The sequence below is a fragment of the Porphyromonas sp. oral taxon 278 str. W7784 genome, from assembly GCF_000467855.2.
Lineage (GTDB): Bacteria > Bacteroidota > Bacteroidia > Bacteroidales > Porphyromonadaceae > Porphyromonas.
Genome location: NZ_KI259230.1, coordinates 315,755 through 356,430, shown reverse-complemented (window position 1 = coordinate 356,430; position 40,676 = coordinate 315,755). Strand labels below are relative to the sequence as shown.

Genomic DNA, 40,676 nt, shown 5'->3' with positions numbered 1-40,676 from the left:
GGTAGGTCGTCGATGCGACCCACAGTAGGTTTCTTTTGGACCTCGTAGAGGGTGCATCATTTCGCCCCTCAATGGCGGGGACGAAAATGAAGGGTTTGCCCTTGCTAACGGCTAGTGCTGGGAGTCCCCGAGAGGAGCCAATCCAGAGAGACGCGCGTGAAGTAAATATCGAAGGCTGGGCGATCGTTCTCCTCACTGATGATCCCGATGGTGCCGTCGGGGAAGACCATCACTTCGCTATAGACGGATTCGCCTCGGCAGATCTCACGGGAGACAGGCCAAGTCTTCCCCTCGTCCTTGCTGAGGAAGAGACGAAGGTGATCACGTGTGGGGCTGGCAGGTAGGGTATGTAGGAGGTACTTCGACTGCTCCCCTCGACCCTTGCCGATAGGCTGGTAGCGAGCGAAGGCACCATTGCAAGCATTCCCCGTCAGTTCGGGCCAAGTGCCAGCAGGCATCCAGGTCTTCCCTCCGTCACGTGTCAGGATGTAGGTGCGGGCATTAGCCCCAGAGGCGCGATTGCGACTAGAGACGAGGAGCGAACCATCAGAGAGCTCGACGACCTTCGATTCGTCGCCATCATGACGGGCGGGCGAAGAGATCTGCCAGCTCTTCCCCTTGTCATCCGAATAGACGAGGATGTTGTCCATCGCCCCTCCCCAGCTCTGGTCTGTGCGCTGAGCGGCGACGAAGACGATACGCCCCTTAGAGGTGATGATCCCATTACCCGAGGCGAAGAAGCCCCCCCAAGCATAGGGGCCGAGGTAGACCTGCTTGGTGATATTCGTAAGGGGCTCCCAGGTCTTCCCGCCATCCGAACTCTTGGTGAAGTACATCTGCGTGGGCTCCTTGGTGATCGAGGGATAGGTCCAAAGACCTGCCCCACCGACCATCACCATATATATAGTCTTGCCATCGGTAGCCATAGCAGCATCGCCATAGCCATGCTCCTTAGTACCCGTGGCGACAGTGATCGGTGCACTCCACGTGCGACCGTCGTCGCTACTACGCTTGACCTCGACGTCAATATCGGCGGGGAGGTCGCCGTCCTTCTCCTTACGTCGATCGATACTCGCTACCAGAGTGCCATCCGACAGGCGGACGATCCCAGGGATACGGTAGTGCTTCGATCCTGCTTCCCCTGGTGCCCAGAGGAGGGTACGCTGTAGGACGATCTCCTGCGTATGACGCTCGGTAGTGAGTCCCTCGAGCTCAAGGTTGTCAGCGATGATCGTAGAGACTTCGGCGGAGACCTGGTGACCTTCCTTTGCCTTAGGAGCAATGTCGGCAACGACCCAGAGGGCATCCTCTTCCTTGAGCTGCTTATTGATCTTGAAGGGGACGAGCCCCTTCTTACTGACCTTCGCTGTGGCAAGCAGTTCGCCTGGATCACGAGGGTCGAAGCGGTCGTTATTCTTCGTGCGGTAGAGCTTGAGCGCTGTGACATCACGGAGATCAGTAGTGCCGGTGAGATCGATAGTCAGGGCATCAAGCTGGTAGCCCCGTGTGTGGCTCGTGTAGATGCAGAAGAGTGCTTGGTCGGAGCCTCGGCCGATGAGGTTGCCATTGACAGCACGCTCGAAGTAGTAGAAGGGGAAGCGCACCTTGCGAGGCTTCTCCATCTTGAGCTCAGCAGGGAGCGTAGGCTGCGACTGCGAAGCAAAGGAGGTGAGAGACAGCCCAAAGGCTAGGAAAGCGAGGATTCGTTTCATCGGAATGGAACTATTGAGTGGTGAGATATTCTTCTAGTTCGAAGCGTAGGTCGGCAGCAAATTCCTGCTGGACGGGATTGTCTCCCTCCTCCCAAGCGGATAGCTCGGTCGAAGCAAGGAGATGAGTACGCATCTCGGCGTCTGTACGCCCCCAACGCTTGAGCATCAGGAGGACGGAGCGCTGGAGAGGTGTGGGATAAGGGACTTCGTCAGAGGAGAGGAAGGCGAGGCTCTCCCGAAGGAGCTTCGTCGCCCATGCCTTTGTCTCCAGCATGAAGCCTCGGGAGAACCATCGGGCTAGGACGGTGAAGGCTACAGGCAGGACATCCTCCCAGCGCTGATCGGCATCCGTAAAGATCCAATCCAGTGCCCAGTAGGGAGCAGAGGGCGTGCGGTCGAAGAGGTGCTTAGCGAGGTAGTCCCTCAGTTCGGGGTTAGCGAACGAGGAACGAGCTAGCTCCGTAGCCACTTCGTACGTCACTGCCTCGGCAGGATAGATGAGCTGACCGATCAGCTTGAGCTCCCGTACATCACGGGAAAGCAGGTAGGTAGCCAGCTCCGTACGCTTGGGCTGCTTCTCTGCTAGACGAAGGATATAGTCGAGCGTCAGACCGAAGTTGATCCCGTAGTGCAGGCCCTTGTCCCGCATCGACGAAGCTACCTGCCCATCCATCACTCGACGTAGCTGTGTCCTTAGCTCTTTAGCTTCGAGGAGCGCCTGCTCTGAGGGCATAGGGTGACGAAGCTCCTCTGCCGTCACGGGATCGAGAGGCAGGGTAGCATACTCCCGGCTATAGCGGAGCATCTGCTCGGCATAGCCTTCGGTGTAGTCGGCACGAACATCGGTGATACCGCCCGCTTCATCATAGACCAGCTCTAGCCTTGGGTTCACAAAGCCCTTGTAGGGAGCGATATGGAGTTGCTCGTAGCGGGCTAGGACTTCCTCATGGAGCTTCGGGTCGATCTCGATCGCATAGCGCTCGACGAGAGCACGGCCTGCCCCCTGATCCCCTTCACTCTTGATACGCTGTACTTCGGCCAGAAGTTCGGCGAGGATCGGACGGAGTGCCTCATAGTCATGGATGATCAGCTCTAGGCCCTTTAGCTCCAGAGCACCGAGTGCACTCCCCTTCTCCAGCACGTAGCGAGCGATAAGGGCCCTATTGCGCATGTGCGCCTCCTCCAGCACGTGTCCCGGACGGATACGCACGAGCTGCGTGACTAGACCATTGAGTAGGTAGCGGTAGTAACAAGCCTTATAGGCCTCCCGATCGGGTAGTAGCCCCAGCTCGACGAGATGCTCATCCGCCATATAGTAGAGGGCGAAGAGGTCTGCCCGTGCTTCCTCTAGGGTCGAATGGTACGCTCCAAGGGCGTCCGCCGAGACACCTGGGAGGAGCTTCCCCGAGCCATGTCCTAGACATTCGTGTAGGTCGGTATGGAGATGCTCCGTGACCTCGCCGTATTTCTCGAGGAGCGCACGTACCGAAGGGTCGGGGACGAAGGCCTCATCCATCCCGCTGTGCTGCGAGGCGATATGATAGGCCCGATGAATGTTGTCGATCGTCACCGACTTAGAGCCATGCGTAGCACGTATCCAGTCTGCGTTCGGCAGGTTGATACCTATAGGAGTAGCGGGGTATGAGTCTCCCGCGAGCATAGCTACCGAGACGACGGTAGCCGAGACGCCTCGTGGCTCCTTCTTCTTGAAGCGTGGATCAACGGGAGCATGATCCTCGAACCACTTGGCCTCGGAGCATATCTTCTCAGTCCGCTGACTAGCTTCGTGATCACGGACATGCACGAGGCTCTCCCACATCCCCTTCGTGCCTAGAGGATCGGTGTAGACCTCGGTGAAGCCATTGATGAAGTCTACCTCCGGCTTCGTATCCTCTACCCAAGAGATGCAGTAGTCATTATATTTGTCCAGATCCCCCGTCTTGTAGTAGTCGATGAGGGAGAGTATCGTACGTCGCTGCTCGTCTGTCTCGGCATAGGCAACGGCCGACTTCAGTGAAGCGATGATGCGTGTGAGGGCTTCACCATAGAGGCCTCCCTGCTTGTAGACCTCTTCGTAGAGCTCACCATCCACGCTCTTCCCAAGGCGACTATTCAGCCCGAGCGAAGGGGGAGCTTGACGCTCTGCCTCGGAGAGATCTTCGTAAGCACGGGCGTAGAAGCCTTCTGCTTCCGCTTGTGTCACCCCGGGGGCATAGAAGTTCGCCGACGAAGCCTGCACTAGATCTTCATCGCCACTCTGCACGGTACGGCGAGGGGCGACCTGAGGGTCAAAGATCAGCTGAAGCAGTTCTTCCAGCTCTTGCCCTCGATAGCGAAGGAGCTGGCCTTCCCGCTGTACCTCGGCTAGGATCTCTAGGAGGTAAGCTCGGGAGAAGGCAGGCTCGAACTTCTCCGAGCCATAGTGGTGATGGATACCGGATGAGAACCAGAGACGGAAGAGATACGTCTCGAGTGCCTGGAAGGCTTCGGAAGCTCTGTCTCCCGAGTAGGTCAAGTAGATCCCCTCGAAGAAGGCACGTAGACGCAGGCCATGACGGCCATTCTGATCGAAGGTAATATCCCGTCCTGCCAGAGCCGCTTCACTGAGGTGATAGATGAATAGCTTCCGCTCTAAAGGCAGGGAGGCAAACCCAGGAATCTCATAGCGGAGTATCTCGATATCCGCAAAGCGCACTACTGAAGCGCCATGGGCCTCGGTATAGGTGGTGGTCATATTTATCATTGAGTAAATAGGTCGTCGTACCCGTCTCTCTAGCTCCGCTCGCTCAAGCAAAGCCCCACGGGAGGAGGCGTAGACGAAAGAAGTAAATTATATGGGATCGGGCTCGGAGCTGAGAGTAGCAGGTGGTCAGAGACTACACTGCCAGATACTCAGAAGCTACACTACCGAGTGCCCCAAGCTTAGCCTAGTCTTTACATAGGATGTAGCCTGTCAAGGGAGTAGGGAGTACCCTAATAAATTCCCAGAACTTGTACTACCGAGCGAGAGAGCGAAAGAGCTCGGCGAAGAGCTGGCAATAGCTCTCAGGGCTGAAGTCTCGTGCTATACGTTCCCTACCCTTCTGCCCCATAGCTCTACGCTCCTCTGGGTGCTCGAGCATCCATGTGATCGCTTGAGCTAGGGCGAAGGCATCCTTTGCAGGAAGAGAGGAGTCGAATGGGTGAGTCTGGGTGAGACATAGGCATCTAGACGGATGAAAAGCAGTGAGCCTACTAGCCCTATCAGCCTCTAGAGGTCAGGCAAATAGGACCAGTAGGCCCAGTGAGAAGCTAGTGGAGATGGGTGGGAGGACGGACTAAAGCGTGGGCTGAGCGCTAAGGCTTAGCTTCGAGCTTCTTGGCCTCATCCCAGAGTGCATCCATCTCCTCTAACGAGAGTTCCTTGAGCGTACGCCCCTCCTCCTTCGCCCGAGCTTCGATGTAGCCAAAGCGACGGATAAACTTGGTGTTGGTACGCTCGAGGGCATTATCGGGGTTGACCTTGTACTTACGAGCTACATTGATGATACTGAAGAGGAAGTCACCGAACTCGGCCTCTGTATCCTCTACTGAGCCTGAGGTGATGGCACCACGGAGCTCGGAGAGCTCTTCCTCGACCTTCGACCAGACATCCTCTGGGTGCTGCCAGTCGAAGCCGACACCTCTAGCCTTGTCCTGGATGCGGTAGGCCTTGATCAGGGCGGGCAGGGAGGAGGGGACGCCGGAGAGCACGGTCTTATTGCCGTTCTTCTCCTTCTGCTTCAGTTCCTCCCAGCGCTCTATGACGGCCTCGGAGGTAGAGGCTTCAGTCTCGCCGTAGACATGGGGATGGCGGAAGATCAGCTTGTCACACAGAGCATTGGCGACATCGGCGACATCGAAGGATCCCTGTTCCTCTCCGATCTTGCTATAGAAGACAACATGGAGGAGTACATCCCCCAGCTCCTTCTTGATCTCTTCGGGTGCTCCCGAGAGGATAGCATCGGAGAGCTCATAGACTTCCTCGATGGTATTGGTGCGGAGACTCTCTGTCGTCTGCTCCCGATCCCAAGGGCACTCGGAGCGGAGGCGGTCCATGACATCCAGGAGGCGCCCAAAGGCCGCTAGTTTCTCCTCTCGACTATGCTGTATACCCATATATAAATAGAAGGTACGTGGTGGGATTACTTACGCTGCTCGAATTCGCTCAAGCCAGCCTTGAGGAACTTGATATAGGCGGGTACATCCTCGTCATAAGCTCTCGAAGGGCCGAGGGGCTTACCCTCATGGTCGAGGAGTACATAGAAGGGCTGGGCATTGGCACCGAACTTCATACGCTGGAAGTAGCTCCACTTGTCCCCTACCGTACGAAGCTTGACTGTCTCGCCGTTCTCCTGGACTTCGATAGGCTCCTTCAGTGGTGTCTTCTCGTCGACCATGAGGGTGATCAGGACGTAGTCATTCTCTAGAAGGCTCTTGACATTCGGGTCTATCCAGACGGAGGCCTCCATCTTACGGCAGTTGACGCAGCCGTAGCCAGAGAAGTCAATGACTACGGGCTTGCCTACCTGACGAGCATAGGCCATACCAGCGTCATAGTCGTCGAACTTAGCATGCACTTCCCCGTTGTAGAGGTTCAGGTCCTGCGTGCGAAGAGGTGGGGCGAAAGCACTGATAGCTCTCAGGGGGGCACCGACGAGGCCTGGCATCATGTAGACGGCGAAGGAGAAGGACACGATCGCTAGGAAGAGCGCAGGGATAGGCGTCTTCTCCTGAGGGCTGTCGTGAGGGAAGCGGATCTTACCCAGCAGGTATAGTCCGAGGAGGATGAAGATGACGATCCAGAGGGAGAGGAAGACCTCACGGTCCAGGATACGCCAGCCATACGCTAGGTCAGCGATAGAGAGGAACTTCAGGGCGAGGGCTAGCTCGATGAAGGCAAGCACTACCTTGACGGAGTTCATCCATCCCCCGCTCTTAGGCATCGACTGCAGTAGGTTGGGGAAGATGGCGAAGAGCGTGAAGGGCAGGGCGAGTGCTAGGGCAAAGCCAAGCATCCCTACTGCTGGAGCCAGGATCCCCGTAGAGGAAGTCGCTGCCTGTACTAGGAGCGTGCCGATGATGGGGCCCGTGCAAGAGAAGGAGACTAAGGCCAGTGTAAAGGCCATGAAGAAGATGCTGATGAAGCCCGAGGCAGAGTCTGCCTTCTGGTCCATCTTCGTCGTCCACGAGGAGGGGAGGACAAGCTCAAAGGCTCCGAAGAAGGAGATAGCGAAGATGACCAGGAGCAGGAAGAAGGCTACGTTGAAGTAGGCATTCGTGGCTAGGTCATTCAGTGTCGCTGGTCCGAAGATAGCAGAGACGATCAGCCCCAGAGAGACGTAGATGACGATGATACCCACCCCGTAGAGCAGGGCGTCACGGATACTCTTCTTCCTGTCGGAGGTACGCTTGAGGAAGAAGCTCACCGTCATCGGGATCATCGGCCAGACGCAGGGGGTGACGAGAGCCACGAGCCCTCCGAGGAACCCTCCTAGTAGCAGCATCCATAGCGATCCGTCGGCTTGGTTGAGCGCCTTGTCGCCATAGGCCTTGAGCTCTGGGATCACAGGTGCCCAGAGGTCAGAGACAGCGGTCTGTGCGGAGTCAGTCGCTACGCTAGCGGTGGCTTCAGCTACTGCAGGGAGACTATCGGAGGGCTGAGCCTCCCCCAGGCCAGAAGCGCCTGCAGGGGTCTCAGCAGTCTCAGTGGTGGTCTGCGCTGCAGGCACGGACTCCCCCAGCTTACCTAGCTCCTTGGGTTGGATGGTGAATTCGAAGTTCGTCGGGGGCAGGCACTGCTCGTCATTGCAGACCATATAGCGTACAGCTCCCACGAGGGCGAACTTCTTAGGGTCAGTGATGCGGATCTTCTGACGGAAGGATACCTTCCCGCTATAGAAGCGAAGCGTCATCTCGAAGTTCGGGTCGAACTTCTCTATGGGCTTCTGGCTAGCGACTAGGCCTCCGACGAGTTCGGCACCAGAGATCTTGTCGACGAGGAGGTGTGTAGGTGTAGGTCCGCCCTTAGGGAGATCGGTACCGTAGAGGTGCCATTCCCCCTTGACCTGCGCAGTGAAGACGAGGACCTTCTCTGTAGGGGACTTATCCTCCACGGAGCGAGTCCAGCTGACGGCATCACGTACGATCTGTGCGCTGAGGCCTACCGTAGAGAGGAGAAGGCCTAGGGCGAAGAAGATGCTTCGCATGGCTGAGTAAGGCCAGTGTGCGGGAGCATGTGCTCCCCTTTTCAGTTTTTGTTGTGTGGTCATTATACTTTACGATTAACTAGTGGGTCTATTTTCTCACTGTTTTCTTAGGATTTTTAGTTGCGACTTGGGCGCCCTTGACGAGCTTCCGGAAGAGCGGAGGTATCGGCTGACGGAACTCTAGGAGCTTGCCCGTCACAGGGTGGACAAAGCTCAGATGCGTCCCCTCGAGCGCTACTCGCCCGAGCTCCTTCTCTGTAGAGCCATTGCGCCAGTCCCCGGCTATCGGTAGGCGGAGCTGTGCGAACTGTCGACGTAGGCGATTGTTGCGCCCCGTCAGGAGCGCTACCGAGACGAGCGCACGGCTAGGCCCGCTCACCAGAGTATGCCACTCGGCTCGCCCCGCCGTACGCTCATCGTCTGAGCTGGGCTTGGCACCGGTGGTCTTCCCCTTCTTCGCCCCTCGATCCTTCTTCGCATCTAGCTCGGAGGGAGGGGGCAGGAGGATACCGCTATCTGTCTGGGGGTGCCCCTCGAGGACGGCAGCGAAGTGCTGGCCTCTCACGTAGCGAGACCAATGGTCGCTCAGCTCGCACTGCAAGTCGCGACTCTTGGCAAAGACTACAAAGCCCGCACTATCCTTATCAAGGCGATTGATGTGGTAGACCTTAGCACGAGGGTTGAAGCTCTTCTGGTGGTCCGAGAGCAGACGGAGCGCTGTCTTGTCCTTCTCCTCACCACTAGCCACGGTAGGCAGGCCCGCCTCCTTGTGGATGACGATGAGGTATTCATCCTGATAGAGGATCTCGATACCCTTATGGGTGAACTTCTTCGGGAGAGGCGCTGGATGTATATTCACTTCGTCCCCGGCCTTAAGCGGGGCGTCGAACTGGGTCGTAGCCTCTAGACCGATCGAGATGAAGCGGTCATGTAGGAGCTGCTTGATGGTAGTTCGGCTCTTGTCGGGAAGGGCTTTGATGAGGAAGGGAAGCAGGGTCGTCGGCTCTGCACTATCGACGTAGAGTCGAAGGAGAGGCTTCTTGCCCCCCGGTACCGTCAGGCGTTCCGACCGGATCTTGCCTTCAGGCGCTATAGGGTTAGATTTCATTGTTTCTTTCGTTCGTCAATATAGAGGAGTACATTCCCGTAGATCATATAGATGAGCCCTAGAGCCAGGAAGACTAGCCATAGACCCTGACCAAAGGTAGCAAACGTATCGAAGCGAGCTGCAGCCGAGATCAGGAAGAGAAGTCCCGAGAAGACGCCCATACGTATGGCTCGGCGAAGCGTCCCCGTGAGCTCATCCGTAGGCGTCAGTAGGTAGTACGCAGCATAGCCAAAGGCACCTAAGCCATAGATGATATCGAAGACGGGATGATCGATCACGGCCAGCGCTGCCCCACTCAGCAGGAGGAGGACGCTGACGATATAGAGGTACTTGTACTGCTTGTTCATAATGCGGTCTACTCTACTTCGAGGGGTCAAGACTATCCGGAGCTAGGACGAAGACCTCCTCACCAGGGATATGCATATAGTACTGCTCACGAGCGATACGCTCGATATGCTCTCGGTTGTCTCGGATATCGCTTAGACGGGCGCTGTCGGCTTCGTACTGAGGGCGATAGCGATTGTATTCACTTTGTATGAAGGCCTTACGTCGCTCGTTCCTCAGGTAGTTGAAGAGGTTGCTATCTCCGACGAGGAAGATCAGCACAAAAGCCAGCACACCAGTGATGATGTAGCGCAAGGACGGATGTCGCCTGCTGAAGGCTTTGAGGGCGGAGAGAGCTGCACGAATGCGATCTCTAGACTTGGGCTTAAGCTCTGTCATTGATTCGACACTACTAGGGGTATGTACACAGGGTACAATATACCGCTAAAATACACAAATTGTCTGACTTGTTCAGCCTCAGAGCCTGCCGTTGGCTGAGGAGCGCTAGTCAAGGGAGCTCTCGCCTACTCCTTCTCGGGCGTAGATAGCGGGGAATAGGCCATGTCTTGGCGCTCGTCGGGGGAAGGAACGGAGTGAAATTAAGGCTAAAGAGGAAGCAGTAGCGCCACCAAGGAGGAAGCAGTAGTACCACCCAAGAGGCAACAGTAGTGCCTCCCGAGGAGTAAAAATAGAAGGTCGAATGAGCGGGCAGTATAGCTCAAGACACCTTACCCGAAGGTGCTCCCTACCGAGGCTCATTGACCTTCCCCTCTAGTTCGTCTCGACAAGCCTATCTCTAAGCTCTTGAGAAGCAGTGATTCCAGAAGGCTGTGGAGGCTCACGACAGAGGTAGGCGCTCCTTCATATTATTAGGGGAAGAAGGAGGTAGGAAGCCTTGCCCCTCAAGTCCCCCTTCCTGGACTTAACAAATCGCAACAAAAGTGGTACTTTTGCCGAGGCAAAGCCTTTACGCTTCTTGCTGACCAATCATTCACTACAATCAATGGAGGCAATAAATACGTGGCTACGAGACGTCTTCGTCACCCCGTCGGTGCTGGAGACCCTCGTCTGGCTTACCCTCGTCTCTGCCCTGGGGCTATCCCTGGGGAAGCTTCGGGTGGGCAAGCTCTCTCTGGGGATCACCTTCGTTTTCTTCGTCGGGATCTTAGCAGCGCACTTCGGTGTCCGTGTCCACCCTGAGATGAATAGCTTTGCCCAGACCATCGGCCTGTCGCTCTTCGTCTACGCCCTCGGGGTCGAAGTAGGTCCCTCCTTCTTCCCCTCACTCAAGAGTCAAGGGATCCTGTACAATATGCTCGGGCTTCTGGTCATCGCTATCGGGCTGATCCTCGTGGTCATCCTCCACCTGGTCTGCGGTATCTCCGTGCCGAACCTATTGGGCATCATGTCTGGAGCTGTGACTAATACCCCCATGCTCGCAGCCGTACAGAGTACGATGCAGGACATCCTCGGCCCCAGTGGAGCCCGTGAGATCGCCGACCTAGCACTAGGCTGTGCCCTCACCTACCCACTCGGTGTCGTCGGGATGATCTTAGCCATTATTGTCCTCAACTTCGTTGACCCACGACGGAGCAAACCTACCGAGGATAAGTCCGCCAGCAATACCTATATTACGGAGCTGGAGCTGACTAATAGCGTCCTCTTCGGCAAGACCATCCTCGAGGCCGTACGCCTAGAGGACAAGCACTTCATCATCTCCCGTATCTGGCGGGGTGACAACCTCATCATCCCCTCCTCGCAGACGGTGCTCAACGAAGGGGATCACCTGCTGGTACTCATCCATCCCGAAGACTTAGAGGAGATGGAGGCGTTCTTTGGGAAGCGAGCCGAGAGCCGAGACTGGAACCGCCCCGACATCGACTGGGACGCCATCGACTCCCAACTCATCAGCAAGCGCCTGATCATCACTAACTCCAAGGTCAACGGCGCTAAGCTCGGAGCCCTGCGCCTGCGCAATCAGTACGGGATCAATATCACCCGCATCGACCGAGCAGGCATCGAGATCCTAGCGACTCCCGACCTCTACCTCCAGCTGGGCGACCGGCTCTCCGTCGTCGGTGAAGCACAGGAGGTTGAGCGTGCAGCGAAGTTCCTCGGGGACTCGATCAACACGCTAGACAAGCCGAAGCTCTTCAGCTTCTTCCTCGGTCTGGCTATGGGCTGTATCATCGGGTCGATCCCGCTGACGATCCCGGGGCTCAGCATGCCCATCAAGCTCGGTCTCGCTGGCGGCCCCATCATCATAGGCATACTCATGGGAGCCTTCGGAGCTCGCTTCCGCATCGCCACCTATATGAGTAATAGCGCCACACAGCTAATCAAGCAACTGGGGATCATCCTCTACCTCGCTGGTCTTGGTCTGGCTAGTGGCTCCCACTTCTTCGAGATGATCATCCATGGCGATGGCCTCCTCTGGATCGGTCTTGGTTTCCTCATCACCGTGCTCCCGACGATGATCGTGGGGCTCATCTCGCTCTTCGGCTACAAGAAGACCCACGCCGAGACCGTCGGGATGCTCTGTGGCGTGATGGCCAACTCCATGGCCCTAGACTACGCTATGTCCATCAACGAGTCTCGCTCCAGCTCGGTAGCCTATGCGATCGTATACCCTGTGGGTATGTTCGTCCGTATCATCTCCGCTCAGATCATCCTGAGCTTCTTCCTATAGCCTGCTTATGACGACTAAAGACGGCCTCATCGTCCTCTCAGGGGGAATGGATAGTGTAACCCTCCTCTACGAGTACCAAGATAGCCTAGCGCTAGCGGTGTCCTTCGACTACGGCTCGAAGCACAATGCACGGGAGCTCCCCTACGCTCGCCTCCACTGCGAGCGTCTAGGCATCGAGCACCTCACCATCCCACTCTCCTTCATCGGGCAGCACTTCCGTAGTGCTCTCCTTGAGGGGGGAGGAGCTATCCCCAAGGGGAGCTACGACGAGGAGAACATGGCGGCCACCGTCGTCCCCTTCCGCAATGGGATCATGCTCTCCATCGCCGCTGGGCTCGCTGAGAGCCGAGGACTCACGAAGGTCTATCTAGCCAATCACTTCGGGGATCACGCTATCTATCCCGACTGTCGTGCCTCCTTCATCCGCCCGATGCATGAGGCCATCCTGCAGGGGACAAGCAATGCCGTCGAAGTCACTGCTCCCTATACCGATATATCTAAGGGGGACATCGCTCGCCACGGCAAGCTCCTAGGCATCAACTACGCTGAGACCTGGAGTTGCTACGAGGGTGGTGACCTCCAGTGTGGCTCGTGCGCTACCTGCATCGAGCGTCGTGAAGCGATGCAAGAAGCAGGGATCGAAGACCCCACCCACTACAAGCAATAAGATCAGTCAACAACGAATGAAATTCATCTCCTGGAACGTCAACGGCCTCCGTGCCGTCTTTGGTAAAGGCTTCCCCGATATCATTAAGGAACTAGATGCTGACTTCGTCTGCCTGCAAGAGACCAAGATGCAGGCCGGCCAGCTCGATGCAGAACTCCCGACCTACACCTCCTACTGGAACTTTGCCGAGAAGAAAGGGTATTCGGGCACGGCGATCTACACGCGTCATGAACCCCTCTCTGTAGCCTACGGCATCGACATCCCTGAGCATGACACCGAGGGACGAGTCATCACGCTGGAGTACCCTGACTTCTATCTCGTCACCGTCTACGTACCTAACTCCCAAGACGACCTCCGCCGCCTGGGGTATCGTGTCACCTGGGAAGATGCCTTCAGAGCATACCTCAAGGGGCTGGACAAGAAGAAGCCTGTGATCGTCTGCGGTGACCTCAATGTCGCCCACAAGGAGATAGACCTGAAGAACCCTAAGTCCAACCGCAAGAACGCTGGCTTCACCGACGAAGAGCGTGGGAAGTTCCAAGAGCTCCTCGATGCGGGTTTCGTAGATACCTTCCGTCACTTCTACCCTGATCAGCGGGACATCTACTCCTGGTGGTCGTACCGCTTCAAGGCACGTGAGCGCAACTCCGGCTGGCGTATCGACTACTTCGTCACCTCAGAGAGGCTTGTACCCCGACTCACCTCGGCTAAGATCCTCACCGAGATCTATGGTTCCGATCACTGCCCCGTAGAGCTCGTCATCGACTAACACGCTACCTCCCTTAATCATCCCTATCATGATCCTTTGTATAGAGACCTCTACGACGATGTGCAGTGCTGCGCTAGGCCGTGGGGCAGAAGTCTTGGCCACCCGATCCATCGAAGCCCCTGAAGGGGGGCACGCCGCTGCGCTTGCCCCCATGGTCGACGAACTTATCCGCTGGGCTAAGGCCGAGGGGCACCAGCTCTCCGCCATCGCCGTGAGTGCTGGCCCAGGGAGCTATACAGGCCTTCGCATAGGAGCCTCTCTTGCCAAGGGTCTCTGCCTTGGCTACCAGCTCCCCCTGCTAGCCGTCGACACGCTTGAGCTCCTAGCTCATCAGGGCATCAGCGCCCTTCCCGAGGGGCAGGAGGCTACGATCTTCCCCCTGCTGGACGCCCGTCGTATGGAGGTCTATGCAGCCCGCTTCGACAGCCAGGGGAAGCGTCTCTCCGAGGACTATGCTGCCGTACTAGATGAAGAGCATCCCCTCTTCGAAGACGCTCCACACCCTATCCTCGTCGGCAATGGAGCGACGAAGACCCGTGGCCTCTGGCCTCAGTCGAGCTACGAAGTCTGGGACGAAGGCTTCGCCCCTCAAGCCTCAGCGATGATTCCACTGGCTAGCCAAGCCTTCGAGCGGGGAGACTTCGTAGATACAGCCTACTGGACCCCTAACTACCTCAAGGACTACGTGGCTGTCATCGCCAAGAACAAGGTATTGAATCGCTAAGCCCAATGGCACAGCTACCGCCTACCAACCAAGTCATACTCACGGGCGAAGTCACCGAGGAGCCGACCATCCACTACCTCGCCCCCGACTTCCCCGAGGTGCATCTTCGCCTCAAGACTGAGGAGCAGGTCACGGGGCGAGAAGGGGGTAAGAGCTATACCCAGCGACTATGGCACCGGATCGTAGCTCGTGGTAGCACGGGTATCCTCCTAGAGCAGGCACACGAAGGCTCTATCCTCTCCATAGCGGGTCGTATCGAGTATGTACGGGAGGTAGACCGATCAGGTACGAGCACCCTCGTCACCGAGATCGTAGCTACCCACGCTCGGATACATCAGCAGGCGAGCCGAGGGACTGCCCCGACGGCTTCTACCCCAGCTTCCCCCACCTTCGACGCCACAGCTTACCCGCCGACAGAGGACGAAGACCCCCTCTCTTAGCACTGAGCCTACAGCCTCAGACAAGCACGACATCGCCCCCTCCAGCTACCACATGCTGGAGGGGGCGCTCTACTTTCCGCTCTACAAGCGACCTCTAGAGGGGTCAAAAGGGATGCACGGTAAGATCGTCGAAAAAACCTACTGCGACCCACGGTAGGTCGCATCGACGACCTACAGGTAGGTCGCATCGACGACCTACCGTAGGTTTCTTCAGCCCCACCCTGTAGGATTGAGCTAAGAGCACCCTCGTTCCCCCATCTTTCACCGAGGAGAAACCCCATGCCTTCGACCGCCGAAATCCCGTCCTCTTCCACTTAATAATAAAGCGAAGATGAAGCGTCCTTTCTTTAAAAAATATATTATATACGCTTCCTTACTTTTCGTAACACCCATATTCCCTTTTTACTAAATTTGTTTCTGCAACCCTTGTTTCTAAACTTTCCGAGAGACAGGGGAGCAAGCTAAGCACTAACATACAAACGTAGCTATTGATTATGGTAACTAGACTATGGAACCTAATCTTGGGCTTGATCCTTGTGGTCAGCTCAGCGACAGCCATTTGTGCTCAGACGATCCTTGTCCAGGGCAAGGTACTCGACTCTAGAGGCACCCCTCTAGCCAAGGTATCTGTCACAGACAAGGTCGATCACTCTAAGCACACGACGACAGACGCAGAAGGTAAGTTCTCCCTCCAAGTAGCAGAGCAGTCCACCCTCATCTTCTCCCTCACAGGCAAGAAGACGCTTGAGGTAGCAGTCTCCCGAGATCCGATGACCATCACCCTCGAGGACGCCGAGGAGACTCAGAAGGGAGCAGCGGTGACGACGATGCGTCAGACGACCTCCATCCAGACCAAGTACTACCCACTCTGGGTCATCGACGGAGTCGTCTACAAGCAGGACAAAGACTTCAACACCGCCGACCTAGCCTCCCCCGACGCTAAGCGACTCATCGCAGCAGCCCTGCCCGGGCTCTCAGAGCGAGATATCGAGAGCTTCACCGTCATCACCGACGCTTCCGCCACGGCGCTCTACGGTAACCAAGCTACAGGGGGTGTGATCTCCGTCCGCACACGTCACGCGGGCCAGGGGATCAATCGCTTCACCTACACCACACAGCTCACCTACCGACTCATCCCCTCCTATAGAGAGTTCAATATCCTCAACTCTCAGGACCAGATGTCGGTGCTCAAGGAGCTGGAGCAGGGGGGTAGCTTGAGCCCCGAGACAGTGCTCTATCAGACACGCTACGGAGTGTACGGGCTGATGTATGACAATGCGATCAAGTACAAGAACAAGCAGTACTATCAAGACAATACCCTCGAAGGGCAGACCCGCTACCTAGCAGCTGCTGAGCGAAGGAACACCGACTGGTTCAAGGAGCTCTTCCAGAACAGCATCCGCCACCAGCACACCGTATCGCTGGCGTCGGGGACACAGGTATCGAACTTCTACGCCTCCCTCGGCGCTACTATCGACCCAGGGTGGGCTAAGGTCCAGTCAGAGAATACCTACTTCTTCAATCTCAATGCATCCTTCAAGCCCCACCGCTACTGGACCTTCGGCTCGATCGTCAATGCATCCTACTCCCAGAGCCATGACGGAGGAGACTTCAATTCGCTGACCTCTGCCAGTACCTTCTCCCGCACACTAGACCCTGATCAATACTACCTCTACGAGTTCGCTCCCCTCAACCTCAAGGAAGAGATGAAGCAGAACTATCAGGACGACGATGCGATCAACCTCCGCCTACAAGCCTCGATCGCCTATCGCCCCTCACAGAAGTTCAACGCCTCACTCCTTGGGTCGATCCAGTACTACGGACAGATCTCCGAATTCATCCGCACAGAGAAGTCCAACGTGTCGGAGCGCTTCCGTGCCATGAACAAGCGTCTCATCCGAGACCGCAATAGCTACCTATACAAGCCCGCTGATGACGTCTACGCTGTCCCCAAGGTAGTCATGCCTCATGGTGGCTATCGTACCATACAGGACTTCTCCTCACGGCGCTTTGACCTGCAGGCCCGTGCCACCTATACCGATACCTTCGCCGATGGGAAGCACGCCCTGACGCTCGTCGGAGGGATGGACCTCTTCGACTACCTCGAGAAGAGCGGTTGGCACGATGAATATGGGGTGAACTTCGAGATAGGTGAACTCAGCACCTTCGATCCCCTCCTCTTCAAGTGGCTCCACGAAGGAAACCGTAAGTACTATACCCGCAAGACGACGATCGACCGCAACGTAGCCTTCCTCGGCAATGCTTCCTACAGCTTCCTCGGACGCTACACCTTCGACGGATCGCTCCGCTACGAAGGGACCAACCGCTTCGGTAAATCTCGCCTAGTGCGCTGGATCCCCACGTGGAATGTAGCCCTAGGATGGGACGTAACTAGCGAAGCTTTCTTCCCTAGCCTATCGCCCCTCTCTTCGCTCTCTACCAAGCTCTCCTACGGGATGACAGGGACACTCCCCTTCGTCTACAACTCCTATCAGCGCATCAAGCCCTTCCTACCCTTCCGCCCCAATGACCTGATCGAGCCCGGACTCTACCTCAGTGAGCCAGCTAACCATGACTTGACTTATGAGAAGATGTATGAGCTGAACTGGAACCTCAACTTCGGTCTGTGGAACGAACGGATAAGCGCCTCGCTCAACCTCTTCTCCCGCCAGGGTAGAGATCTCGTCGATGTCGCTTACAACCAAGGGACGGGAGGCTTCTTCAAGCCCTATGGTAACGTAGCCTCCATGGAAGCTAAGGGCGTAGAGCTCTCCCTGACGACGCAGAATATCCAGAGCAAGCTCTTCTCCTGGACGACGACCTTCTCCTACTCACGTAATACGAATAAGGTCACCAAGCTCAATTCGCATCCCGACGTATCTACTCTGGTCAGCTCATCGGGCGGAGCAGCTCGTGAGGGCTATCCCCTTGCCTCGATCTTCTCTATCCCCTTCTACAAGCTGTCAAAGGAAGGGTTCCCCCTCTTCTACAACTATGATGGATCCATCGAGCGGGATAATATCAACTTTAGCGCTACGGAGAACCTCGACTACCTCAAGTACTCCGGTACCCTCCAGCCTACCGACCAGGGAGGTCTCAACAATAGCTTCCGCTGGAAGAACTTCTCCCTCAGCGTCTATGTGCTCTACTCATTCGGGAGCGTCAAGCGCCTACCCACACAGTTCAGCTCCAGCTACTACGACTACCAAGTCTTAGGACATGAGTTCAACCGTCGCTGGCGTGCTCCAGGTGACGAAGAGCATACCAACGTCCCCTCCATCCCCACCAGTGGTCAGCGCAATAGCTACCCCAACCTCTCCCGTGCCTACAGCACGTACAACTACTCCGATGTACGTATCGCCCGATGTGACTACATCCAGCTGCGAGACATCTCTCTGGGCTACTCCATACCTAAGGCTGCCCTAGCTAAGACCTTCCTTAGCTCAGTGGATCTCAAGCTCCAGGCATCGAACCTCTTCCTGATCTACTCAGACAAGAAGCTCAACGGAGCACTACCCTATGCCTACAGCCCCCACTCGATCATCTTCACCTGCACAGTGGGTATCTAGTCATCGAAATACGAACGAACAATGAAGCCACTTACATCCATCGGACTAGGTGTCATCCTCGCCCTCTCGATGACATCGTGCAATAAGTTCCTCGACAAGAACCCTTATTCGGATCTCGTCGAACCAGACAACGCCAGCAAGATCCAGAAGCTACTCAATAGCGCTTACTCTACCAGCTCCATCAGCTACCTCACGGAGCTCTCCTCGGACAATATCCAGGATGATGGTACGAGTAATCCCTACACCAGCCAGTTCTGTGAGGGTGCTGCTTACTGGGATAAGATCGTGAACTCGGATAATCTCTACGATGCTCCGTATGAGATCTGGGAGACGACTTACTATGCCATCGCACATGCCAACGAAGCCCTAGAGGATATCAAGGCTACAGGCGATGCTAGTGAGGGATATCGAGCTGCCGAGGGTGAAGCCCTCCTAGCACGAGCCTGGGGTCACTTCCAGCTGGCTAATGCCTTCTGCCTTGCCTTCGACCCACAGACCAGTAGCTCAGACCTAGGGATACCCTACCTCAAGGAGCGTGTCGTGAACCTGCTCCCTAACTACTCCCGAGGCACACTCGCTGAGACCTACCAGCAGATAGCTGCAGATATCGAGGCTGGACTTCTCCTATTAGAGAAGTACTCCATCTACAGCGACAGATACAAGAAGTTCCACTTCACTGCGGCCTCAGGTCATGCCTTCGCTGCACGCTTCTACCTCTACTATCAGAAGTGGGACAAGGCCATCGAGCATGCCGACAAGGTACTGGGGTCCAACCCCTCGCAGGTGCTACGTAACTGGAAGGCCTTCTACAATGTCCCCCGTACCGACGCAGCATTCGCTCTAGCCTACTACGACATCGCTAATCCAGCGAACCTGCTTACCATCTCGACCTACAGCTACTATCCTTGGCTGATCACAGGAGGGACGAGCTACTACAATACCCGCTTCACTCAGTCGCAGGAGTTGACCCTCACCGAGACACTCTTCGCTAAGAACATCTGGGGGAGTAAGGACCCTTATTGGTTCCAGCCCTTCATATACACCGAAGGGAATATCAATAAGACCGTACAGCCCAAGTATCCCACCTATCCAAGCAATAGTATCCAGACGATGGAGACGCCCTTCACCACCGACGAGACCCTCCTCGTACGTGCCGAAGCGAAGATCCATCAGGGTGCAGCTAACTACGACTCTGCCCTCGAAGACATCAATCTCTTCACCACGAACTACCTCAATGATGGGGAGAAGAACGATCGTAAGAAGAGCTTCACCAAGGCAGAGATCATCGCCTTCTACAATGCCCTTGCTCTAGATAGTAAGGAGAAGGCCTCGATACGCAAGGAGCTCAACCCCCACTTCACTATCGCTAGCAGTGATGCCAATGCACTCCTCCAGCACCTCCTGCAGTGTCGTCGTATCCTCACCATGCACGAGGGGCTAAGATGGCAGGATATCAAGCGCTACGGGATACCTGTCTACCGCAGACTGAATGACGGCTACCGCTATGTCGTACAGAGCACGCTCTCTGCACGTGACCCACGCCAGGCTATCCAGCTTCCCAGCCAGGCGATCAAGGGGAAGATCGTGCAAAACCCTACCAAATAATCTGACTACGAGCTATGAAGAAGTTATTCATTCCCCTTGCCACCCTAGCACTGAGTGGCCTCATGGGGTGCTCCTCGGACATTGATTCAGTCAAGGCCCATCGTCAGGTCTTCACACAGCAGCCTGTGTCGGAGATGACCCGTCTTGACCAATACATACAGAAGCTCTTCGCTGCGAAGTACAACGTAGACATCAGCTACCGCTACGACGATAAGGTCACTGACCGTCGCTATCTCTTAGCGCCCGTGATGGAGAATAAGGCTCTAGAGTTCCTCAACCTGATCGACTACCTATTCTTCCAGGTCTACGAAGCCTCCACGCCTGAAGGCTACCTACAGACCCACACGGTGAAGTACCTCAATCTCTTCGGGTCCTCGGGCTATGCGATCGACCGTCGTATGGCAGGGGCTGCTCCCCAAGGGATGATCTGGATCTACAACATCAACGAGCTGAATACCCACTACATCGCCACCGTGCGTGAGTCGTATGTGAGCGTGCTCTTCCACGAGTCAGCCCATACGCTCCATGAGGAGCGAGCCTACCCGCCAGAGTTCGACAAACTCTCCTCGCTCGAGTATCAGAAGCAGGACGCCTTCTCCTACTGGTGGCGTACGGGACAGAGCTCGAACTACGCAGGCTTCGTCAGTGACTATGCCAGCACCGATGCCGACGAAGACTTCGCCGAACTCTTTGCCTTCTACATCCTCTACTCCGATACTGAGTGGGAAGAGCTCATGAAGAAGGCCGAAGGGAAGAATCGTAGCGAAGCCACCCTCACCGGCCGTGAGATCATCGAGAAGAAGCTGGCGATCATGAAGGAATACCTTCGATCCGAATATTCGGCTGACCTGGATAAGATCCGAGCTGAAGCTCAGAAGAGGCTTGCGAAGGTCGCAAGTATGGACTTCACCCAATACCCTAAAGGATACTAACTATGCGCTACTATCATATCCTGGCCCTCGGGCTCATGGTCCTCTTCGGCTCCTGCCGGCAGTACGAGGACATGCCCGACGACCGCAACTATCCGACGACCTACATCGACGAGGAGATCAAGTCGATAGAGTCGCTCCTTCGCTCGAGCGAACATGGCTGGCTGCTCACACTGGTCCCCAGCTCGGGCGAGTACGGCGGGCACAACCTCTGTGTCAAGTTCGCATCGAAGGGCGAAGCTAAGATCTTCTCCGAGGATTACAAGGAGGTCATAGACTCCGTACTCATCGACCCGAAGAAGCCTGAGCTTGGGAAGAAGCCCGTCTACAAGACCGAGTATAGCTCGACCTACCACTTCTCACACAACGGTGGGGTACGCCTGACGTTCGACACGTTCAATGCCGCTCTACACCACTATTCGAACCCTCAGTGGGGGGTACCGGAGGCCTATAACGGGGACTTTGACTTCGTCATCGAGAAGGTCAGCGCCGACAAGCGAACCATCACCCTTCGTGGCGGACGTACGAAGAACCGCATGACGCTCCTTCGCATCGACGAAGACCCCAAGGCTTACTTCGAGAAGATCAGCGAGAGCCAAGCGACCCTCAAGGCTAAGGCGCTCTCTCCCCTCCAGCTCGGAGGGAAGGAGGTTGCGCTCTCTGTCTTCGGGAATGCACGCCAGCTCTGGGCACGCTACGACGATCAGAATCACTTGCTTCCCATCGTCTTCACCGACAAGGGTCTTCGCCTGCTCACCCCGCTGGTCATCGGTACAGACACGCTACGTACCCTCGAACTCAACTCCGATAAGACCGCTGTGACGACCAACGATGGCAAGCAGACCCTCACCCTCTTCGCCGGCACGTACGATCTGACTCATCAGTCTACGCAGATCACTTACGAAGAGGGGAAGATGGGCAAGGATGCCTACAACCTCTTCCTACAGGTCCAGCAGACACAGGAGGGAGACGTCTATCCAGGCACCTTCGGCAACGATGTCTACTGGGGCTCGTACGACGATGAGATGCCTAAGGTCACGCTACAATTCTTGATCAAATACTGGTTCTACGATTCATGGGGAAGCTACTATGTAGACTTCACCTCGATCTATGGCAAGGCAAATCAGTTCCACATGACACGGATCATCCAGAAGGATCTAGCTTGGCTCTTCGGGCACCGAGCCTTCGACTGGTACCTCCAGTCGATCATGTCCAATTCGCCCTACCAGATCAATCCTATCTCAGGCGAAGATGGCTATGTACGTATCAGTTCGGTAGCTAACTCCAGCTCCTACTGGCTCAGAGGGACGACCCCTAAGTGAGCCTAGGGACTCCAGCAGTAAAAGCCGTGGGGCGATACTCTCTCGATCGAGAGTATCGCCCCACGGCTTTTGTACTTAGGGCTCGGAGAGAAGGGGATCTTAGCGGTAGCCTTCTCAGCCCTTAGCAGTTACTTCAGAGGGATCACCTTATAGATGGATTGTGGATTCTCTAGGAGGTCCTTGACGGCAGCCTCAAATTCTTCCCTACCGCCGTACTCGTTCTGAGGATCCCAAGCGGTACGTCCATCGATGAAGTCCTTGTAGTAGGCATTCCAGTCGGCGAACTTAGCCTGAGCTAGCGGTACGAGGGACTTGATATACGCATCCGCTTCCTCACGAGTCAGGAAGTCGATCCTCAGACCCGACCAGGCGATCATGACACCACGAGCAAAGTCCCAAGCCTTGTGCTCACTAGCAGCTGTCTTTAGGCTCTCCATCTTTGCCTTGAGACCAGCAGCATCAGTGATCCCCCAGTCCCGCTCTAAGTTAGAGGTGATATTGCTAGGCTCCTCGTTCTTATAGGGATTGATGAAGAGCTCCTTGTAGCCCTCGATCTGGGAGACACCCTCCGAGCTCAGGAGGCTAGCAACTGCATCTACACCACCGTAGCCTCGATAGAAATAGACTCCTCCGAGGAGTGTGGGACGAAGAGCGTCGAAGTCTTCTGCCTGCTTAGCAGCAGAGTCGCAGGAAGCTAGGCCAAGTACGGAGAAGAGGCCCAGCAGAGCTGTTTTCAGAAAATGTTTTAGCATGTCTGTGTATTTGTGTGTAGGTGAATGAAACATGCCCTTAGATGAGTAAGGGTCATACCAAAGGTAGAGATTTCCAGTGAATACCCCTCATTATAGGGCTTTCTAGCTCGCATTTTGGGGTGCTCTTCGCAGACTTCTATACGAGGGAATGAATAGGCTTTATTCCCCAGCATAAGAGAGGTGCTTTCGGCCCTTGGGAGGAAGCGTCCCGAAGACCCGAAAAACCGACCTACCGTAGGTCCCTTTTTGCCCCTACCGATGGGGACAAAAAAATAGCAGGGACGCACTCAGTGAAAGAGTGCGTCCCTGCTGGGCCAATCGTATGGGCTCAGGACGGCTATTTCCTTGCCCTAGTTCAGGTGGCGACTAAGCGCCGTAGTACTTGGCCTTGAGCTCTGCGACGGTAGGATCGACGATGTAGTCGTCGTAGTCCATGATCTTGTCGATGATACCCCCAGGCGTCAGCTCGATGATGCGGTTAGCCACCGTCTGAATGAACTCGTGGTCATGGCTCGTGAAGAGGACATTCCCCTTGAAGGTCTTCAGCGTATTATTGAAGGCCTGGATCGACTCCAGGTCAAGGTGGTTCGTCGGACTATCGAGGACAAGCGTATTGGCGTTCTTAAGCATCATACGGGAGATCATGCAGCGCATCTTCTCACCCCCAGAGAGGACGGAAGCACTCTTCAGGATCTCTTCGCCGGAGAAGAGCATACGTCCGAGGAAGCCCTTGAGGTAGACCTCATTGGTATCTGCTGCGAACTGCGAGAGCCACTCGACGAGGTTCATGTCCGTATTGAAGAAGGCGGTATTGTCCAGAGGTAGGTAGGCTTCGGTGATCGTCTGCCCCCACTCGTAGGTACCTTCTGCAGGCTTCTCTTCGCCGTTGATGATCTGGAAGAGCGCCGTCATCGCACGTGGATCACGGCTGATGAAGACGATCTTGTCGTCCTTCTCTACATTGAAGTTCAGATCACGGAAGAGCAGGGTACCATCATCGGCATAAGCAGTGAGTCCCTTGACCTCGAGTATCTTGTTCCCTGGGTCACGATCGGGTGTGAAGATGATCCCGGGATAGCGACGACTGCTGGCCTTGATCTCTTCGACATTGAGCTTCTCCAGCATCTTCTTTCGGCTGGTGGTCTGCTTGCTCTTAGCTACGTTGGCACTGAAGCGACGGATGAATTCCTCCAGTTCCTTACGCTTCTCCTCTGCCTTCTTGTTCTGCTGCTGTTGCTGGCGCAGAGCGAGCTGACTGGACTCGTACCAGAAGCTATAGTTCCCGGCGAACTGCTGGACACGACCGAAGTCAATGTCCACGGTGTGCGTACAGACGGAGTCGAGGAAGTGACGGTCGTGGCTGACGACAAGTACCGTCTGCTCGTACTCGGAGAGATAGTTCTCCAGCCAAGTGACGGTCTCTAGGTCGAGGTCATTGGTAGGCTCGTCGAGGAGGAGGTTGTCAGGCTTGCCATAGAGAGCACGAGCTAGTAGGACACGCACCTTCTCCTTACCGCTAAGCTCCTTCATGAGCTTGTAGTGAAGGTCTTCCTTGATACCAAGACCGCTGAGGAGCATCGCTGCATCGCTCTCAGCATTCCAGCCTTCCATCTCGGCGAACTTGTCCTCGAGCTCGGCGACACGATTACCGTCCTCGTCGTTGAAGTCGGGCTTAGCATAGAGGGCGTTCTTCTCCTCCATGATCGCCCAGAGGACACTGTGTCCCATCAGGACGGTATCCATGACGGTGAAGGCATCGAAGGCATGGTGATCCTGGCTGAGTACCGAGAGGCGCTCACCAGGACCCAGAGTGATCGAGCCACGGGTAGGCTCAAGGGCACCACTGATCGTGCGTAGGAGGGTGGACTTACCAGCCCCATTAGCACCGATGATGCCGTAGCAGTTCCCCGGCGTGAACTTGAGGTTGACATCCTGGAAGAGGATGCGCTTGCCGAACTGCACAGAGAGATCGCTGACTGTGATCATATCGCTAGTCTATGTTTCTTGTGGGTGAATCGTCCCCTCAGGGGAAGGGACAGCGGTGAGCTCTAGGCGAGCTCAGGAGCAAAACGAAGGTCTCTCCACAGAGCTAAGACCCTGAGGAGAGACCATCGGATAAGAGGGGCGTGTACTAAGCCTCGGCACCGTCTGCCATGAGGGCGTTGAACTCCTCTGGGGAGATCTCCTTCTCCTCGACGCTTATAGCGTCCTTGGCGATAGAGGCGAGCTTGCTATCAGCGACACGGTCGATGAGGTTCTCCTTAGTACGCTCGTCCTTGAGCATGCTCTGGGCATAGTTCTCTAGGAGTTCATCGGGTACGCTAGTCATGCCGTACATAGCGAACTGGTTCTTCGCTACGATGAGAGCGAACTTGTTGAGGTCTTCCTCCTCGATCTTGACATTGTTTGCTTCGAGGATCTGAGCCTTGATACGATCGAAGGTGATATCGTCGAGGATCTTAGGTAGATCACGGTCTAGCTCTTCCTCCTTGACGTCCTTATTACGAGCGATGAAGATGCGCTTGAGGAGGGCTTCATCATAGGCTACCTTACCAGCCTTCTTGAGGAGAAGGGCACGGAGGTCACGGGTGAACTTGAAGTCGCTCTCCGTAGCGAACTGCTCGGAGAAGCTAGCCTGAATGTTCTGACGCAGCGCTTCTTCGCTACGGATGTCACTCGCTTCTCCGAAGGCTTCAGTGAAGAAGGCATCGTTGAGTTCTGCAGGCTCACGGCGAGAGATCTTATGGATCTGATAGGAGAAGCCTACCCCGTCGAGAGCAGGGACTGCCTCCTTCTCGATCTTCAGGAGCGATGCGATCTCAGGAGCTTCGCCACCATAGAGAGCGAAGGGCTCGAGCGAGATCGTGTCACCGACCTTAGCACCGATGAGCTTAGCCTTCTCAGCCTCATTCTTGGCGAAGCGAGGCAGGATAAGAGCCTGCTCAGCTTCGATACCGCCAGCCTTGGGCTGTCCGTTCTCGAGCTCGATCATACGCCCGTACACTACGTCGTTGTCAGCGACAGAGTCAGCTTCGACTTGCTTACCAGCATTGTCGAGCATGCGCTGGATCTGCTCGTCCTCCATCTGCTTGGTAGCGACGATGCGGTAGTAGGTGAGCTTGTCCTTCTTATCCAGCTTAGCCTCGATCTTGGGAGCGAGAGCTACGTCGTAGGAGAATTCGAAGTCTTCGGTGGTAGCGAAGTCGTATTCCTTCTCATTCTCTACGGGGATGGGACTGCCGAGGATCTGGAGCTTCTCCTGGTCGATATAGCCGAAGAGAGCGTTGACGACAGCACGGTTGATCTCGTCGACCTTGGTGGAGGTACCGAACTGCTTCTTGATCAGTCCCAGAGGAGCGTGTCCCTTACGGAAGCCTGGGATAGAAGCGTTCTTCTGGTAGTTCTTCAGTGCCTTATCTACTTGGGGTTGGTAGTCTGCTGCGCTCACCGATACGGTGATGACAGCTGCTACTTCGGAGGTCTGCTTAATCGATACAGCCATTCGTCTTTCTATTATTTAATGTATACTATGCTTTGATCGTATGCGTCGGAGGAAGGCCTCCGACCTCAGGGGAAATCCCCCTAACAAATTGTGTGCAAAGGTAATCTAATTAGACTACTTAGGCAAGCTACCTGAGCCCAGAGATCTGACCGATGCGCTCCCGCAGAAGCTTTGACGAGTCCGGATCATCTAGGATCTCACCGAGCAGGGCGAGGAATCGGGCGACCCTATTCTCAGGGGTAAGGAGCTCCTCTACTGGGATCGGAGCGGTAGAGGGGGCGTCGCCCTTGGGTAAGACAGGGGCAGTGAGGAGGACCTGCGTCACAAAGATCGTGAAGGCCTGCATCTCGGGGGGAAGGAAGTCCGTACGCTCCTTCAGTGGGAACATCGGGCGGTACGTATGGATGAACTTATAGAAGGGTCCGATGATGAAGGGGTTGATATGCTGCAGGATCGACGATAGCTGTACGGGGGTGAAGTGCTGGAGTGTCTCCACGTGGAGATAGAGGTGCTTCACCTCTAGGCGCTTTATGGCAAGGGAGAGAGGATTCTTCCATTCCTTGAGGCAGTCAGCATCGTTGACGTAGACGAAGGTCGCCTTGGCTCCCTGTTGGATTTGCTGTTTGAGGAAGTTCTGCTGAGAGATGACTTGGACAGGCAGGTGGATGTACTCACTGTACTCGAGGAGCACGGACTGCCAGAGCAGGACATCGGTATCGGTATTGACGATGACATAGCCCTTCTCCCGGACGACTTCCCCTTGGTAGACCTCCTCGACGAGCCGGGCGATGAGGTGCATGTAGAAGGGGTGCTTGAGCCCGACGATGAAGCCAAACCCATTGAGGCAAAGCTCGTAGAGGAGACGCTCTACATCGGCATAAGCCGGGGTAAGCGCCTTCTTATCCCAGGGGATGGCCTGCTCGGGGTAAGCATTCTGGAGCTCGGTCTTCCACTGCTGGAGGGCTAGGCATTCGTTGACGAACTCCTGCACGTCTTCGTAGCAGCGGAAGGAGGAGGAGATGGCTACGGCCTCCTGGCATATCTCCTCCAGGAGAGGATAGTTCTCCTCGGGGAGGATCCCCTCGGGCGTGAAGTACTTTTCCTTGAGTCGCTCGTACTCGGCTCTATAGGCGTCGCCTACGCGGATACGGATGCTCCGGCCTCCCTTGTAGCTCACATAGACCGAGGAGTATTCGGCGGCATAGCTAAGGCCTGCCCAGGGGTAGCCGGGGACGTGCTTCTGTAGGTATAGGGCTACAGCCTCTAGGTGCTTGCAGGTACCGAGACCATTGGTGCGGAAGTCGAGGCAGGAGCAGAAGTTGCGATCACTCTGTACGCCACGGAAGGCGACACGATAGCGCCCCGTAGCACTGCAGACCAAGTAGTCTCCCCAGATACGGTTCTTGTCTAGATGCTCGACGGAGAAGTCGCTCTCTCGGGCGTTCTCCCGACGGAGGGCTACCTGCCACTCCTCTATCGTCATGTTGTCGGGACAAATCTTGTTTGACAGGCGGTTTCCTAGTTTCATGTGCGTTGGCGTTAAGTAGACTAGATATGTGTGTTTAGTTATTTCTTCCCTTTCTTACTTCCCTTGGCGAGCTTGAGTTCGTGAGCGAGGAAGGGCGCCGTGGGGCTGTCCTTCACCTGGGTAAGACCCTCGGGTGTTCCTTCGTAGAGGAGGGCTCCTCCGTCCTTCCCCCCCTCGGGGCCGATCTCGATGATATAGTCTGCGCTCTTGAGGACGTCTAGGTTGTGCTCGATGATGATCACGGTATTACCTCGCTCGACGAGGCGATTCAGGATACCCAGTAGGACACGTATATCCTCAAAGTGAAGCCCCGTAGTCGGCTCGTCGAGGATATATACCGTCTTGCCCGTATCCCGCTTGGCGAGCTCGGAGGCGAGCTTGATGCGCTGGCTCTCTCCTCCCGATAGCGTCGTGGAGGACTGACCGAGCTTGATGTAGCCGAGGCCTACCTCCTGCAGGACCTGCAGACGCTTGAGGATATGAGGGACGTGGGCGAAGAACTCCACCGCTGCATTGATCGTCATGTCGAGGACGTCAGCGATGGACTTCCCCTTGAAGCGCACCTCAAGGGTCTCTCTATTGTAGCGCTTGCCTTGGCAGACCTCACAGGGGGCAAGGACATCGGGCAGGAAGTTCATCTCGATGGTCTTGTACCCGTTGCCCGAGCAGGTCTCACACCGTCCTCCCGAGACATTGAAGGAGAAGCGACCAGGCTTGTAGCCTCGCATCTTGCTCTCGGGCAGGCCTACGAAGAGGTTACGAATATCAGTGAAGACGCCCGTGTAGGTAGCAGGGTTGCTCCGAGGTGTGCGCCCTATAGGTGACTGGTCGACAGCGACGACCTTGTCGACGTACTCCAGTCCTTCGATCGTGTCATAGGGCAGGGGATCTCGGAGCGAGGCATAGAGGTGCTGGCTCAGGATCGGCAGGAGGGTCTCGTTGATCAGGGTACTCTTGCCACTACCCGAGACACCAGCGACACAGATCATCGTCCCTAGGGGGAAGGTGACATCGATACCACGGAGGTTATTACCCCGAGCTCCCGTGAGACGAAGGACTCGCTCCGTCACGGGTCGCCTCAGGTCAGCGACCTCGATCGTCTCCAGGCCACTGATGTACTTAGCCGTCAGCGTGCCTGCTCGCATCATATCCTTGGGCGTACCGGAGAAGACCACTTCCCCACCGAGACGCCCAGCCTTCGGCCCCATATCTACGATGTGGTCAGCCTCGAGCATCATGTCCTTGTCATGCTCTACGACGATGACCGTATTGCCTAGATCCCTCAGCCGTTGAAGCGAGTGGATGAGACGGACGTTGTCTCGCTGATGAAGTCCTATACTCGGTTCGTCGAGGATGTAGAGTACCTCGACGAGCTGAGTCCCTATCTGGGTGGCCAGGCGTATACGCTGGCTTTCGCCTCCGGAGAGGGAGGCGGAGATACGGTTCATCGACAGATAGCCTAGTCCGACGTCGAGGAGGAAGGAGAGTCGGGTGCGTATCTCCTTGAGCACCTCGGTTGCTATCGTGCGTTGCTGGGGGCTGAGCCTATCCTCGAGTCCCTCGAGCCAAGAGGCGAGCTGGGTCAGCTCCATCGAGGCTACCTCCCCGATATTCTTACCATCGATATAGTAGTGGAGGGCTTCCTGATTCAGACGCCCTCCCGAGCATTCGGGGCAGACCTCAGCACGGGTGAACTGAGCCATCCACTTCTCTGTATCCTTGCGTGTATCCTCTTCATCTGCCTGAGCCATGAGATAGGCGCCTATCCCGTCGTAGGAGAGGGGGACACCACGGAGGCTCGAGAAGCGCTCATCCTCGATCACTAGGTCTTCATTGCTCCCCTCGACGATCTCGGTAAGGAGGTCTTCTGGGAGCGAATCGATCGGATCTTTGATAGATACCTCATATCTAGAGCAAAGGGCTTCGATCTCGGCGAAGACGAGGGTACGGCGATACTTGCCTAGGGGAAGAATCCCGCCGGCATAAATACTCTTAGTGCGGTCAGGGATGATGCTCTCCAGATCGATGACCTGTACTTCCCCCAGCCCCTTACAGCGGGGGCAACTCCCGTTGGTAGAATTGAAGGAGAAGTTGTGGGGGGCGGGCTCATTGTAGGAGAGCCCCGTCTCTGGGTCCATCAGATGACGACTGAAGTAGGCGATCTCTCCCGAGTCGAGGTCCTGAAGCATCATCACGCCATCGCCCTCCTTGAGGGTAAGGCGAAGGCTAGAGAGGAGACGGTCTTCGTTCTTCCGACTGATCGTCAGCTTGTCCGTCTGGACTTCGACGCTATGGAGCTTGTAGCGGTCGAGCTTCATCCCGTAGGTGATCTCTCGTAGCTCCCCATCGACACGCACGGTGAGATAGCTCTTCTTGCGCAGCTGCTCGAAGAGCTCCTTGTAGTGTCCCTTGCGCTGCTTGACGACGGGGGCAAGGAGCATCACCCGCTTGCCCTCATAGCGCTGGAGCAGTAGGTCGAGGATCTGCTCCTCGGTATAGCGTACCATTGGGCGCCCCGAGAGGTAGGAGACGGCTTCCCCTGCTCGGGCATAGAGTAGGCGGAAGAAGTCGTAGATCTCCGTCACTGTACCCACGGTGGAGCGAGGATTGCGGTTCGTCGTCTTTTGCTCTATGGAGATCACGGGGCCAAGCCCGCTGATCTCATCGACGTCGGGGCGCTCCATCCCTCCATCAAGGAAGCCTCGTGCATAGGAACTAAGCGTCTCGACATACCGACGCTGTCCCTCGGCATAGATCGTATCAAACGCTAGGGATGACTTACCACTCCCACTGAGTCCGGTGAAGACGGTCAGTGAGTAGCGGGGGATATGAACATCTATGTCCTTGAGGTTGTGCACACGTGCTCCTCGGATATCTAGGTCTTGCATCTAAATAAATCGTGGGCGGTCTCATCACCAGCCCTAAAGAGTGTATAGTACACAAAGTTACGAAGAAAACCGCTCTTCTGCTAGCACCTTCGCTGGAGTGCCCGTCCAAGTAGCCCCCCACTCCCTCGGGAAGGGTCTCCAGCTCGGAGGAAGCAAGCTTACCTCCACGGAGGCGCTACTGGTGCCTCCCTCGAGGCTACAGTAGCGCCTCTCGGGTGGCACCAGTAGCGCCACTAGTTGGTCTCCCCTACCCCGGTCTTTGCCCTAGCGGAGGAGCTTCCCCAAGAGCACCCTCTTCGGCTCACCTTCAAATTCGGTATCTTTGTTCCACTTATTTCTCCGATACTCCCCCCTTTATACTCCTCTCAAAGATCCCCGATGAGCCCTAGCGAATCCCTCGACTTCCCCTACCTCAGTGAGCTCAACGAAGCTCAGCGTGCCGCCGTCGTCTACAACGATGGCCCTGCCCTAGTCATCGCTGGTGCTGGCAGTGGCAAGACACGTGTCCTCGTCTACAAGATCCTCTACCTCATCGACTCTGGCTACCATCCTCGGGGGCTCATGGCACTGACCTTCACCAACAAGGCTGCCCGAGAGATGCGCCACCGCATCAGCCAGCATATCGGCTCCCGAGCACGAGAGCTACGTATGGGCACCTTCCACTCGGTCTTCCTCAGCATCCTGCGTCAGCACGCCACCCTCCTAGGCTATACGCCGGACTTCTCCATCTACAACACCTCCGACAGCCGTAGCCGTATCAAGGCGATCATCAAGCAGCTGGGCCTCGATGACAAGGTCTACAAGCCGAACGCCATCCATAGCCGCATCTCGTCGGCCAAGAACCGCCTGATCACCGCCTCGGCCTACGCTTCCTACTCCGACTTCATTAAGTACGATGCCAAGAGTGGGCTACCGAAGATCGCCGAGATCTATCAGCGCTACGAGGCCGAGCTAAGGCTAGCTAATGCCATGGACTTCGATGACCTCCTGCTACAGACCAACATCCTCTTCCGCCAGCATCCCGACGTGCTCAGTCTCTGGCAGGAGCGTATAGACTATCTCCTCATCGACGAGTATCAGGACACCAACTTCGCCCAATATATGATCGCCCGACAGCTCATGCAGGACAAGGGAGCCATCTTCGTCGTGGGCGACGACGCACAGAGCATTTATTCCTTCCGTGGGGCGAACCTAGACAATATGCTGAGCTTCACGAAGACCTTCCCCAGCGCACGCACCTTCAAGCTCGAGCGCAACTACCGCTCCACCCAGACCATCGTACAGGCTGCCGGCGGGATCATAGCACACAATGAGTATCAGATCCCCAAGGAGGTCTTCTCCGAAGAGGCCGTCGGTGATCCCATCCAGGTACACGAGGCGCTCACAGGCGATCTCGAGGCGCTCTGGGCTAGCGAAGAGATTCAGCGCCTCCACCGAGCAGGCGCTAGCTACAGCTCGATAGCAGTACTCTACCGAACGAATGCGCAGAGTCGTATCCTCGAGCAGGTCTTCCGTCGTGTCGGCCTCCCCTTCCGCATCTACGGGGGGCGGTCGTTCTTCGACCACAAGGAGATCATGGACGTCGTCGCCTACTTCCGACTGATGGTCAATGAGCAGGACGAGGAGGCTCTGCTCCGCATCATCAATTACCCCAAGCGAAGCATTGGAGATACGACCGTCCAGCGGGTGCGTGAGGCCTCTCGCCACCAAGCTACCTCCCTGATGCGCATACTCCGTGACCCTCTGGGCTACGAGGTCGCTGTCAATAAGCCCACGGCCACACGACTACAGGCCTTCGCAGCCCTGCTAGACGAGCTCCGGGACTTCAGCCGTACCGAGAGCGACCTCTATGCTGTAGCAGAGCGGATCATCCGACAGACGGGCATCCTCGCTGACCTACAGAGTGATACGACCGCCGAGGGAAAAGGCCGGGTGGAGAACATCAAGGAGCTCCTCGGCGGGATCGACGAATATATTCACGCCACCCTCGAAGCAGACCAAACTCCCACCCTTGCCTCCTACCTCAGCGAGATCGCTCTCATGACCGATCAGGATGGTGCGACCGATGATGACGACTGCGTCACGCTAATGACCGTCCATGCCTCGAAGGGGTTGGAATTTGCCCACGTCTTCATCGTAGGTCTCGAGGAAGATCTATTTCCCTCGATGATGAGCAACATAGGCAAGGAGCTAGAGGAGGAGCGTAGGCTCTTCTACGTAGCGCTTACTCGTGCCGAGAAGACGTGCTACATAGGCTATGCTCGGGAGCGCTTCCGCAACGGGCGGACAGAGTACGGGCGTCCCAGTCGCTTCCTGCGAGAGCTCCCTAAGCAACTCGTCACCTTTGACTCCGAGCTTGGCGAAGGGGCTACCCTCGGAGGAAGACCCTCACCCTCGCCCCGGAGCTACGGGAGCGAACTCCCCTCTGACTTCTCTTCTGCCCCCGTCTTCTCGCCCAAGGCTCCACCGAGCCGGCGGGTCTTCATCGAGCGCAGGGAACTCGGGGAAGAGCCCGAAGAGAAACACACGTCGCTCGGAGCGCTTCACGTCGGGGGCCGTGTCCTTCACAAGCGTTTTGGTCCTGGGGAGATCCTAGAGCTCGAGGGCACGGGGGACAATGCCAAGGCCTCTGTCCGCTTCGATACCGGCGAGACGAAGAAGCTCCTTCTCCGCTTCGCCCAGCTCGAGGTGCTCTAGCCCTCTGGTCAGCCTAACAACCATCCATCATCAAGACAGCTCTCGGGCTACGCTCGTGACCGTGAGCTCTTCGGGGAGCGCCCTAGTCAGCCCATCCGTTGCCTCGTGATCTATCCAGAGCTGAGCAAGGCGGAGAACCCCTTCCTCGGCAAGGCGATCGAAAAGCTTCTACTAGAGGAAGAGGAGACAGCTTGGGGCTTCTACCGCTTCGCCGTCCCCCTGCCTATCCTAGAGGAGGGGCACGGGGAAAGACGGTAGACATTGCACAAATATGCTACCTTTGTGCTATTATGTAAAAGGTGGTGCATCTGCTTATGCCACCTCTTGGCTGAGAGGGATGCTCCCCTCACGGCATCATTAACCAACCTGATTTACTTTTATGAGAAAGCTTACCCTGCTGACTCTTCTGGCTATGCCTTGTGCCCTCGCGGCTCAGGCTCCTAGCGCACTAGATAGTGTGCAGAATATCCAGGAGGTCGTCGTCCGTGGAGCCCGTATCACCGCTCCCAACACTGTAGTCAAGATCCCCGCCCCTCGACGGGAGATCCCCCTCACCACCAACATTCTGCCTCTGGAGAAGATCCGCCTGCTCGGCTACTCCGATCCTGCTCAGGCCATGCAGACGCTCCCAGGTGTCCATGCCTTCAAGGACTACGGGGGCTTCCACATGTTCTTCCTTCGTGGCTTCTACGAGTCTGTAGTACTCTCCGATGGGATGCGTGACGAGCGCCACGCTCTTTGGCAGTCTGCTCCCTTGACTGGGATGGCAGCGGTATCCCACATCGAGGTGCTCAAGGGCGCCGCTTCGATGAGCGTCGGTCACTCTGCTCTGGGAGGCGTCATCAACATCATCAACAAGCAACCTAAAGCCAAGAAGGCCTTCGATGCTAGCTACACCGTAGGCTCCTGGGCGACACACCGTATCACCGCTGGGGGCACGGGGGCTCTCTCCCCTAAGGCCAATGCCCGAGCAGACGTAGAGTATTCGACGAGTGACGGCTGGCGAGGCAACTATACCAAGACGGCTAACGCCCATGCAGCGATAGACATCGCTCTTGCCCCGAAGCATCGTCTGAGCTTCGCCCTGATCGCTAGCAACGACTTCTTCCGAGGCGACTATGGTCAGCCCCATCTGAAGTGGGACGTCTACGATGCTTCTACCGATAAGCTCGCTTACCGCCAAGGGGACTTCCCCAGCAGTGAGCCCGCTTCACGAGCCTACACCGACCCTAATGAGTTCCTCACGAACAAGACGGTCAAGCTCCACGGGAAGTACAGCTACGCCATCAACGACCGCTGGCGTCTCTCCGAGCACGCATTCTTTGCCTATGACAGCCTGAACTACTACTCGACCGACGGACTCAACTACCTCACCGGCGACAAGGCAGTAGGCGCTAAGCACTACTACCTCGACGGTAACAAGAAGGTACCTGTACTCATCGACCGAGTGCAGCGTGACGGCTTCGGCTTCGCCTACGGTACGCTCACGGCACAGAATCAGCTAGAGCTCACGGGGCGTGCTCGCTGGGGGAATACCAAGCATGCCCTACTGGCTGCGTACAACTTCTCCTACCTCAACCTCCGTCGCTCTGACCGTGCTGCCTACACCGGTGCAGGCGTAGGCTCAATCGTCACGCTCAAGGACCCCGTCCTTGACCAAGGTCCTATCTACATGAAGTACCGACGCATGCAGATCTTCAACGATTTGGTCAATAGCCTCTCCGTACAAGACTTCATGACTTGGCAGAAGCTAAACCTGCTAGCAGGTGTCCGTCTCGACTTCTTCAGCCGTGACTACGGTATCTACAATACCGACGACTTCAAGCTTCTGGATCGTACCCTTGACCAGCGTCAGACCAATACAGCCTTCACTTATCGTCTCGGTGCAGTATACAATGTCACGAAGTACTTCAACGTGTACAGCTCCCTCTCCTCCTTCTTTAAGCCCCAGCGCATCACACTATCGCCCGAGGTAGTCTATATGCACCCAGACGGCACGGAGATGAGCGACTCTGAGCTCCGGAGCTTCAAACCGCTCACGGGACGCCAGTGGGAGGTGGGCCTCCACCTCGATCTCGGTACAGAGCTCTCCCTGAGTGCAGCGGCCTACCACATCACGCTCAATAATATGGTGCGTACCAACCTCGGTACTGCCGCCGATGGACGTAAGATAGGCGGTCCTATCGGGAAGTCCGTGAGCAAGGGTATCGAGCTCGAGATGCGCTATGCTCCTTCTACAGCGTTTGACTTCTCCCTTGGCTACTCCCTCACCGACGCCCGCATCGCTGAGTACACTTCGTCGAAGTTCGTGAAGAATGTCACGGCAGGCAACCGTCTCAAGCGTGTACCTCTAGATAAGCTATCCGCATGGGGCTTCTATAACATCGGCCTAGGCCGTAAGGGTGAAGCCTTCCGTCTTGGCTTTGGTACAGAACACAGCGGGTCCTTCTACTCGGATGAGACGAACATCTTCAAGGTACCTGGCTACACCATCTTCCACGCTGTAGCTAGCCTCAATGTCTCGAAGGCACTACGCCTACAGCTGAATGTCAATAACCTCTTCGACGCCACTTACCATCGTGCTACTATCAACAGCACGCAGTACATACCGGCCGAAGGGCGTAACCTTCAGTTCACCACTTCGCTCGCCCTCTAAGCCGAGCCCCTCTCCCTACTGATCCGTCTCCCGCCACAGGCCTAGCCCGTGGCGGGAGACGGCTTTTATTCCCCACCTCATCGACCACTCTCCCACCCCACATCAGCTACTACTTCCACCCCGCATCAGCCATTACTTCTTCCCTCCATCATTAAGTGGTAAAAAGAACTCCTCCCTATCGCTCCTTCCCCCTAATACAAAATGCCCCACCTTTCCCAGTGAAAGGTGGGGCATCTAATATCTAGCTCGGTAAGAGCTATGCCTTACAGCTGGCGGACGAGCTCGCTGAAGATGCGTCCCATACGTTCGGAGGCAGCGTTGGCTGCACGGATCACATCGTCGCCGTCATTGACAAAGTCATCGTCGAAGTGCCATCCTTCATTAGTGATCACAGACATCCCGAAGACACGGATACCAGCATGGCGGGCTACGATCACTTCGGGCACGGTGCTCATACCGATGGCATCACCACCCGAGCGTGCCCAATAGTTGTACTCTGCAGGTGTCTCGTACGAAGGACCCGTGAGACCAACGTAGACACCTTCGTGTACATGGATGCCCAGCTCCTGGGAGATCGCCTTCGCCTTCGTGATAAATTCACGGTCGTAGGGACGGGTCATATCAGGGAAGCGAGGGCCGAACATCTCCATATTAGGCCCAATAAGTGGGTTGGGTAGGTTGTTGATATGGTCACGGATGATCATCAGGTCGCCGACACGGAAGGTCTGGTTGATCCCGCCTGCAGCGTTGGAGACGAGGAGATTCTCTATACCGAGGAGCTTCATCACTCGTACGGGGAAGGTCACCTGCTCCATCGGATAGCCTTCGTAGTAGTGGAAGCGCCCCTGCATGCATAGTACGGGCACACCAGAGAGCGTGCCAGCGATGAGGTTCCCCTTATGCCCGATGGCTGTAGAGTGTGGGAAGTGAGGGATCTGGGTATAAGGAATGACGGTAGGCTGGTGAAGCATTTCACCGAGGTTACCAAGTCCACTACCGAGGATGATAGCGGTCTTCGTGTCCTTTGGAAGGCGAGAAGCGAGGTAGTTTGCTGCCTCGTGATAATGTTGGTCGAGCATAGTTCTTGATATATCGTTGCTGAATACTGCTGATACTGGTGCTACAAGAGCATAGCAAATATAGCAATAATCAAGGAAGGGGAAGGGAATGAGCTTACTGCTCTTGGGTAGCTCGGACGAAGGGAATGAGCTTCAGTTCTCCACTTTCATATTCAGCGAGGAAGATCTCTGAAGCAGACTGATAGCCGGCCTTTTGAAGTTCTTCGGTGAGCCATTCTTCCGTCCGATCCACATCATCCAATACGCTTGTCTGGATGATCCCATCGGTGATGATGGGGTACTTGGGATTCTCCTCGCCTCTTAGTACGATGATGAGTTCACCATTCTGCTCGAAGACGGCTCGCTTCACATCACGCACGTGGTAGACACCTTCTCGGCGGAGCTTAAATGCGACTTCATTGGCGGTAATTCTCGCCTTACGACAAGCCTCTACATCGAGTTCCCCGTGCTTGATCAGTACAATAGGAGCTCCGTCTACGAAGCGCTTGATACCGGCACTCTTAGTCTTGAGCCTGCGCAGTCCGTTGATGAGGAAGGCCCAAATAAGTAGGACGGCGGCGAACTGTAGGATAGAGACGGAGGGACTATAGATGATCCCGCCGATGATTCCCCCAAGTACGTAGTTCTGCACCTGGTCTATCGCTGAGCTGGGTGCAAGATTACCCTTGCCCGACTTATTGATGGTGAAGACGATGGCAAGCAGTCCCAGGAGCAACTTCAGGAATACATTCAGATAGAAGAACTCATCCGTCTGGAGGTAAGAAATAACGAACATAACTGCGCTGTAGTGAGAATAGACTTAGACTTCTTATTAGAACGAGAGGTCGATACCTGCATCTACCATATTATAGTCCTTACGTATCGGGACAATGGGATCGGTATCATAGATCAAGCGATAGGTACCTCGTATCCCGATCGTAGGCGTGATGCTATATCGGAGATCGACAGCTCCGCCGAAACGTGCCTTCTTGAGGTAGCTGTCTGGCGAAGCTTGATGGATAGCTGTCGTCGTAAGTTCCCAGTTGTCACCGATCTTATTCCGCAGGCTAAGCGAGAGATGTGTCTTGACCTTGTGGCTATAGGCGTACTTAGGTTCATGTACAGCGGGCGAAGGGCGCTCCCACTCTTCGTACTCATAGAAGGCACCCAGCGTAGCGAACATAAGGGTACTCTCCCTATTCACCAGCCGATAGCGGGACTGGATACCAGAGGAGAACTTGAAGCCCATACCTCTACTAGCCGCCCACTGCGACTCGACATAGGGATAGATCTCAAATGCTCGGTGCAGCAGATACCGATATTCGGCGTGTACATAGCCACCACTAACGGTCACCTTGTCGCCATAAGTCGAGAGTTCGAACTTACTGATGAGGTTGACTACTCGGCTCTTCTTGATCAGAAGATTGATATTGGAGGTATTTCTGAGGGTCAACACATTCTCCTTCTCCGTCTGGAAGTTGACGACTGGCGTGATCGTCCCCTGTAGCGTCTTTGTACTGTCGATATGCATCGTTAGATTCTCAGAGAAGAGCATCTGTGCATATCCCTGAACTGGAGCTAAGAGGAGCACCAGCAAATAGAGTAATCGCTTCATATTCATAGTTGGTCTTTTAACTAATTTATCCATTGACGGCGCAAAGGTAAATAAAAACGGACACCACTCTATCAGTAAAACACATCCGCATATACATGCAACTTATCACAGCATATCCCGTAATGGGGAGACGCATCGCCTGACATGGAGCTCGCCCCAAGCAGTAGCTAAGCACGGGCTATCAGAAGGGGAAGAAATCGACCTATGGTAGATCGTCCAGAAAATCTATAGTAGGTCGTCGAAGCGACCCACTGTAGGCTCCTCTTACGACCTACCATAGGTTCCAATTAAATAGTATGTGAGGTCTCGGCTGGCGAGAAGCTCTCACCAGCTAATCAGTATAGAGCGTGGGATACAATGGACCTACATCACCATCTTCTTATTCGAAGTGGGGGAGACGACGATGCGCTGACGGCGGTCGTCGTAGGTAGGGGCGAAGAAGTTGAAACGAGGCTGGGTGTATTCGGTATGGAAGCCAAGGAGGTCAACCAAGGCATGAGTAAGGAGATCCGACAGGATACGCTTATCCCACTGACGGCTGATCTGGCGCCAGAGATCGGGACGCTCCTTGCGAAGCTGTGGAGAGAAGTAGACGAAGAGCGGGATCTCTACCGCCCTTGGTACCAATGCGTGGCCCATCAGTTCGGGATAGTCTTCGTCGAAGAGGGCATCGCCGTGGTCGGAGACATAGATAATGAGGGCATTCTCCTCACGATAGCGCTCGATGATCTCGCCCTTCCGTTCAGGGAGACTATTAGGAGAAGTGGGGGATCTAGATATAAGGAATCTCGGTAGGCTGGTGAAGTATCCCTCTAAGAATACGAAGACCGCTACCATCCTTGGTAGCGGTCTTCGTATTCTTAGAGGGATAAAAAGGGAGGTAATTCACTACCTCGGGATGATGGTGGTAGTATAGTCCTTGATATATCATTGCCGAATACGGCGGATACTAGTGCCACCCGAGCATAACAATATAGCAAGAACCAAACGAGGGGAAGGGAATCTAGGGTCTGGGACCATGCAAGAAGATAGCATAATGATAACTTTCCGAATAGGGTGATACTAGTACTCGGATGCGCTCGTCCACGGAGAGAAACTCATAGTCACCTTTGACCAACTTGTTAGTAGAAAGGTATCGCTCGCTAGTATACTCTTTGAGGAGGTTGTGCCAAGCTAGCGCCTTGTAAGTGACTGATATCAGATTCCCATTGTCATCACTTCTATAGATGACATATAGAGGTATACGTCGCTTCTCCACCCTGTAGTTAGGGAAGTATCTTGCGAAGGCTCCTTCCTCTTCGATTACTTCATATTGAGCGCTAGGATATGTTGCATCGAAGAGCTTCTTTACTTCATCAATATTCCGACCAAAGAGAAGAAGGGGCTCTGGTAAATTGATGACCTTGGGGCGAACATCGATCTCACAATAAGCCACAGCCGAGCCAGCTGAAGCTACGATACGGGTCTTCCCGATGAGGACAGCTTGCACTAGCCCCGAAGAATTAACCGAAGCTATATTCTTGTTCTCCGAGATGAATGAGACTCCTCTATTGGGAGTCGCTGTCAGCTGAAGCGTCTCTCCGTGGTGCATGATTCGTCCTTCCGGGCTCAGTGTAATGGAAGTAGGAGGCTCTTCCTTTTCTTCGGAACAAGAGACTACGATGGAAACGCAGAGAAGTAGCGTGAGAAGGGAAAGGATTTTGTTCATTATTTCATATGACTTTATAGGACATACTTGGTGACGGAGCTGTACTACATCACCATCTTCTTATTCGAAGTGGGGGAGACGACGATGCGCTGACGGCGGTCGTCGTAGGTAGGAGCGAAGAAGTTGAAACGAGGCTGAGTGTACTCGGTATGGATGCCAAGGAGGTCAACCAAGGCATGAGTAAGGA

The 40,676-nt window shown here is 55.6% G+C and carries 29 protein-coding genes and 1 pseudogene; 12 read left to right on the top strand and 18 right to left on the bottom strand.

Annotation, left to right across the window (positions count from 1 at the left end; translation table 11 throughout):
* Positions 1-104: 104 nt before the first annotated feature.
* The 8 genes and pseudogenes from HMPREF1556_RS04415 to HMPREF1556_RS04385 all read right to left on the bottom strand — a co-directional run bounded on the left by HMPREF1556_RS04415 (position 105) and on the right by HMPREF1556_RS04385 (position 9,770).
* Positions 105-1,712 carry a sialidase family protein gene (locus tag HMPREF1556_RS04415; protein WP_021667092.1) on the bottom strand — a complete coding sequence of 536 codons (1,608 nt, stop codon included), beginning with the start codon at positions 1,710-1,712 and terminating at the stop codon, positions 105-107.
* A gap of 10 nt (positions 1,713-1,722) precedes the next feature.
* Entirely contained in the window at positions 1,723-4,446 is a 2,724-nt protein-coding gene (locus tag HMPREF1556_RS04410) for a peptidase M49 (protein ID WP_052332615.1), read from the bottom strand.
* A 262-nt stretch (positions 4,447-4,708) separates the two neighbouring features.
* Positions 4,709-4,861 (bottom strand): annotated as a pseudogene (locus HMPREF1556_RS08935) (glycosyltransferase); the annotation flags it as partial.
* A 187-nt stretch (positions 4,862-5,048) separates the two neighbouring features.
* Complete coding sequence (gene mazG / locus HMPREF1556_RS04405; protein ID WP_021667089.1) at positions 5,049-5,849, bottom strand: nucleoside triphosphate pyrophosphohydrolase; 801 nt, start codon at positions 5,847-5,849, stop codon at positions 5,049-5,051.
* 26 nt (positions 5,850-5,875) lie between these two features.
* Positions 5,876-7,939 (bottom strand): cytochrome c biogenesis protein CcdA, encoded by a 2,064-nt coding sequence (locus HMPREF1556_RS04400; protein WP_021667088.1) that lies wholly within the window; start codon positions 7,937-7,939, stop codon positions 5,876-5,878.
* Positions 7,940-8,027: 88 nt separating this feature from the next.
* Positions 8,028-9,047 (bottom strand): pseudouridine synthase, encoded by a 1,020-nt coding sequence (locus HMPREF1556_RS04395; RefSeq protein WP_021667087.1) that lies wholly within the window; start codon positions 9,045-9,047, stop codon positions 8,028-8,030.
* Positions 9,044-9,394, bottom strand: coding sequence for a hypothetical protein (locus HMPREF1556_RS04390; RefSeq protein WP_021667086.1), 351 nt, complete (start codon positions 9,392-9,394; stop codon positions 9,044-9,046). The genes HMPREF1556_RS04395 and HMPREF1556_RS04390 overlap by 4 nt, the downstream gene beginning before the upstream one ends.
* 13 nt (positions 9,395-9,407) lie before the next feature.
* Complete coding sequence (locus HMPREF1556_RS04385) at positions 9,408-9,770, bottom strand: septum formation initiator family protein (RefSeq protein WP_021667085.1); 363 nt, start codon at positions 9,768-9,770, stop codon at positions 9,408-9,410.
* Positions 9,771-10,374: 604 nt separating this feature from the next.
* On the opposite strand from HMPREF1556_RS04385, the gene HMPREF1556_RS04380 reads away from it, so the two are divergent.
* From HMPREF1556_RS04380 to HMPREF1556_RS04340, 9 genes are all read left to right on the top strand, one after another.
* A complete protein-coding gene (locus HMPREF1556_RS04380; protein ID WP_021667083.1) occupies positions 10,375-12,060 on the top strand; it encodes a putative transporter in 1,686 nt (561 codons plus the stop codon).
* A 7-nt stretch (positions 12,061-12,067) separates the two neighbouring features.
* Positions 12,068-12,727: a 7-cyano-7-deazaguanine synthase QueC gene (gene queC, locus HMPREF1556_RS04375; protein WP_021667082.1), complete on the top strand. Its 660-nt coding sequence runs from the start codon at positions 12,068-12,070 to the stop codon at positions 12,725-12,727.
* 16 nt (positions 12,728-12,743) lie between these two features.
* On the top strand, positions 12,744-13,496 hold the full coding sequence (locus HMPREF1556_RS04370) for an exodeoxyribonuclease III (RefSeq protein ID WP_021667081.1): 753 nt from the start codon (positions 12,744-12,746) through the stop codon (positions 13,494-13,496).
* 28 nt (positions 13,497-13,524) lie between these two features.
* On the top strand, positions 13,525-14,220 hold the full coding sequence (gene tsaB, locus HMPREF1556_RS04365; protein ID WP_021667080.1) for a tRNA (adenosine(37)-N6)-threonylcarbamoyltransferase complex dimerization subunit type 1 TsaB: 696 nt from the start codon (positions 13,525-13,527) through the stop codon (positions 14,218-14,220).
* 5 nt (positions 14,221-14,225) lie between these two features.
* On the top strand, positions 14,226-14,660 hold the full coding sequence (locus tag HMPREF1556_RS04360) for a single-stranded DNA-binding protein (protein WP_021667079.1): 435 nt from the start codon (positions 14,226-14,228) through the stop codon (positions 14,658-14,660).
* 494 nt (positions 14,661-15,154) lie between these two features.
* A complete protein-coding gene (locus HMPREF1556_RS04355; RefSeq protein WP_021667078.1) occupies positions 15,155-18,229 on the top strand; it encodes a carboxypeptidase-like regulatory domain-containing protein in 3,075 nt (1,024 codons plus the stop codon).
* 21 nt (positions 18,230-18,250) lie between these two features.
* Entirely contained in the window at positions 18,251-19,834 is a 1,584-nt protein-coding gene (locus HMPREF1556_RS04350) for a RagB/SusD family nutrient uptake outer membrane protein (protein WP_021667077.1), read from the top strand.
* A 14-nt stretch (positions 19,835-19,848) separates the two neighbouring features.
* On the top strand, positions 19,849-20,766 hold the full coding sequence (locus tag HMPREF1556_RS04345) for a substrate import-associated zinc metallohydrolase lipoprotein (RefSeq protein WP_021667076.1): 918 nt from the start codon (positions 19,849-19,851) through the stop codon (positions 20,764-20,766).
* Between the two features lie 2 nt (positions 20,767-20,768).
* A complete protein-coding gene (locus HMPREF1556_RS04340) occupies positions 20,769-22,085 on the top strand; it encodes a DUF4302 domain-containing protein (RefSeq protein WP_021667075.1) in 1,317 nt (438 codons plus the stop codon).
* Positions 22,086-22,213: 128 nt separating this feature from the next.
* Here the strand turns inward: HMPREF1556_RS04340 and HMPREF1556_RS04335 are convergent, their stop codons facing one another.
* The 5 genes from HMPREF1556_RS04335 to uvrA form a co-directional block, all read right to left on the bottom strand.
* The gene (locus tag HMPREF1556_RS04335; protein ID WP_021667073.1) at positions 22,214-22,837 is read right to left on the bottom strand and encodes a DUF1266 domain-containing protein; all 624 of its coding nucleotides are present in this window, start codon (positions 22,835-22,837) and stop codon (positions 22,214-22,216) included.
* Positions 22,838-23,203: 366 nt separating this feature from the next.
* Positions 23,204-24,823, bottom strand: coding sequence for an ABC-F family ATP-binding cassette domain-containing protein (locus tag HMPREF1556_RS04330; RefSeq protein ID WP_021667072.1), 1,620 nt, complete (start codon positions 24,821-24,823; stop codon positions 23,204-23,206).
* A gap of 145 nt (positions 24,824-24,968) precedes the next feature.
* The gene (gene tig, locus HMPREF1556_RS04325; protein WP_021667071.1) at positions 24,969-26,339 is read right to left on the bottom strand and encodes a trigger factor; all 1,371 of its coding nucleotides are present in this window, start codon (positions 26,337-26,339) and stop codon (positions 24,969-24,971) included.
* Between the two features lie 127 nt (positions 26,340-26,466).
* Positions 26,467-27,867, bottom strand: coding sequence for an SWIM zinc finger family protein (locus HMPREF1556_RS04320; protein ID WP_021667070.1), 1,401 nt, complete (start codon positions 27,865-27,867; stop codon positions 26,467-26,469).
* Positions 27,868-27,905: 38 nt separating this feature from the next.
* Positions 27,906-30,755: an excinuclease ABC subunit UvrA gene (gene uvrA, locus HMPREF1556_RS04315; RefSeq protein ID WP_021667069.1), complete on the bottom strand. Its 2,850-nt coding sequence runs from the start codon at positions 30,753-30,755 to the stop codon at positions 27,906-27,908.
* Positions 30,756-31,133: 378 nt separating this feature from the next.
* Here uvrA and HMPREF1556_RS04310 point away from each other — a divergent pair, with 378 nt between their 5' ends.
* The 3 genes from HMPREF1556_RS04310 to HMPREF1556_RS04305 all read left to right on the top strand — a co-directional run bounded on the left by HMPREF1556_RS04310 (position 31,134) and on the right by HMPREF1556_RS04305 (position 36,108).
* Positions 31,134-33,452 carry an ATP-dependent helicase gene (locus HMPREF1556_RS04310; RefSeq protein ID WP_021667067.1) on the top strand — a complete coding sequence of 773 codons (2,319 nt, stop codon included), beginning with the start codon at positions 31,134-31,136 and terminating at the stop codon, positions 33,450-33,452.
* 105 nt (positions 33,453-33,557) lie between these two features.
* Positions 33,558-33,710, top strand: coding sequence for a hypothetical protein (locus HMPREF1556_RS08665; protein ID WP_021667066.1), 153 nt, complete (start codon positions 33,558-33,560; stop codon positions 33,708-33,710).
* Between the two features lie 121 nt (positions 33,711-33,831).
* A complete protein-coding gene (locus HMPREF1556_RS04305) occupies positions 33,832-36,108 on the top strand; it encodes a TonB-dependent siderophore receptor (RefSeq protein ID WP_021667065.1) in 2,277 nt (758 codons plus the stop codon).
* Between the two features lie 263 nt (positions 36,109-36,371).
* Here the strand turns inward: HMPREF1556_RS04305 and HMPREF1556_RS04300 are convergent, their stop codons facing one another.
* The 5 genes from HMPREF1556_RS04300 to HMPREF1556_RS04280 form a co-directional block, all read right to left on the bottom strand.
* Positions 36,372-37,187 carry a purine nucleoside phosphorylase I, inosine and guanosine-specific gene (locus HMPREF1556_RS04300; protein ID WP_021667064.1) on the bottom strand — a complete coding sequence of 272 codons (816 nt, stop codon included), beginning with the start codon at positions 37,185-37,187 and terminating at the stop codon, positions 36,372-36,374.
* 94 nt (positions 37,188-37,281) lie between these two features.
* A complete protein-coding gene (locus HMPREF1556_RS04295) occupies positions 37,282-37,962 on the bottom strand; it encodes a DUF421 domain-containing protein (protein ID WP_021667063.1) in 681 nt (226 codons plus the stop codon).
* 36 nt (positions 37,963-37,998) lie between these two features.
* Positions 37,999-38,781 carry a DUF481 domain-containing protein gene (locus HMPREF1556_RS04290; protein WP_044125241.1) on the bottom strand — a complete coding sequence of 261 codons (783 nt, stop codon included), beginning with the start codon at positions 38,779-38,781 and terminating at the stop codon, positions 37,999-38,001.
* A 363-nt stretch (positions 38,782-39,144) separates the two neighbouring features.
* The gene (locus HMPREF1556_RS04285; RefSeq protein WP_021667060.1) at positions 39,145-39,618 is read right to left on the bottom strand and encodes a sulfatase-like hydrolase/transferase; all 474 of its coding nucleotides are present in this window, start codon (positions 39,616-39,618) and stop codon (positions 39,145-39,147) included.
* A 166-nt stretch (positions 39,619-39,784) separates the two neighbouring features.
* Positions 39,785-40,489, bottom strand: coding sequence for an Ig-like domain-containing protein (locus HMPREF1556_RS04280; protein ID WP_021667059.1), 705 nt, complete (start codon positions 40,487-40,489; stop codon positions 39,785-39,787).
* Positions 40,490-40,676: the final 187 nt, after the last annotated feature.

Bases quoted from the DNA above. Each gene is read 5' to 3' on its own strand.
- HMPREF1556_RS04410 (WP_052332615.1), bottom strand. From the start codon at position 4,446: ATGACCACCACCTATACCGAGGCCCATGGCGCTTCAGTAGTGCGCTTT.
- HMPREF1556_RS04360 (WP_021667079.1), top strand. From the start codon at position 14,226: ATGGCACAGCTACCGCCTACCAACCAAGTCATACTCACGGGCGAAGTC.
- HMPREF1556_RS04355 (WP_021667078.1), top strand. From the start codon at position 15,155: ATGGTAACTAGACTATGGAACCTAATCTTGGGCTTGATCCTTGTGGTC.
- HMPREF1556_RS04335 (WP_021667073.1), bottom strand. From the start codon at position 22,837: ATGCTAAAACATTTTCTGAAAACAGCTCTGCTGGGCCTCTTCTCCGTA.
- HMPREF1556_RS04310 (WP_021667067.1), top strand. From the start codon at position 31,134: ATGAGCCCTAGCGAATCCCTCGACTTCCCCTACCTCAGTGAGCTCAAC.
- HMPREF1556_RS04320 (WP_021667070.1), bottom strand. From the start codon at position 27,867: ATGAAACTAGGAAACCGCCTGTCAAACAAGATTTGTCCCGACAACATG.
- HMPREF1556_RS04400 (WP_021667088.1), bottom strand. From the start codon at position 7,939: ATGCGAAGCATCTTCTTCGCCCTAGGCCTTCTCCTCTCTACGGTAGGC.
- HMPREF1556_RS04290 (WP_044125241.1), bottom strand. From the start codon at position 38,781: ATGAAGCGATTACTCTATTTGCTGGTGCTCCTCTTAGCTCCAGTTCAG.
- mazG (WP_021667089.1), bottom strand. From the start codon at position 5,849: ATGGGTATACAGCATAGTCGAGAGGAGAAACTAGCGGCCTTTGGGCGC.
- HMPREF1556_RS04390 (WP_021667086.1), bottom strand. From the start codon at position 9,394: ATGAACAAGCAGTACAAGTACCTCTATATCGTCAGCGTCCTCCTCCTG.
- HMPREF1556_RS04345 (WP_021667076.1), top strand. From the start codon at position 19,849: ATGAAGAAGTTATTCATTCCCCTTGCCACCCTAGCACTGAGTGGCCTC.
- HMPREF1556_RS04395 (WP_021667087.1), bottom strand. From the start codon at position 9,047: ATGAAATCTAACCCTATAGCGCCTGAAGGCAAGATCCGGTCGGAACGC.
- HMPREF1556_RS04340 (WP_021667075.1), top strand. From the start codon at position 20,769: ATGCGCTACTATCATATCCTGGCCCTCGGGCTCATGGTCCTCTTCGGC.
- tig (WP_021667071.1), bottom strand. From the start codon at position 26,339: ATGGCTGTATCGATTAAGCAGACCTCCGAAGTAGCAGCTGTCATCACC.
- HMPREF1556_RS04295 (WP_021667063.1), bottom strand. From the start codon at position 37,962: ATGTTCGTTATTTCTTACCTCCAGACGGATGAGTTCTTCTATCTGAAT.
- HMPREF1556_RS04300 (WP_021667064.1), bottom strand. From the start codon at position 37,187: ATGCTCGACCAACATTATCACGAGGCAGCAAACTACCTCGCTTCTCGC.
- HMPREF1556_RS04280 (WP_021667059.1), bottom strand. From the start codon at position 40,489: ATGAACAAAATCCTTTCCCTTCTCACGCTACTTCTCTGCGTTTCCATC.
- HMPREF1556_RS04350 (WP_021667077.1), top strand. From the start codon at position 18,251: ATGAAGCCACTTACATCCATCGGACTAGGTGTCATCCTCGCCCTCTCG.
- uvrA (WP_021667069.1), bottom strand. From the start codon at position 30,755: ATGCAAGACCTAGATATCCGAGGAGCACGTGTGCACAACCTCAAGGAC.
- HMPREF1556_RS04285 (WP_021667060.1), bottom strand. From the start codon at position 39,618: ATGGTAGCGGTCTTCGTATTCTTAGAGGGATACTTCACCAGCCTACCG.
- HMPREF1556_RS04330 (WP_021667072.1), bottom strand. From the start codon at position 24,823: ATGATCACAGTCAGCGATCTCTCTGTGCAGTTCGGCAAGCGCATCCTC.
- HMPREF1556_RS04305 (WP_021667065.1), top strand. From the start codon at position 33,832: ATGAGAAAGCTTACCCTGCTGACTCTTCTGGCTATGCCTTGTGCCCTC.
- HMPREF1556_RS04385 (WP_021667085.1), bottom strand. From the start codon at position 9,770: ATGACAGAGCTTAAGCCCAAGTCTAGAGATCGCATTCGTGCAGCTCTC.
- tsaB (WP_021667080.1), top strand. From the start codon at position 13,525: ATGATCCTTTGTATAGAGACCTCTACGACGATGTGCAGTGCTGCGCTA.
- HMPREF1556_RS04370 (WP_021667081.1), top strand. From the start codon at position 12,744: ATGAAATTCATCTCCTGGAACGTCAACGGCCTCCGTGCCGTCTTTGGT.
- HMPREF1556_RS04415 (WP_021667092.1), bottom strand. From the start codon at position 1,712: ATGAAACGAATCCTCGCTTTCCTAGCCTTTGGGCTGTCTCTCACCTCC.
- HMPREF1556_RS04380 (WP_021667083.1), top strand. From the start codon at position 10,375: ATGGAGGCAATAAATACGTGGCTACGAGACGTCTTCGTCACCCCGTCG.
- queC (WP_021667082.1), top strand. From the start codon at position 12,068: ATGACGACTAAAGACGGCCTCATCGTCCTCTCAGGGGGAATGGATAGT.